Origin of the sequence: Hyphomicrobium sp. (assembly GCF_041659645.1) — a bacterium.
Lineage (GTDB): Bacteria > Pseudomonadota > Alphaproteobacteria > Rhizobiales > Hyphomicrobiaceae > Hyphomicrobium_B.
The window spans coordinates 1-56943 of record NZ_JBAZXX010000001.1 but is presented as its reverse complement, the minus strand read 5'-3'; the positions used below and the strand labels follow the sequence as shown (position 1 = coordinate 56943).

Sequence of the window (56943 nt, the reverse complement as noted above, 5' to 3'; positions counted from 1 at the left end):
GGCGACGCGTCTCGCACCTATGAATATCAATATACCGGCCCCATCGGCCAAGCGCTCTTCGGCGTTGAGTTCCGCCTCAAGACCGGCTCCCTCTTCCTCGAATACAAGTTCACGATGGCCGACTACTGGGGACCGCTGACGGGCCGCGATGGCACCTGGTTCCCCATCGACATGTGGCGCCAGTTCTCGCGCTGGTGGTCGGGTGAACCGCCGCGTGATGGCTGGGCAGGCGCCAAGCTGACGAGCCATCAGGTGATCGGCGGCTTCCTCACGCGCTTCGTACCGAAAACCGCAGCGCCCTAACGCGCGCGAGCGCTCCGAGACCGCGAACCGGCTTTGGCTTTCGCGGTCTTGCCGGCTTTCATCAAACGGACGGCGTTTGCAGCGGCGAGCCCGTCAGCGAACGCTGCAAGTTCCGCGACCAGCCAAGCTTCAAACGCCATCGCGGCATCGGACGACTTCACGCCGAGGCGACACACGAGGTAGTAGCCAAAGCGTGTGGCTACGACATCGAATGGGCGGACGAGCCGTCCGGCGGCGAGCGCGTCCCCCGCCTGAATCTGGTCGGCGAGCGTCAGGCCTTGTCCGGCTTCAGCGGCGGCGATTGCAAGGTCACCATTGAGGGTTGGGCCGGTCGGCGTCACGAGTTCTGCTATCCCGGCCACCGAGAGCCACGCGTTCCAACACTCTTTCGCTGTCTCATGGATGAGAAGCTCGCCGTCGATATCGCACGGCGACGACATCGGATTGTCGCGCAGGAATTTTGGGTTGCAGACGAGCGTCAGTTCTGCGTCAGCGAGCTTTTTTGACTCGACCCCCGCCCAGGCGCCGCCACCCCAGCGGATGCCGACATCGACATCTTCTTTCGTGAAGTCGACGAGCCGCGGGCTGGCGTCGATGATAAGTTCGATGCCTGGGTGACGTGCGGTGAACGTGCCGAGACGCGGCACCAGCCACAGCGCTGCAAAGGAAGGATCGGACGTCACGCGCAAGCGCCGTTTGCGCCGTGCCGGCCGCACGAAGCGGTTCGTGGCCGCCGCGATCAGATCGAAGCCTTTCGTCAGCTCCGCCGCCAGCGTTTGACCCGCTTCTGTCAGCGCGACGCCACGCCCGGTGCGCTCGAACAGCGGCGTGCGAAAGTCCGCTTCGAGTGCGCGCACATGCCGGCTGATCGCCGCGTGCGTGACGTTGAGTTCGTCGGCCGCGCGCGAAAAGCTCGACAGCCGCGCGGCGGCCTCGAACGCCTTCAAAGCATTGAGCGGTGGCAATCTGCGAGCCATGGCCTGATGTAACAAAAACTTACACGTCGTGTAAAGCAATGCCGTTTGTCCGGCACACGCGCAAAGCGCACCGTTCTCATCAGCGAATTCAAGAACGGAGAAAACCAATGATGCTCGTCATCGAACATCTGATCGAACGGATCGAAGCCCTGCTTTTCCCCAGCCGCCGTCCATTCAGCGGCCAGAGCTGAGGATGGGGTGCTCCTGTATCATCGGCACCCCCGCAAAGGCGGCCATCCACGAGAAGGCCCGCATGATCCTCAAGATGACAAATCAAAATTGACGATAGCGCCTAAAACCGCTTCAGCAACCGGTCGATATATTCAAGTTCGTCCTGCGGCCTGAGGCTTTCGGCCGAACGCTTGCGCAGCTCTTCGAGAATTTCGCGCGCGCGCTGCGCGTCGATCGCATCCGGCACCTTGACCGAATTGCCGGAGTCGGGACCTTGCGCCCGCTGCGGACGTCCGAATGGATCGCGCGGAGACGAGCCGCCGCGTCCCAGCCTCTGCTGCGAATTCTTCTGCATCTGCTCGGCCATCTGCTGAGCGCTCTTGCGCATCTGTTCGAGCGCCTCGCTCTGCTGATTTGCGGCCTCGTCGAGATCACCCTGCTTTAGAGCATCCTCGGCCTTGCCCATCGCGTCCTGCGCGTTTCCGAGCTTATCGGGATCGCCCGCGCCCATCTGCTCTAGATCTTTCTTGAGCTTGTCGAGTTCGTTGCGAAGCTCCGCCTGGCGATCTTGCAGGCTGCCTTTTCCGCGCCGCTTCTGGCCGCCGGATTGGCCGTTTTGACCTTGCTGGCCTTCGCCCTGCTCGCCGCCGCCTTGCTGGTCGGCCTGCATCCCATCCTGGCCACCGCGCTGCTGGCCCTGACCTTGCTGCTGGCCTTTCTTGCCGACTCTCGGCTGCCCTTGACCATCCTGCTGGTCTTGCTGCGAACCGCCCTGGTTTTGTCCTTCCTGACGCCGGCGCTCACCGAAGGTGTCGTCCATCAGTTGCTGCTGCTTGCCGGTCAGATCGCTCAGATCGTTGAGCTTCTTCATCATCTGCTCGGCCCGCTTCTGCTGCTCTCGCGCTTCGGGCGAATTGGCCGCCTGCAGCCGATCCATCAGCTCGCGTAGCTCCGAAAGCATCCGCTCGGCGTCCTCGCGCGATCCTTCGCGCGCACTCTTTTCGAGATCTTTCATCATCTGATCGAGGTCTTGCTGCCCGAGCTGCTGACTCTGATCGTTTGGCTGATCTCCTGGAGACGGATTCTCCTTCTCCGCGTTCTTCTGCATTTCGTTGAGGTAATCGTTGAGCTTCTTCTTCAGGTCGGCCATCGCGTCCTGAATTTCCTTGTCGTCGCCCTTCTCGATGGCGTCCGAAAGTTTATCCTGCGCATCTTTCAACGCCTTCTCGGCCTGCGAAAGATCTCCGTCCTCGATTTTAAGTGCAATCTGCCAAAGCTCGCTGACCGACGAAGTGATGGCTTCGCGCGAGTCCTGATGATCGAGCCGGTGATAGATCGAGCGCAGTCCCAGATAAACGCTGTTGTCGGTGATGAACCCTTCCGGTTCCATCGTCAGCGCGTCGAGCGCCCGAACGGCCGTCGGCCGGTAGCGTGAATCTTCCGCGAGCTTCCGGCGCTGCTCTATGACCGCACGCGCCAGAGGATTTTTAAAGCGTCGCGATGGCAGCACGATCTCGATCGGCTTGCTCCGCCCGATTTGACCGCCGACATCCGTTGCTTCAAGCCAGAGCTGGACGCGCTGACCCGCGAGCGGGTTTTCGCCGACGTCCAGCAGCGTCGACGTATCGAGCGTCTTGGCGCCCGGACGCGGAATTTTGAGGCTCAACACCGGCGGCCGTTCGAGCGGCAGGCGCGGGCCAGTCAATGGCGGCGGTTGCGCCCAAGCCTTCGATGGATCGACGGGCTTCGGCGGCGCCGGCCGCAGCTTTACTTCAGCGCTCTGAATTCCGTAATCGTCCTCGGCCTTATACGAAACGCGCATGGAGCCGCGCTGCGTCCCGCTGATGTCCTTGGTCATCGCAATTTTCGGCGGATCGTCGGCGATGACGTCGAACGTCCACAACCCGAGCTCGCGCGTCCCCGACAGGGCGCGAACGCGCGCCGACTTGCGGATCTCATAGCGGACCTCGGATACGTTCCCCGTATCGCCGGGCTTCGATTTTTCCGGAGCGACGAGTTGCGGCTCGGTTGCGCCGTCGGCGAGGACTTCGAGCGAAACGCCAGTTGAGTCGAAGCCGGCGCCCCTCAGCGTCAGCAGACTGTGATCCGGAACTTCGAAAAACTTGCTGCGGTCTTGCGGCTCGCCGCTGACGTCCTTGGAGCCGTCGGCGAGCAGAACCGGTGGCAGAGCCGTATAGGGCGGCGGCGTCACCCAGGCATCGACGCGCGCGGGCGGACCTTGGTCGTTGGTCCCGAAGCGGAATGCAGCCGCCAGCCGGTCGCCAAGATTGCCCGTCGCCATCACTGCAACCGGGATGAGCAACAACAGCAACAACCCGCGAACGGCCCAAGGATCGAACCTGTCCGTGCGCGGCGCCGGATTTCCAACCTTGAGGCGCTGAATGGCCTTAGCGAGACGCTCGCGGTGCGCTTGCCAGATGGCGGTCGTCGTCGGGTTAGCGGCGTCCGATGTCAGCGTATCTTCGTAAGAGGTCGCGGGCCGGTGCGGAATGCCCGACCGCCGCTCGATGCGCCGGATCGCTTCATCGCGTGTCGGCCATGGAATGCGCACGGCGTACACGACAGACGCGGCGGCCGCCACGCCGAACGCGGCGAGCAAAATCTTATGCGGAAGGGGATCGAAGTACGCCCAGAATCCCACGAACGACAGCATAGCGAAAAGCATGGCGACGCCGAAGACGAGCCATAGCCGCGGCCAAATGCGCTCGAAAAACAACGCAAGCGTACTGAGGCGGACTTTGCGCGCGAAGGATCGCGTCATCTCGGGACCGGGGTCCCTGTTTTGGGGCTCTGGCATCGGTTCAAGCTACCACGCGGACCGCCCCCCGCACGTTAACAAAATGCAACATGAACAGGCAAAACAATGGCCGTTTTTCCCAGCCCATGCGGCCATTCTACGCTGTTATCCCAGGCTTTATGCCGAGGCCCCGTCGGGAGCTGACCTCATGGACAAATGGATCCTCGGGGCGAGCCCGAGGATGACAATCATTCAAGCCAAGGCGGAATGCGATCGGCCGCGATCAAATCGTCGTAGCTCGGCCGCGGGCGCACGACGGCGTATTTATCGCCGTCGACCAACACTTCCGGAATAAGCGGACGGCTATTGTAGGTCGACGACATCACCGCGCCGTACGCCCCGGCCGTCATGACCGCGATGAGGTCGTCCGTCTCGAACGGCGGTAGCGCCCTGTCTTCGGCCAGGAAATCGCCCGTTTCACAAACCGGTCCGACGATATCCTGCTGGCTCGGCGACATATCAGAACGTACCTCGGCGACCGGCCAGATATCGTGATAGGCCTCGTAGAGCGTCGGCCGGATCAAATCGTTCATCGCCGCATCGACGATCGTGAACATCTTGTCCGTGCCTTCCTTGACATAGATGACCTTCGTCACGAGCACGCCGGCGTTGCCGACGATCATCCGCCCCGGCTCCATGACGAGCTTGAGGCCGAGACCGCCGAGCGTCTCCTTGACGACGGCCGCGTATTCGTCGGGCGTCGGCGGGATGTCGTTGGCTCCGCGATAGGGAACGCCGAGGCCGCCGCCGATATCGAGATGCTCAAGCGCGACGCCGTCAGCCATGAGATCGCGGGCCAGAACGGCGAGCAACCGGAATGCATCGCGAAACGGCGCCAAATCCGTGATCTGGCTGCCGATATGCATATGAATGCCGGAAATCTTGATGCCCGGAAGCTTGGCCGCCTCGGCATAGAGCGCGCGCGCATCTTCATAGGGCACGCCGAACTTATTCTCAGCTTTGCCGGTCGAGATCTTCGCATGCGTCTTGGCATCGACGTCGGGATTGACGCGGATCGCGATCGATGCCGTCCGCCCGATCGCCGTCGCAACGTCGCTCAGCGCCCGCAACTCCGGCTCGCTCTCGACGTTGAAGCCGAGAATCCCTTCTTCCAACGCGTAAGCCATCTCGCCCCGCGTCTTGCCGACGCCCGCGAAGATGATCTTCGACGCCGGCACGCCGGCCGCGCGTGCGCGCCGAAGCTCGCCCTCCGACACGACGTCCATGCCCGCCCCGAGCCGCGCCATGGTCTTCAAGACCGCCTGATTGGAGTTGGCTTTGACGGCAAAGCAGATGAGCGCCTCCTGGCCCTCGAACGCCTTCGCCAGAACCTGGTAATGGCGGACCAGCGTCGCGGTGGAATAACAATAGAACGGCGTGCCCACCTCTGCTGCGATGCGCGTGAGGCTCACATCCTCTGCGTGGAGGAGGCCGGACTTGTACTGGAAATGGTGCATGGGAGCGCTTCTAGCGGATGACAAACACCCGCGTCACCGGAAAAAGCTGAAAGATCGAAACGGCCCTGGGAATGACCGTGAGAAAGACCGCCTAACGCAGCAACGGGTCTAGCAGGAACGATTCATGCGGCTTCGGCGGCGCATCCGAGTTCTTCCCCGGATCGGCGGATGCAGCCGATTTCGCTTCGCCCGCGGCCTTCGCGCCCGGCGGCGGTTCCAGAGGTCCTTTGACGCCGCAGCCCGCAATTCCCGCGCTCGCGACGCCAAGAAGCGCCACGATAAATAAGGATTTCGAGCTGCGCAGAAGCGCGGCCATGCCTAAAATCACTCCAAAGCCCCTCAGCCCGCAGAGAATGCGGGCGCCCGTCAAAGGTATTTAGACCTTCTGCCGGGCCTTTTCCAACCGTCGGAGCCACTGGCGCGCCATTTTGGCGACGTTCTGTGGCGCGGTTCCCCCATAGCTCGTGCGGCTCTTGACCGAATTCTCGACAGACAGCACCGAAAATACGGCTTTCGTAATGCGCGGCTCGACGTTTTGCATCTCTTCGAGTGAAAGCTGGTCGAGGTCGATTCCCTTGGTCTCGGCCGCCTTGACGATCGAGCCGGTAACGTGATGCGCGTCGCGGAACGGCATTTTGAGTTCCCGCACCAGCCAATCGGCCAGATCGGTCGCCGTCGAGTAACCCCGCCCCGCCGCCGCCCGCATGGCGTCCGCGTTGGGTTCGAGATCGGCAACCATGCCCGCCATCGCCGCCATGACGAGACGCAGGCTCGACAACGCGTCGAACGTCATCTCCTTGTCTTCCTGCATGTCCTTCGAATAGGCGAGCGGCAAGCCCTTCATGACGATGACGAGGCCCTGGAACGACGCGGCGATGCGCCCGACCTTGGCGCGGGCCAACTCGGCAGCGTCCGGATTGCGCTTCTGCGGCATGATCGAAGAGCCGGTCGTGAAGCGGTCGGAAAGCTTCACGAAGCCGAACTGCGGCGTCATCCAGATAACGATCTCTTCCGCGAGCCGCGAGAAATGCACTGCCGTGATCGTCGCGGCGGCCAGCGTTTCCAGCGCGAAATCGCGATCCGACACGCCATCAAGCGAATTCGCCATCGGCCGGTCGAAGCCGAGCGCCTCTGCCGTCTTTTCCCGGTCGATCGGGAATGACGTTCCGGCAAGCGCCGCCGATCCGAGCGGGGATTCGTTCAGACGTTTCCGCGCATCCGCGAAGCGGCCGCGATCCCGCGCGATCATTTCGACATAGGCGAGCAGATGATGACCAAACGTCACAGGCTGGGCGGGTTGCAGATGCGTGAACCCCGGCATGACGGTTCCGGCGTGTTTCTCGGCTTTTTCGACCAGCGCCATCTGCACCGCTTCGAGCGCGGTATCGATGCCGTCGATGGCGTCGCGCACGAACAGCCTGAAATCGGTCGCCACCTGATCGTTGCGCGAGCGCGCCGTGTGCAACCGCCCGGCCGCCGGGCCGATCATATCGCGCAGCCGGCTTTCGACGTTCATGTGAACGTCTTCGAGCGTGCGCGAGAATTCGAACGTCCCGGCGTCGATCTCCGCCTTGATCTTGTCCAGTCCCTTTGCGATCTCCCGCGCATCGGCCTTCGTGATGATGCCCGCTTCAGCCAGCATTTCGGCGTGCGCCTTCGAGCCGCGAATGTCCTGCGGCGCAAGCGCCTTGTCGAACCCGATCGAGGCATTTATCTCCTGCATGATCTCCGCGGGAGACATTGCAAAGCGGCCACCCCACATGGCATTGGCGGGCTTATCGGTCACGAGCGGCTCCGTTTCAGAGTAACAAACAAGGTTAGCAGATGTCAGCGAACAGCACGGGACGGCCGCAGAAGGCTCTTTGGATTGTAGCGCTGTCGGCGCTCATCGGGTTCGGCGCCGTATACGTCATCGGAGGCCGGTTCGACAACGGCAGCACTGAGGTTTCTGGCGCCGCAGCCCAGGATTCTTCCGCCCCCGACGTCGGCGCGACCGGTGGATCGGCGTTCAAGCTCGGCGAGATGGCCGCATTCGTCACAAAGACGACACCTGAAGCCCTCCCCGACATCACCTTCGAGGACGCCTCCGGCAAGTCCGTCAGCCTCTCGAGTCTGAAGGGCAAGACGATCCTTCTCAATCTCTGGGCGACGTGGTGCGGACCTTGCCGCGAAGAGATGCCAGCGCTGAACCAACTCCAGAAAGAACTCGGCAGCGACAAATTCGAGGTCGTCGCCTTGAGCCTGGATCGCGGCGGTTACGCAGCGTCCCGCAAGTTCCTCGACGAGTTGAAAGCGAACGACGTCAAGCTTTACGCCGACCCGTCCGCGAAGCAGGGCATGGCGCTGAAGCTAATCGGCATGCCGACGACCATCCTGATCAACAAGGACGGCATGGAAGTCGGCCGATTGGCAGGCTCCGCGAAGTGGGACTCAGCCGACGCCAAAAAGCTCATCGAGACGGCGATCAATTAATCGTCGCGGCGTATGGGATCGGCGGTTGTTTGATTTCCAAAACGTCATGGCTGGGCTTAACCCGGCCATCCAGGACACACGCTCGAGCCCGTCGGGATGACATGTGTTCCCGTCACCTGTCATCCTCGGGCTTGTCCCGAGGATCGATCGGGCAACTGCGCGAGAAGCGGAATGGATCCTCGGCATAAAGCCGAGGATGACATTTGTCCCAACGTCATCCCGGCGAAGGCCGGGATCCAGTCAATCATCGGCACGCGAGATATTAATGCCTGCCTGGGTGCCGACCTTCGTCGGCATGACGGAGCGCGCGGCAACAATTCGCCATCGTCGGTGATACTACTTCTTCTTCGCTTTGACCTTCTGCGTCAGCGCCGACGCGGCCGCCGATTTCGCTGCTTTGCTGGCCGTCTTGCTGCGCAGGATCTTGGAGGCCGACGTCGCGACCTTGGCGCTCGTCGTTTCCGTGCTGCCCTTTTGCGTCAACGCCGAAGCCGCAACCGACTTTTCCGCTTTCGTCGCCGACTTGCTCTTCAAAACCTTCGAGGCTGCCGACGCGACTTTCTTGCTCGTGCTTTCAGATTTCGCCATGGACATCGCTTCCCTGTTCCAACGGCCGCAGAGTCGCGGTCCGACTCAGGCGGACCATGCCAGATTCGATTGCGATGCGGAATCGCAAGACAGCCCAATGCAACCAATTTCTCACCGTTCCCCACGCGATGTTCCGCGCGGCTCGCGAAAGGTCGGTCCCGGCTCGTCGCACAGACCGTCAAGCCTGAATTGACACCTCGCCGCCGAGAGGCGACAAGGCGCGTCTCGAATGACGACGCAGCACCGGAGATGTTTTCCCCATGGCCCACGACGCGCTGAAATCCACCATCGAGACGGCATGGGAATCCCGCGACGGCATTTCGTTCGAGACCAAAGGCGAAATCCGCGACGCCGTCGAGACGTCCTTGAACCTTCTCGATAAGGGCGAAGCCCGCGTCGCCGAGAAGATCGATGGCACCTGGACCGTCAACCAGTGGCTCAAGAAGGCCGTCCTTTTATCGTTCCGTCTCAATGACATGGAAACAATTTCAGGCGGCCCGGCCGGTACGTTCTATTGGGACAAGGTCCCGCCGAAATTCGCCGGTTGGACGGAAGCGGATTTCCGCAAAGGTGGCTTCCGCGTGCTGCCGGGCGCCATCGTCCGCCGCTCGGCTTACATCGCCCCCGGAGCCGTCCTCCTTCCGTCGTTTGTAAACCTCGGCGCCTACGTCGATAGCGGCACGATGGTGGACACCTGGGCCACCGTCGGCAGCTGCGCCCAAATCGGCAAGAACTGCCACATTTCCGGCGGCGCCGGCATCGGCGGTGTGCTCGAACCGCTTCAGGCCGGCCCCGTCATCATCGAAGACAATTGCTTCATCGGCGCCCGCGCCGAGGTGGCGGAAGGCGTCCAGGTGGGCGAAGGCTCGGTGCTGTCGATGGGCGTCTATCTCGGAGCGTCCACCACGATCATCGACCGCGCGACCGGGGAAAAAATGTTCGGTAAGGTTCCTCCCTATTCCGTCATCGTTTCGGGTACGATGCCCGGCAAGCCGCTGCCGAACGGCGAGCCCGGCCCAAACCTTTACTGCGCCGTGATCGTCAAGCGCGTCGATGAAAAGACGCGCAGCAAGACCAGCATCAACGAGCTTTTGCGGGATTGAGCGTGACGCGGAGCTACCGAGCACTCGACCCCACAAAGGTCCTGGAGACCCTCGAAAAGCTCGAACTCCGCATCTCCGCACGCTTTCCGAATTCCGGCCTGTCGCGCGTGTGCGCCAGTCTCATCGACATCGCGAAACAGACGTCGCAGCGCATCGACTACGTCTCCCGCCCGAACTGGGCGCTGCGCCTGCTCTTGGTCGCGATAGTCGGCGCGTCTCTCATTATTTTGACTTACCTCGCCTCTCAGGTCTCCGCGCTGAAAGGCACCGACCAATGGTCCGAGGCGGTTCAGGGTCTCGACGCCCTGTTCAATCTTCTCGTCCTGCTCGGCGGCGGCGCGTTCTTCGTCTCGACGCTCGAAACGCGCTGGAAACGCGCCCGCGCGCTGGCGGCTCTGCACGAATTGCGCTCCATCGTCCACGTCATCGACATGCATCAGCTGACGAAAGATCCAAGCGCGATGGGCGCGGTCCGGACGCCAAGCTCGCCCGATCGCAACCTTTCCCCTATCGAACTCGTCCGCTATCTCGACTATTGCTCCGAGATGCTTTCCCTCACCGCCAAATGCGCGGCTCTGTACGCCGAACGGCTAAGCGACTCGGTCGTTGTCGACACCGTCGGCGACCTCGAAAGGTTGACATCCGACCTATCGAATAAGATCTGGCAGAAAATAACGATCATCGAAACGCTCTACGGCCGCGACGTCCCGTTGCCATTCACCGAGCAGAGCTATAGAAATCCCGGCGTATAATGACCCTCATTCCGACAGATCCCGTCGCGCTCGCGCAAGCGCTCATTCGCTGCGAAAGCGTCACGCCCGATGAAGCTGGCGCTCTGACGCTGCTGCAAAATGTGCTCGAACCCGCGGGCTTCGTCTGCCATCGGCTAGTGTTCTCCGAACCCGGCACGCCAGACGTCGACAATCTTTACGCTCGGCTCGGCAATGGTCGCCCGCATCTCTCGTTCGCGGGCCATACCGACGTCGTCCCCGTCGGCAACGAAGCCGCCTGGACGGTGCCGCCCTTCGCTGGCGAAGTCCGCGACGGCATCCTTTATGGTCGCGGCGCCGTCGATATGAAAGGTTGCGTGGCCGCATTCGTCGCGGCGGCGCTGAAATACCTTCATCACTACAACGGCCTGCCGCGTGGCTCGCTGTCGTTCATCATCACGGGCGACGAGGAAGGCCCCTCGGTCAACGGCACGATGAAAATTCTCGATTGGCTGAAGGCGCGCGATGAAGTTGTCGATGCCTGCCTCGTCGGCGAGCCTTCGAATCCGAAAGCGCTTGGAGACGAAATTCGCATTGGACGGCGCGGCTCGTTGACGATCGATCTCGTCGTTCACGGCAAGCAGGGCCACTCGGCTTATCCGCAGCTCGCGGACAATCCCGTGCCGAAGCTCGCACGCATCATCGACCGCCTGTCGACGACGAAGCTCGATGACGGCACGGAAAACTTCCAGCCCTCGAATTTGCAAGTGACGGTGATATCGGTTCCCAACACCGCGACGAACGTCATTCCGGGCCAAGCGATTGCGCGCGCCAACATTCGCTATAACGACGCCTGGACCCGCCCTGCCATCGAGGATTGGGTTCGCGAGACGACAGCAGCAGCAGCGAAAGAAGTCGACGCCAAATACGATCTCGAATTTTCCGGCACCGGCGATGTCTTTCTCACTAAGCCCGGCCCACTCGTCACGACGTTGAAGGACGCAGTCAAATCCATCATCGGGCGGACGCCGGCCTTGACGACCGGCGGCGGAACCTCGGACGCGCGTTTCATCAAGGACATCTGCCCGGTCGTCGAGTTCGGCCTCGTCAACGCGACGATCCATCAGGTCGACGAGCACACGAGCGTCGCCGACCTCGAAACGCTGACGGCGATCTATGAGCGGTTCATCACCAACTACTTCCGTAACGGATAAGCCTCGTCATACTCGATTGGTCGAGCCTCCGAGGTCCTCGCCATAGACGAGTTGCCGACGCGAAACAAAAAAGGCCGCCGTGACCCGGCAGCCTTTTCGAATTTACCCCGCTGAAGCCGAGTCTTAGATCGACTCTTTCAGCTCTTTCGCGGCGCGGAAAGCGATTTTCTTCGAAGCCTTGATCTTGATGGCTTCGCCCGTTGCCGGGTTACGGCCCATGCGTGCCGGGCGCTTGCGAACCTGAAGAACCCCGAGACCGCCGATGCGGATGCGAGCGCCCTTCTTGAGGTTCTTCGAAATCTGAGCGACGAGATCTTCGAGCAGCGCGATCGACTGCTTCTTCGGAATCTCGTGAGCCTCTGCCAGCGTCGCAGCGATGTGCTTCAACGTGACGGTATCAACCTTAGCTTTTACTGCGGCTTTAACGGGTGCCTTAACTGCGGCCTTAGCCGGCGCGGCTGCCTTTGCCATTGTCATCCCTCTTATGCAAATGCGAATCGTTTTCCGATCGAACACTACATCGTCGAAACCCAAAAACACGCGGTTTTAGGGCCTTTTTCGAATGAAGCCGGCGAAAAGAGCAGCATTTGTGGCCCGAAAGCAAGCGGGACATGAGGTTTTTGCGAAAAAAGACGTCAGAATCACAGATTCTGACGCCAGTTCGGGAACACGACACGAGGAAATGAGGCAAAAGCTTAGGCGAATGTCAGACCCGAGCCACCGCCCGCTTCGATCACTTGGCCTGTCACCCATGCGGATTGCGGACCCGCCAGGAAGGCGACGACGTTGGCAACATCCTGGGGTTGGCCGATACGCTTGAGCGCCTGTTTGCTTTCCGCGAACGCCCGTCCGTCGGCGTTGCCGACGATATCGGCGGCCATGTCCGTTTCAATAACGCCCGGCGCGACGATGTTGACGGTAATGCCCCGCGGGCCAAGGTCGACGGCGAGAGACTTCGCTAGATTATCCAACGGCGCCTTAAGCATCGAGTACGCGGCGACCGCGCCGAGCGGCAGACGCGAGGCGATGCTCGACGTCGAGACGATGCGGCCGTTGTCCTTCAGACGCTTCGCCGCTTCCTGAGTAATGAAGAAAAGCGCCTTGACGTTGACGTTGTATATATCGTCAAGGACCTCTTCCGTCGTGTCGGCGAAGCTGACGAACGGCGCGATGCCTGCATTATTGACAAGAATATCGAACTTCGTATCGCCAGTGCGCTGTTTAAGCTCCTGATCGACGCCCGCGAACAGAGCCTGCGCGGCGCCCTTCTTCGAGAGATCCGCACCGACGGCGAAGGCATCCCCGCCCGCGGCCTTGATCTTGGCGACAACATCATCGGCGCTAGCTTTGCTATTGCCATAATGGACGGCAACGAGCGCCCCTTCAGCCGCGAGAGTTTCGGCGATGCTCCGTCCAATGCCGCGACTGGCGCCCGTGACGACTGCAATCTTGCCGGTGAGAGATTTTGACATGATGTCCTCGTGAATTCTTGAACGATCCGTCCGTTTAAGGTTGGCCAACCGACCGGCAGGCGCCCAGGACGACACTGCAGATAACATCGAATTTCCGTAGTTCAAGACTTTCGAACTATTGAAATTTCACATTTTCGTGGCTATCTTTGCGCTTATGCAAAGACCCTTTGTTCATCCAGCCGTCGAAGACGTGGCTCTCGAGAGCGTGCTTTATGCTCTTGCCGATCCGACGCGCCTCGAAATCGTGAAAACGCTCGCGGCAGGCAATTGCGGCATGAACTGCTCGATGGCCGCGCCCCCTGACCTTCCGAAATCGACGCAGTCGCATCACTTTCAGGTGCTGCGCGAGGCAGGCCTCATCCGCTCGGAGCGCCGTGGCACGGAAGTCGTCAATTCGTTGCGCTGCGCGGAACTCGACAAGCGCTTCCCTGGCGTCATCGCGTCGATCTTGAAAGCCAGTGAAAAGACGAAGAAGCGCTGACCTGTCGTCATGCTCGATCGAACAAGCCGCGAAGCGGACTCGCTGTGCCTACCGAAAATGCTTCGAGAGCTTCAAGCCTTGGCCCTGGTAGTTCGATTTCAGCCCCTGGCCGTAGAGCGTCTCGGGCGTCTCGATCATGCGTTCGTAGACCAGCCGCCCGATGATCTGTCCGTCTTCGAGAATGAACGGCACCTTATGCGAGCGCACTTCGAGAACGACGCGTGAGCCATTCCCACCAGCGGGCGCGTGTCCGAAACCTGGGTCCATGAAGCCCGCATAATGCACGCGAAACTCCCCGACGAGCGGATTGAACGGCACCATCTCGGCGGCGTGCGTCGGCGGCACATGCACCGCCTCTTTCGAAGCCAGGATGTAGAACTGATCAGGATCGAGAATGAGCCGGTGCTTATCCTTGACGTGGATCGGATCCCAATAATCCTCGACCGGATAAGCGCCGATCTTATCGACATCGACCACGCCCGTATGTCGACGCGCCCGAAACCCAACGAGACCGCTGGCATCGCCCGCCAGATCGACGGTCAGCGCAATGCCACCTGCGATGTCGGCGCTCTCCGATGAAACCAGCCGCTCCCGCGACTGCAACTCGCGCAGCACATCGTCGCTGTCGGTGGCAGGACCGTTACGAAAGCGGATCTGCGACAGCCGCGATCCCTTTCGCACCACGATTGGAAACGTCTGCGGACAAATCTCGGCGTAAAGCGGTCCGGCGTAGCCACGCGGAATCTGATCGAACGCCCCGACGCCATCGGCGATGACGCGCGTAAACACATCGAGACGCCCGGTCGAACTCTTAGGGTTCGCCGACGCTTCGACGTCGGGTGGCAACGCCAGAGTTTCAAGCAACGGCACGATGTAAACGCAGCCCGTTTCAAGCACCGCACCCTGACTCAGGCTGATGGTGTGCAGCGCGAGATCGTTGAGATTTCCCTGAACTCTGCCACCTGGCCGTGGCAGGAAACTCGCCCGCACGCGATAGGCGACGGCACCGAGCCGCAAATCGAGGCTCGCTGGCTGGACTTGGCCCTCGGCCGCGGGCTCGGCAAGCATCACCTCCCCGTCCGCGATCATGCGCGAAATGGCTTGCGACGGCAGAATGCCGATGGTGCGCTCGCGCCGCTTTGGCGCTGGAATGGTTTTCTCTGCTTTTGTCATGACGCGGCTGCCCCCTGGGACTCGTCTAGAGCAGCGTTAAGTCTTCGCCAAGGGTAACAATCATCACCTTACATGCTTTGCCCGGCCCGTGACGCCCCGCCTCTTGACGCCATGCACCACCAGGGGTAATTCCGAGCCTCTTCTCCGTGGTCCTTTGGCCGGCCGGCTTGCAGCCACGTTAAATAAGTCGCTAAAGGGCCGAGTGCGCACCCGGTTTCCCGCGCCCGGCCTTTCGTCAGCCGGCGCATTGGAACCGGGATTTTTATTGCGCGAAAGGCCAAGCCGATGGCGACCGACGAGAAATTCCCGAACAATAATCCGGCCTGGCGTCCGGAAACGGCGCTGGTCCATGCTGGCATCACCCGTTCCGAATGGGGCGAGACGTCGGAAGCTCTGCATCTGACGCAAGGCTTTGTCTATCAAAGCGCTGAGCAGGCGGAAGCCCGCTTCAAGCAGGAAGACCCGGGCTACCAGTATACCCGTTTCGGCAACCCGACGATTTCGATGTTCGAGGATCGCCTGAAGATCTTCGAAGGCGCCGAGGAATGCCGCGCCACCGCGACGGGTATGGCCGCAGTCACCGCCGCGATCCTATCGTACCTGAAGACCGGCGATCACATCGTTGCCGCCCGCGCGCTGTTCGGCTCCTGCCGCTACATCATCGAAACGCTGTGCCCGCGCTTCGGCATCGAAGCAACGCTTATCGACGGCAAAGACTTGGACGCGTGGAAGGCCGCCATTCGCCCCAACACCAAAATGTTTTTCTTCGAGACGCCCTCGAACCCGACGCTCGAACTCGTCGATATTACCGCCGTCTGCAAGATTGCCCGCGACAACGGCATCCTGACGATCGTCGACAACGTCTTCGCGACTCCGATGCTGCAACGGCCGTTGGCGCTCGGCGCCGACATCGTCGTCTATTCGACGACGAAACATATCGATGGTCAGGGCCGTTGCCTCGGCGGCGCCGTCCTCGGTAAGACCGAATTCGTCGGCAAATACGTGCAGGAATGGTTACGCCAGACCGGCCCATCGATGAGCCCATTCAACGCCTGGGTGATGCTGAAGGGGCTGGAAACGCTCCCCATTCGCGTCAAGGCTCAGTGCACGACCGCCGCCACCATCGCCGACGAACTGGCCGGCCTCAAAGGTGTAACGCGCGTGATCTACCCGGGCCGCGCCGATCATCCGCAGGCAGCCCTTGCCGCGAAACAAATGCCCGGCGGCGGCCAGATCATCGCTTTCGAAGTCGACGGCGGTAAGGAAGGCGCATTCCGGTGCCTCAATGCGCTGCGTCTGATCCGCATTTCCAATAATCTGGGCGATGCCAAGAGCCTTGTGACCCATCCGGCCACAACGACGCACTTTAAGCTAACACCGGCCCAGCGCTCGGAACTCGGCATTAGTGATGGTATGATCCGCCTTTCGATCGGGCTTGAAGCCGTGGAAGATTTGGCCGACGATCTGTCCAACGCGGTGAGGACGATTTCGGGGTGATGGGAAATTATGAGTAAGAGTACGCCAGCAACGACGAGCAAACGGACGGCCGCGGCCGCTTTCCATCCCTATGAAGCCACGACGCGCGGCATCCGCATCCGCGTCGAGCCGAAGTACATGGACGATCAGTCGTCTCCCGAGGACAGCCATTTCGTCTGGTCCTATGCCGTCGAAATCTCGAACGACGGCGGCGAGACCGTGCAGCTCAAGTCGCGCATGTGGCGGATCACCGATGCTCTCGGCCGCACCGAAGAAGTGCGCGGCGCGGGCGTCGTCGGCCAGACGCCCGTCATCGAACCGGGAAAAGCTTTTAACTATACGTCGGGTTGCCCGCTCAAGACGCCACAAGGCATCATGGTCGGCAGCTATCAGATGACCGACGAAGCCGGCCAGCTTTTTGACGTCGCCATTCCCGCGTTCTCGCTTGATAGTCCCTATACCCGACGCAGCATGAACTAACCTAAATCCCCACCGATGAGCACAGCCCGAGCCCAGATTTACACTCCCGTCGAACTGCTCGCTCGCTTGGTGGCCTTCGATACGACGAGCTACAAAAACAATCTCGGCCTGATCGCCTTCGTCGAAAACTATCTGTCGGCGCACGGAATCCCGTCCCGCCGCATCGTCAGCGACGACGGCCAGAAATCATCGCTTTACGCGACCATCGGTCCGAACAACGAAGGCGGCGTCGCACTGTCCGGCCATACCGACGTCGTTCCCGTCGACGGCCAGAAATGGACGACCGATCCCTTCACTCTACGAGCCGAAGGTGGCCGCCTCTACGGTCGCGGCGCGGCCGATATGAAGGGATTTCTCGCCGCAAGCCTCGCCGCCGTCCCCGATTACAAGGCGCGCAAACTCAAGCAACCCATTCACTTGGCATTTTCCTATGACGAGGAAATCGGCTGCATCGGCGTGCGCCCGATGATCGCTGAACTCGGCCGAGAGCTGCCGAAGCCGCGCATGGTCATTGTCGGTGAGCCGACCAGCATGCTGGTCGTCGACGCCCACAAAGGCCCCGTCCGCTGGCAGGTCGACGTCACGGGACGAGCCGCGCATTCGAGCATGGCGCACCTCGGCGTCAACGCCGTCACCTACGCCACCCGCCTCATCGGCGAGCTTGAACGCGTGGAGGGCGAACTCAAGCACCGCGTCATCGACATTCGTTTCGAACCGCCCTACTCGACGCTCCAGGTCACCAAGATTGACGGCGGCACCGCGACCAACATCGTCCCAGTGAGTTGCACGTTCGTCTTCGATATCCGCGCGTTGCCCGGCCTCGACCCCGACGAAATCGAAACGCGCCTGCGCCATTTCGCTGAAACGCGCTGTCTTCCCGAAATGCACGAAATCGCACCCGAAGCAGAGATCCGCATTGAGCGCGTCAACGCCGTCCCGCCCTTCGGCGCCGAGCGCACATCAGAGGTCGTCGCCCTCGCGCTGAAGTTGACCGGTCAAAATGAAACTTACGGCGTCTCCTACGGCACGGAGGCGGGCCTCTTTCAGGAAGCCGGCGCCCCGGCCGTCGTCTGCGGACCGGGCGACATCGCCCAGGCTCATACCGCCGATGAATGGATCGCCGAGAGCCAAATCGCCAAGTGCATGGACTTTCTTTCCCGCCTCGGAGACTGGGCCGAGACCTAAAGGCCGTAGGCCAACAGACGTTTCCGCCCCCGATTGGCGGATCGGGTGGAAAATCATCTGAAACAGCAAAGACTTAACCGCCCAACGCTCTGTGTGGCTGCCTTGCGACATCCTGTGCGACAAGTTGAGCGTACGCACGACTTTTTTCCGCCTCCGCCGTGCTTCCGACCCACTATTCGGCGTACCAATCGACCCGAGCCGCCGAGCCCCGCAATTTTAGAGACACGCATATGTCCAATCGCTTGCACCTGCTGACGGCTTCTGTTTGCGCGATCTCTGCGGCGCTCGCGCTCGGCGGCTGCTCGACGGCCTCCGTCCCGACCATCGGCTCCATCAATCCGTTCGGCAGCGGAACCTCGATTTCCGAAATCGATCGCGCCTATCTCCAGGCGGCCGGAAGCTGGGATATCAATCACGACAGCGTCGTGACCTGCAACGAGTGGAAGTCCTACGCCGAGGATCTCTTCAACGGCGCCGACGCCAACCACGACGATTTTCTCGATGCCACCGAATGGTCGAACTTGACGAACGTCGACAAGATGTTCGTCAGCGCCGACCTCAAATATTTCGATGCCAATGGCGATGGCAAAGTCTCGCGACAGGAATTCGTCGACAAACCGAACCCCGCCTTCGTGCTGATGGATCGGGCCGGAAGCTGCAAGCTCGACTCCAACCAGCTTGCGAGCGCGCGTTCGAAAACGGAATATGATCTGTCCGGCACAGCGCCGACAAACAGCGACCCGCGCGAGGCGGGCGGTCAGCAAGGCCAGGCCGCAAACGGCGCTCTTCCGGGACAATAACGCCAACCCGGGCGCGGCGGGACGACGAGTTAGCTCCCAGTCTTCCGCAATTCGTCAAGCGAGAAGACGTAGCGCTTCGTGCAGAACTCGCACGTAACGGAGATCTGTCCGTTGTCGTCGAGCATGTCCGAAAGCTCTGCCGCGCCAAACGCCAAAAGCACGTTCTCGACCTTTTCCCGGCTGCATCGGCAGAAGGCCGAAAGCGGAATGATGCGCTCGACGGCAACGGCTTCCTCGTGGAACAACCGCAGCAGAAGCCGCTCGACCGTCAACCCCGGATCGAGCAACTCGTGATCCTCGACAGTTGCAGCCAGCAGCTCGACGCGCTTCCAATCGTCGTCGCGGCCATCGTCATCCGCTGACGAATCAAGACTTTGCACCATCAGGCCGCCGGCCCGCCGGTGCCAACGCGTCCCCGGCTGCGGATCGCGCCGCGATCCGACGTACTGCTCCGCAACGGCGGAGCGAATAAACGTCGGCAGATTTTCCCGCTGCTGGAAGTAGGCGGCGACCGTCCCCGAAAGCGGCGCATTCTCGAACGCCAGCACGCCTTGATAGCGCTCTTCGCCGGGTCCCGCATCGAGCGTAATCGCCAGAGCCCCGTTACCGAGCGCCGACGCGATATCGGCTCGCGTCGCGTTTTGCGTAAATGCTTGCAGCTTCGCGCCGTCGTAACGGGCGTATCCGCGAAGCCTGCCACTCGCTGTGAAATCGGCCACCAGAATGGAAACCACGCCATCGGTGCGCGTCAGCAGATTAAGATTTCCGCCTTGTGGCAGCGCGGATCCACAAAGTGCGGCGAGCGCCAGCGCTTCTGATAACGCCCGTCCAGCAAGATCCGGCATCCCGTGCGGCGCGACGATCTGATCGAGCGTAGCGCCAAGTCGGACGAGCCGCCCTCGGATATTCGAGTTCTGCATGCGAAACGCGACGACGACATCGTCCGAAGGGATGAGAGGCGGCTCTGACGGCGCGTCAACCGGCATCGGCGAAACCCTCCATCAAGCGCCGAAGCACCACGCAAGAATGGCCTTCTGAGCGTGCAGACGATTTTCCGCTTCGTCGAAAATAACGGACTGCGGACCTTCGAGCACGTCCTCCGTCACCTCATGTCCGCGATAGGCTGGCAGGCAGTGCATAAAGATAGCGTTTTTTGCCGCACGGCCCATCAGCTTCGCGTCGACGGCATAGGGCGCCAGCATTTTCTTGCGCTTCGCCGCATCCGACTGGCCCATCGACACCCAGGTGTCCGTCACGACGCAATCGACGCCTTTAACGGCCCGCTCGGGATCCGTTCCGATCTCGATATCGCCTTTTTCGCGAATGCTCCACTCGACGGCTTCGTCCTCGGGGAACAGCGCCTTCGGGCACGCCAGCCGCAGTTCGAAGCCGAAGCGCACAGCCGCGTGCATCCACGAAACGGCGACGTTGTTGCCGTCACCGACCCACGCGACCGTCCGGCCCTTGATCGGCCCGAGGTGCTCCTCGAACGTCTGGATGTCGGCCATCACCTGACAGGGATGACTTTTTTCCGTCAGACCGTTGATGACCGGGATCGTCGCATATTTCGCCAGCTCCGCGAGCGTCGCGTGCGCGTTGGCGCGGATCATGATGCCGTCTGCATATCGCGACAGCACCCGCGCCGTGTCCGCGACCGACTCTCCGCGCCCGAGCTGCAGATCCGTATGATTGAGCGTCAACGCCCCGCCGCCGAGCTGGCGCATCGCGATGTCGAATGAAACACGCGTCCGCGTCGACGGCTTCTCGAAGATCATCGCCAGAACAAGATCCTCGATGCCCTTCGGCCTCAGGTCCTTGGGAACGCGTTTGCCCGCTTTCTTCATCGCGTGCGCCGCATCGATGATCCGCCGCAGCGTCTTGCTGTCGAGGTCAGAGATATCGAGGAAATGCCGGGGAGACTGTTTGGAGATCATGAATCGCGGTGCTTTCTCCAGCTCAACCGTTGAGCCGGACATCAGGATGTTTCACGAGCCACGCGAGCCAACGCGCGAGAGAGAGCGAGCAACCCTTCGGTAATGTCTTTATCGGTTGCAATGAGAGGCGGGAGAACGCGCACGCAATTGTCGCCGGCGCCGACGAGCAGAAGTTTTTCCTCGTTCGCAGCTTTCACGATCTGCGCCGGAGTGATGTGCGATTTGAGCTTTAATCCCATCAGAAGGCCCGCGCCGCGTACCTCTTCGACCGTGCCGGGATGCTGGTCCTTGAGGCCTTCGAGCCCCTGCTTCAGATACAGCGTCTTGCTCCGGACGGCTTCGAGGAAGTCCGGCTCCGAAATGATGTCGAGGACGGTCGAGGCAACGGCCATGCCAAGCGGATTGCCGCCGAACGTCGAGCCGTGCGTTCCCGGCGTCATGCCCTTCGCGGCCTCCGCCGTCGCCAGCACCGCGCCGACGGGAAATCCGCCGCCGAAACCCTTCGCGATCGCCATGACGTCCGGTGTGATACCCGCCCACTCGTGGGCAAAGAGCTTGCCGGTACGGCCCATGCCCGTCTGCACCTCGTCGAGAACGAGCAGCAGGCCATGCTTGTCGCAAAGCTCACGAACCGCCTTGAGGAAATCCACCGATGCCGGGCGGATACCGCCTTCGCCCTGGATCGGTTCGAGCATGATCGCCGCCGTCTCGGGCCCGATCGCGGCTTCGACGGCTTCAAGATCATTGAGATCGACGTGATCGAAACCATCGGCCGTCGGGCCGAAGCCTTCGAGATACTTTTCGTTGCCCGCTGCCGCGAGCGTCGCCAGCGTCCGCCCGTGGAAAGCGCCGCTAAACGCGATGATCCGCTGCCGTTGCGGTTCACCCGATACATAATGATAGCGGCGCGCGACCTTGATCGCGCCTTCGCACGCTTCTGCTCCGGAATTGCAAAAGAAGACTTTTTCCGCGAACGTCAGCCGCACCAGCTTCTCGGCAACCGTCTCCTGCCCCTCGACACGATAGAGGTTGGAGGTGTGCCAAAGCTTCTCCGCCTGGGCTTTGAGTGCGGCGACGAGTTGGGGATGTGCGTGTCCGAGAGCATTGACCGCAACGCCGGAGCCGAAATCGAGGTATCGCTCGCCCGTCTCAGCGGTCAGCCAACAGCCCTCGCCTCGAACGAAGACGATGTCTTGACGGGCATAGGTGCCCATCACGGCAGCCGAAGGACCGCCTGTGTCTGAAGCGCTACGGGGAGCTTTCCCCAGCGCAGCAGGGGAAGATGCCATGGTGCGTGGATAACCCTGAGCAGAAAATCAAAAAGCCGCCCAATTCCGGCGGCTCGATCACAACCCCTGATACCTCTCGGCGGCTTCCCTGTCAATAAAAGCTACGACTTCCGCTCCAGATGCCCGGCTGCGTAGGCGACGCTAGATGCCTATGGTTGAATCAAGTCCCGGAATGCACCGAAAACGGACATATCCCCTGCTGCGAATCGTCTGTGGCCCGGTCGCAACTTTTCCCTGTCAATACCCCCAAGTTGAAAGCTCTGGCTTGTAGGCGGGATTCAGCATGTTGTAATGTCTTCTTGTCAGGCCACGACATATGGCGGCGCCAGTCGCCTTTTCGTCGGTTGTGTATCGGCCTTGACCGCGCATTGGGTTCCCGCTTGTTGGCGGCGGCCCGCTTATGTAGCGCGTATGTTCTGCGTCTCCTCAAGTTTTTGCGTTTGTAACCGGTTGGGACCGTCGTCCTCCGCTGCGTGCCGCGTTTGATCGCGCGCGCTGGCATGGGCTCGATTTCGGCCGGGGTATTTGCGGGCACCGGGGGGTGTTCCGCCGCTATTTCGCGGCTCGAGAGGGAGCAACCGACGCATGTCTTGGACTGATGAGCGCGTGGACCTGTTAAAAAGACTCTGGTCTGAAGGACTGAGCGCCAGCCAGATCGCAGGCCGTCTCGGCAGCGTAACGCGCAACGCTGTCATCGGCAAAGTACACCGGCTCGGACTTTCCGGCCGCGCCACGACTTCGCGGATGAAGTCGCACCGCCCACGCACCCGCATGGCGAATGTGAAGCGGCCGGTCAACAAACCGCGCTTTGCACAAGTCGGTAATCCCGCCGTACGCGCTCTCTACATAGACACCGAAGCTTACGTGGCGCCTGCGGAAGAGATCGAGATTCCACTCGCCGAGCGCAAAACCATTCAGACGCTCGGCGAATGCAGCTGCCGCTGGCCGATCGGCGATCCTCAAACCGCCGAATTCCACTTCTGCGGCCGCACGAAGGTTCCGGCGCTGCCCTATTGCGAGGTGCATGCACGCCGGGCGTTCCAGCCGGTGGCTCCGCGCCGCCGCGAGCGTCCCGAGATCGAAGCACCGGTTGCGACGGCGAGCTTGCCCGCTCCCGCTATCGCCGGCTCGGGTACCAAGTAGCGACTTGACGAATACCCGCTGGCCGGCTTGGGGGGCAGGGCCGGCGGAAGAAGAGGGAAAACCAGCAGCCGCGGGGGTGACTGCTGGTTTTCCCATTTTGACAGGGTAGATTGACCATTCGGAACGCGAATTGGTCCTAGCAGAGAGCGCCATGCTACGCTGCCCTTCCATGGTTTTGGGCCCGGAGCCGCTAAATGGCGAAGAACAAGCACAAAGATAAAAAGCGCGAGCAACTCGAAGCCGAGACCGCAAGCGAGGCGATGCCGGACGACGCCGCCACCGCGATCTCAACGCGAGGCGCACCCCGCGCGGACGGAGAAGAACCCGGGCACGAGTCTTCTCTGCCGAAAGGTTTCTCGCTCGCCGATCCGAAACTACCGAAAGAAATCGAAGACGCAGCGATGCGTTCGGGCGGCTATCCCTACGACAAGCGCATCAAACGCGAGGACTACGAGGAAAAGCTTCTCGCTCTCCAAATCGAACTGATGAAGCTGCAGAAGTACAATCTCAAAATCGGCAATCGCATTCTCTGTCTCTACGAAGGCCGCGACGGGTCGGGCAAAGGCTCGTGCATCAAAGCGGTCAACGAGCACATGAACCCGCGCAACACCCGCACCGTCGCTCTCCCGAAGCCGACGGAAACCGAACGCGGTCAGCTCTACTTCCAACGTTACGCCGTGCACCTGCCGACAGCGGGCGAAATCGTCCTGTTCGATCGCTCCTGGTACAATCGCGCTGGCGTCGAGCGCGTCATGGGCTTCTGCACCGAAGATCAGCTCGCGGTTTTTCTGCGCGAAGCCCCCGAATTCGAGGGCCTGCTCGTCCGCGATGGCATCAAGCTTTTCAAATTTTATCTGACCATTGGCCGCGAAATGCAGATCGAGCGTTTCCACGACCGCGCCCAAGATCCCTTGAAGCAGTGGAAACTGTCGCCCGTTGATATGGCTGCACTCGGCCGCTACGACGACTATACCCGCGCTGAAATCGAGATGTTCCGCTTCACGCACACCGCGATTGCGCCATGGGTCGTGGTCCGCGCTAACGACCAGCGCCGGGCGCGCCTCGAAACGATCCGCCACATCCTGCTGGCCATCGACTACGAAGGCCGAGATCTCGATGCGATCGGCGTCCATGATCCGCTGATCATCGGCTCCGGGCCGGAATTTTTCCACCCCGGCATCAAGCAGCCGAAAGCCTGAGACCCAGAAAACCTCGAAAAACCGCGCCTATCGCACCAGCAGGATCGGTGCGCGCGCGACGACGGACATCCGCGACAGTTCGCGCCCGTCAGCAACGGCCGCCCCGCCGAACACCGCGATGACGAGGCTCGGCCTCATCCGCGCCACGCGCTCCGTCAGCGCTTCCGGCACCCCGAGAGTCGGACCGGCATCCTCGAAAACGACCGGGACGTGAAACTCCGCCGCCAAAAGGCGCGACTGCGCTTCGATGTCCGCATAAGCCTCGGCGGTATCGGCGCCGATAACGATATGCACCGGACCGCGCGGCCCTGACAGACGTTCCGCCGCGCGCAGCATCGACGTCAATCGCTCGCCGTCCTCGACGATGACGACGACGCGCGGCTGCTTTGCCCGTTGCTCTCCGCAGAGAAGAAACCCGGTCGCGCCGCTGACATTGGCGAGCAGAGTACCGACGACCGTATCGCTTCCCGACACCGGCATACGCGCCAGTGCCACGATGTTCCAAGGCCCTCGTTCGAGGCACATCTCCGAGATCCGGTCGACCGCATCGCCGGCGGCAAGCGTGTGATTCACCCGGACGCCATGCGCTGCCCCGACATCGTCAACGGCGCGACGGCATCGCGTCACGAGAAGTTCGAATCGTTGGTCGTAAGCCGCGAGATCCCGTCGCCCAGCCACTCCCGACGCGCCGATAACGCGGATCGGCATATCGCTTGTCAGATCGCCGCTCGCATCGGCGACGACGACCGTTTCGATCTCGGCGCCGTAGGCGGCGGCAAGCCGGACCGGCGCTTCGAGGCGAGACACAGGATAATTGGCTTCAGGATCGAGCCAGAGGACGACCCTCCCGCTCAATTCCGATGCTTCCGCGACATGCGCGATCACGGCGTGTCGCCGTCCGCGCGGCGAGAGAGCGCCTCGTTGAGATCTGCGACCCGGATCTGCGACGCCGAATGATCGGCCGCAATCGCGTCGGCCTCCTGCAGCAAATGCAGAAGCCGGATACCCGCCAACGACACCCGCCCGCCGCCACGGCGAACCGCATCCTTGTAGATGACCGGCGCCACCGCCGCGTTGATCGGTCTTAGCCCGTGATCCGCCGCAAGCCGCGCCGCGCCCTTCGCGAATTCGGCTTCGCCGAGTTCCGACATCGGCACCGTATCGGCAAGCTTCGCGACATGCGGGAAATAGCGCGAAACGCCCGGCTCGATGGCTTCGAGCTTCGACCACGATTGCGCATCAGAAACAAGAACGACCGTCGCGGCGAACGGGATGGGATCGACCTTGATGCCGACGCCCGGCGCGCTGACCGGCACGATCTGCTTGCTCCGGATTGCGGCGCTGAGCGCGAGCCATGCCGAAGGATCGGCCGCAAGTCGCCACGCCTCAACGATGACGATCCCCGATCCCGCGCGCATCAGGTGCCCCGGAAGCAGCACCGGAAGGCCGAGCGCATCGCGGCTGATCTCTCCCAATAGGTCGCTAGCCGATGTCTGCCGTGCGATGACGACTTTGGTCGGAACCGTCGGGTCGATCAGATGGATATCTTCGGAATCGAGAAAGACGACGGGCGCAAAAATCTCGGCACCCGCATGGCGCACCGCAGCCGCCAGAAAGGCCTCTTCGACGGCGTCGAGAGCCGCACCGATCGAAACGCCGTCGGCGTAGGCTCTCCGGACGGCGGCGAGCCCCGGACGCAGCGACCGCAACGCAGCTTGGCGCACGAGCGCATCGTGTTTTTCGCTCGCCTCGAATTCGGCATCGGGAAGCGTCGAAACGATCGACTGAAGCTCGTCTTCGAGAACCGTGATCTTGGCTTCGACGTTGCGCTTCAGAGCTTCCGGCAACGCCCGAAAGACATCGGACCGCACGACGCGGCCCTCATGCATCGGCGCCAGCACGTAACCGTCGAGCGATTTGACGACGGCGATATTCTGGGCTTCCGCGCGGCGACGAATGGATTCGACCGCCCTCTCGCTACGGTAACGCATGTCTTCCTCGAGAAGATCGAGGCTGATGCGATGCTCCTCGCTCTTGAGATATCGGCCGAAGGCCGCGCGAGCTTTATCGAGCGTCAAGCGCACATCGCGCCGGAAACGCGGTCCTTCGCTCGGCGGTAACGTAAAGCCCTTGGCGTGCGACGGCGCGTCGGGATCGACGACATAAATCCAATCCGCCGCCGGAGCGCGATCGACCTCGGTGCCGAGAGCTTCCGCCAGTTCGAGGCGACCCGTACCGGGCTCACCGAGGATGAGAAGATGCTCTCCGCGACCCGCTCCAAGCGCTGACCGGATCTTACCGATGGCACGCTTCTGGCCGAAGAAATGCGTCTGCTCGACCGGCTTGATCTGCACCGAATCTTTTACGGCCAAATCTTTTGTCGGCATCTCCTTCGCCGACTTCTGCTCCTTGACCTCGCGACGTTCGCCGGTCGGCGCAACGTCTGCAAGACGATCTGCAAGCCGGCTCGTCACGAGCGTCACCACATTGGTTGATGCCTCGGCGTCGGCCGTTTCGGCCGTCCCCTCGGCCACAGCCGCTCCGGCTTCTCTCGAATGAGAGATCGGCGGCGGCATTTCCGCTTCGACTGTGACCGGCGCCTCGGCCTTCTTTTCCGACCTGTTGCGCCAGAAGACCATTCGCACGTTCTCCCCCCTGGGACCTTCGACCCGTCGAACGACGTTCGGGCGACCAAGAAGCCGCCCCCGCTGCCTTCTTGTCTGCAACAGTCGCACGGTCATAATGGCGGCACCATGACCGACGGTTCGTCTTCCTCAATGAATCCTTTTCCTGCCGTCCCGATTGCGGACAAGGCTCGCGATTACGAACGCGCGAAGGCGATTCTGCGCGGTACGCAGCGCCTCCTTCGATCGCTCGATTTCGAAAGCCTGAGCGAGATCACGCTCGGCAACGGTCGCCGCGCCGACGTGCTGGCGATCCGTCGCAACGGCGAGATCTGGATTGTTGAAATCAAGTCGAGCATTGCCGACTTCCGCGCCGACCAGAAGTGGCCCGAGTACCGTGAGTATTGCGACGCGCTGTTGTTTGCCGTTGCCCCGGATTTTCCCGCCGAGATCCTTCCCGCCGATAGCGGATTGATCCTGGCGGACGCCTACGCCGGCGAACTTGTGCGACCGCCGCCGCAGCATCCGCTGGCCGCCGCTCGGCGAAAGGCACTAACGCTTTCGATTGCGCGCATAGCTTCCATGCGCCTTCACGCCCAGATTGACCCGGGCCTTACGATCGAATGAGGTCGTCGAGGACAAGAGCGCCGCGCGCTTACTTCGGAGCGCGCTTCGCCAGAATGCGTTGCAGCGTGCGGCGATGCATGTTGAGCCGCCGTGCCGTCTCGGAGACGTTGCGATTGCAAAGCTCGTAAACGCGCTGAATGTGTTCCCAGCGCACGCGATCGGCCGACATCGGATTTTCCGGCGGCGGCGCCTTGGAGTCGGTCGGCGCGAGAAGCGCATCCGTTACGTCGTCGGCATCCGCGGGCTTCGCGAGATAATCGACAGCGCCGAGCTTCACGGCCGATACGGCGGTTGCGATGTTGCCGTAGCCCGTCAGCACGATGGCGCGGGAATCCGGGCGAACTCTCGCGAGCTCCGCAATCACGTCGAGGCCGGAACCGTCCTCAAGACGCATATCGACGACAGCGAAGGCGGGCGCCTTCTCACGGATCAGATCGACGCCTTCCGCAACGGAATGGCCAAAGCGCACTTCGAAGCCGCGAAGCTCCATGGCGCGCGCCAAACGCTGCAGAAAAGACCGGTCGTCATCGATGATGACCAACGAACGGTCGGCTGGCAATTCGTCCTGCTTAAAGGACAGGTCTTCGGTAACCAAGGGAGCCTCCCGCATCACGGTTTATCCGTTAGCTTTTTTCATGACAGGCCATAATCTAATGCGGCCTAACGGGCTGCAACCCCTTAAGCAAGCAAAAAGCAACCTACAAGGTTACTTCGGCGGCGACAGTAGACAGGAAGTAGATAAGACCTTAACGGCAAATTGCCAGCTTAAGCAGCATTTAGTGGCATACCACGCCGTCCCGGCCAGGTGAAAGCCCCTGGCGGTAGTTCAAATGCCGTTCTTGGCCATGAAATCTGGACGTTAGCCCCCCGGCGCGGTGGCGCCAGGTTCGAGAACGAGACCGTCGCCCCCGATCGCTCCAGCAAAGTTTTCGCAATGAAAAGGCCGAGCCCAAGACCCGAATGGCTGTGCTCACCCTTTTCTTCGAAGCGCCGCGACGTCACGTAGGGCTCGCCGATGCTGTCCATCATCTCCGGCGCGAAGCCCGGACCGTCGTCCGTAATCGTGAAGTAGACGTGCGAGCCGTTCCACCGCGCCGAAAGTTGCACCTCCGACGCGGCGAAGCTGACCGCGTTCTCGATGAGATTGCCAAGGCCATAGATCACGCCCGGACGACGATGCGCGACCGGCTCGATCCGGACTTCGTCGTCAAGACCCGGCAGCGGACTGGCCGAAATAATGATGCGCTTGCCCGCGGCGCGGTGCGGCACCGAAGCCTCTTCAAGCAACTCGATGACGGTCAAGCTTGCGTGCATCGGATCCTGCTCGTCGGGCTTGCGCGTGAGCTTCTGCAGAATTTCACGGCAGCGGCGGGCCTGCCCGTGCAACAACTGAAGATCGTCGCGATAGGGACTGTCCTTGCCGAGCTCATACTCGAGTTCTTTGGAGACGAGCGCGATCGTCGACAAGGGCGTGCCAAGCTCGTGTGCGGCGGCAGCCGCGAGGCCGTCGAGGGCATGCAGGCGCTGTTCTCTCGCGAGCACCATGTCGGTCGCCGCCAGAGCCGCCGACATTTGCCGGGACTCTTTATTGAGCCGCCAAGTAAAGAACGCCATGAAGGCCATCGTCGAGACCAGCGCCAGAAGCGCGCCGATTTTATAGTCGCGTGGCAAGTCGAGCCGTATGCCCGCGTACCAGGGTAGGGGATAGTGATGACTTATGAGCAGCAACCCAGCCGCAATCACCATGCCGCCTAAAAAGAACGTATAGCGAGGCGGCAGCGTCGCCGACGCAACCGTGATCGGCGCGACCAAGAGAACCGAAAACGGATTCTGAATGCCGCCCGTCAGATACAAGAGACCGGCAAGCTGCAGCACATCGTAAACGAGAAGCGAGAACGCGAACTGCGTCGTCAGGCGGTGACGCGCCGGGTAGCGGATGGACAGAAACACATTCAGCCACGCCGATATCGCGATCAGAACGAGACAACTGCCAATGTTGAGCGGAAATCCGTAAAGCAGCGTGACCGCCGCGATGGCCGCGAGCTGACCGAGAACCGCCGTCCAGCGAAGTCGCACGCTCGTCACCAAGCGGAGTTGGCTCTCCCGATCGTTGACAATGCCCTTCAGCAGCGGCGCCGACTGCGGCCCATCCATTGACGTGCTCATGAACGAAACAATCCAATCTCGAATGTCGTGACTTCAGGTCGCACAGTCGTCACGCTTGCGCTCGCGCTATGAACTGACTTCAGAATATTTAGCATTGCCGGAAGAGCGATTGTACCCCATTTGAGGGCCACTCCGTCTCTCCCGGATCAGGCTCGGCCAAACGGGAAACCACACAGGCCCAGCGAAGAATACCCGGCAGAAGGATGAGCGCGATGCATGCCGCAACATCTTCTCGCCGCCATCGCGTTCATAGAGAGCCATGAAAATGAGGGCCAGGATGCCGACGTACAGCGTGCTAATCCTGATGGCCATATCACGTCCTTCGCTTGCGGAGCACGAGGGCCACTCCTCAACATTAATCCGCGAGGTGCTATCGGCACCGGAAAACTTTTTTAGCCAATGGCAAACGGAGACTTCAAGCACATGAATCGCACAACGCTAGCTCTCGCGTTTGCCGGTCTTCTAACCGGCGTCGCCCTGGGATTTGTGGCGCTCAAAGGTCCGAGCCCGTCCGTCGATGGACAAGCGACGGTAACCGGCAGACCCATGGTCGGCGGTCCGTTCAGTTTGATCGACAATACCGGCAAGCGGGTCACCGACAAGGATTACCTTGGCCGCTACATGCTGGTGTTCTTCGGATACACCAATTGCCCCGACATCTGCCCCGCGGGCCTGCAAGTGATGTCGGCGGCGCTCGATAAACTCGGCAAACGCGTCGACGACGTCGTGCCGATCTTCATTACACTCGACCCCGCCCAGGACACGCCCGAGAAGATGGCGACCTATGTTAAAGCGTTCAGTCCGCGGCTCGTTGGACTAACGGGAAGCGAAAGCGAAATAGCGGCGACAGCGAAGGCTTATCGCGTCTATTATCAGAAGGTTCCCGACGACAAGGATCCCAAGAGCTACACCATCGATCACTCTGCGATCTTTTATTTGATGGCAAAAGATGGAACATTGCTCGCACCGATCCCTCACACCAATGATGTCGATCAGCTCGCCGCGGCTTTAGAGAGAGCGCTTTCTTAGTGATCAAGCGGCGATTCGTTCCTGAGACCGACGGGCCACACATTCACACGCGGGAACATCCGTGTGACATTGCAACTGGAGCGACGACGCGAACCTTGATAGGTCATTTTAGTGCTGTATTGATCCAGCAAAGGCGATCAGCACTTCGTTGCATCACTTGGATGCGCGTCGGCTTTTGGGGGCAGAGCGCATGATGATCATGAATGGACGACGCGCCATAGACTTGAGTTCAAAGACGCGATCAGTCCGCATTGAAGACATCGGCGCACAGTTGGAAGTGCGTCGCCATCCCGGTGCGCGGCGCTTGACGCTTCGCGTGAGCCGCACGCGCCGTGCAGTCATCGTCACGCTTCCTGTTCAGTGCGATCTCGACGAAGCGGGCAGCTTCCTCAATCGCCACATGGACTGGGTGCGTGCACGTCTCGACAGCTTGCCAAACCACATCCCCTTCGAAGACTCCGCCTCGATGCCGCTGCGTGGCGTCCCGCACACGATCTCGTTCACGGGCAGCACGCGCTCACGCCTGATCTCGATCGACAAGCGTCCTCAGCGCACCGCGATCATTGTGCCCGGCGATAAAGACCTCGCGGCGAAACGCTTGACGCGGTGGCTGCTTGAAGAAGCCAAACGCGATCTGACCGTGAGCGTCGAGAAATTCGCGCGCCCGCTGTCTCTGCAAGCGAAGCGCATCGCCGTCCGCGACCAGACCAGCCGCTGGGGTTCCTGCTCGACGACCGGCGGACTGTCGTTCTCGTGGCGCCTGATCCTCGCACCGTCATTCGTACTCGACTATGTCGCGGCGCACGAAGTCGCCCATCTCGTCGAAATGAACCACGGTCCGCGTTTCTGGGCTCTCGTCAAAAAGATCTGCCCGGAATTCGAAAGCGCCAAGGAATGGCTGCAGGTCCTTGGACCCGATCTTCATCGTTACGGTCCTGCGCGCGGAAACTGACCGCGCCTTACCACCAAGTGCTGAACGGAAATTTCCCGCTTTGCGCCGTCGACGCGTCCGGCGCAACGGCAGGCGTCGCGGGCCCTCCATCGCCGCCCTGCGTCGTTGCCAGCGCCTTGTCGATGAAATCTTCTCCGATACTGTCGACCGGATGCACCGCGTGTGGCGTGAGCGTCGCCACAGCATCCGCTGAGAAACGCGGCGGTTCGGATCCCGGCGCGCGTTGCGAAGACAGCGGCTCATTGGCTTCAACGACACGCGGCAACCGGTTCGCGAGCCCACCCCACATCGCGGCTTCCGTCTGCGGATTAGCAACGACCGTTCCCGGCAGCAGCAGCGGTTGCAACCCTTCGTGCGCCGCCCGCATGACCTGCCGCCAGATCTCGGCAGGAAGACTGCCGCCGGTCGCGCGATTCATAGGCTTACCGCTATCGTTCCCAACCCAGACACCGGCCGCGAGCTGCGCCGTGTACCCCATGAACCAAGCATCGCGGAAATCTTGCGTCGTGCCGGTTTTGCCCGCCGCCGGACGATCTGAAAGCGCCGCCCGTCGCCCCGTGCCGTAGTCGATGGCGGCGTTCAAGATATCATTCAAAGCGCCGATCCGCGCCGCCTCGGCAATAGGCTCGGCGTTCGTCGGCGGTTTGTATTGAAAGAGAACGCGCCCACTGCCCGTCGTGATCCGCGTAATGACGTGCGGCGTCACGGTGTAGCCGCCGTTCGAAAACGCCGCGTAGGCGCCCGCCATTTCGATCAGCGTTACCTCCGACGTTCCGAGCGCGAGCGACGGACCGTCGTGCAAGTCCGATTTGATGCCGAGCCGCCCCGCGAGGTCGGCGGCCGTGCCGCGTCCGATATCCTGGTTGAGACGCACCGCGACGGTGTTGATCGACTGCGCAATCGCGCGCCGCATCGCAATCGGCCCCGCATATTGGCCGTTGTCGTTTTTCGGCGACCATCCCCCGATGGTGATCGGCGCATCGTCGATGATCGTGTCCGGGGTCATGCCCTTGTTCAACGCCGCAAGATAGATAATCGGCTTGAATGCCGATCCGGGCTGGCGCTTTCCCCTGATGACGCGATTGAACTGGCTCTCGGCATAGTCGCGGCCGCCGACCATCACGCGGACGCCGCCGCTCCCGTCGAGCACGGTCAGTGCGGCCTGGCTCGCGCCGAGCGCGTCACCCTTCTGCGCGAGGGTTTCAGTTACGATGTCTTGCGCGCGCCGTTGCAGTCCCTTGTCGACAGTCGTCTCGACAATGAGATCGGACTGATCCTCTCCGCCGATAGCAGACGGCAGCTGATCGAGCACGTAATCGACGACATATCCTGCTTCCGCCGATGTTCTCGCGACCTTCTGCTCGTTGAAGACCAGCGTCTGCGCCAGCGCTTGCGTTTCTTGCGTTTCCGAGATGAACCCAGCTTCAAACATCTTCGTAATGACGATGCGGGCACGCGCGCGAGCAGCTCCCGGACTTGCAGCCGGCGAATATTTCGACGGCGCTTTCAGAAGCCCCGCGATGAGCGCGGCCTCTGGTATCGTCAGCTCGCTCGCCGGCTTATCGAAATACCTCTGGCTCGCAGCTTCGACGCCATACGCGCCCCCGCCGAAATAGACTTGGTTCAGATAGAGTTCGAGGATCTCCGGCTTGGTCAGCCGAATTTCGAGCCAAAACGCCAGACCGAGTTCCGCGATCTTGCGCGACAGCGTTCGGTCCTGCGTCAGAAACAGGTTCTTCGCGAGCTGCTGCGTCAGCGTCGAGCCGCCCTGTGCGAAGCGCCCCGCTCGAAGGTTCGCGAACATCGCCCGGATCATACCGGCGGGATCGATCCCATAGTGGTCGAAAAATCGCCGGTCTTCCGTTGCGACGACCGCCGCCGGCAGCGCCTTGGCGATTTTATCGAGCGAGATGTAGTCGTGCGGCGCGCCACGCTCCGCCAGAGTTGAGCCATCGCGCGCTAAAATTCGAATGAGCGGCGCGTGCGCTGAATTCCGAAGCGCGAGGGGGTCGGGAAAAACGACCGTGTAATAGACCATCAAGACGGCGAAGGTCAGCGACGTGATGCCGGTTCCGAGAACCGCTCCGCCCAACGCCACACGATATCTGAGTTTCAAATTGCTGAATCGTTTCGGCTTCGCTGCCGCGATCGCCTGTGCACTCTCAGCGCCGCCCGCAGTGCTGTCAGCGCCGAACGCCTGCACAGCGACGGATTGAAACGACGCCGGGAGCGTCGGAGTTGGCGTCAGCGGATGCGTCGACGGGCGCTTACGGCGCGGTCCAAGCAAAATTCTGCGGACCAGCCACAATGCAAAACGCAGAGCTGCAGCGATGGCGCGCAACACCGTCAAACCCTCGAAAGCAGAGTCCCCTCCCCGCCGCCACGTCGGCAACCCAGATCTGAAGCAGGACAATCTTTGATACTGTTATCGAGCGTTGGCTAAGGCCGCGTTAAGTTCGCATCGTGCCTTACGCGGCGTCGCAGCACCAAGTTGTAGGCACGCGAAATTTCCGTATGCGGAAGAGCGAGCGAAATGCCCTGTGGCGCTCGCCGATTGGGGCCGTCATACTTGAACGAATTCTTAAGGAGAGGTGATGTCGGCCGCAGGCGATCTGGCAAGCTACAAGGATGCACTTCTGGTTCTTGGTACCGCGGGCGTCGTCGTTCCGCTGCTGCATCGGTTCGGCGTCAGCACCGTTCTGGCTTTCCTCCTCTCCGGCGCATTCTTAAGTCCCGGCGGCCTCGGCGCCCTGACGTCGTTCGTTCCTCAAATTTCGTATCTCACGATCACAGATCCGGAACGCCTTTCGAAGTTTGCCGAATGGGGTGTGGTCTTCCTGCTGTTCATCATCGGGCTCGAACTTTCCTTCGAGCGCCTGTCGACGATGCGCCGCTTGGTCTTTGGCCTCGGCGCGTCGCAAGTCGTCGTCTCGGCGGTCCTGATAGGATTGGTTGCCTATGCGTTTGGACAACCGCCCGTTATCGCGCTCGTCATCGGCGCCGCCCTTTGCCTGTCATCGACGGCAATCGTCATCGAAATGCTGGCGGGCCAGAAGCGGCTTTCCACGTCCGTCGGACGAACCAGCTTCTCGATCCTGTTGTTCCAGGATCTGGCCGTCGTGCCGATCCTGATCCTGATCGGCATTCTCGAACCCGGCGCAAAAGGCTCCCTGCTGACCGGCATCCTGACCGCCGTCATCCAGGCTGTCGCCGCCCTCGTCGCGATTGTCGGCGTCGGCCGCTACGTGCTCCAACCGCTGTTCCGCGTCGTCGCCCAAACCCACAACGAAGATCTCTTCATTGCGACGACTCTGTTCGTCGCCGTCAGCACCGCTTTCGTCACCGCCGCGGCTGGCCTCTCGTTGGCTCTCGGCGCCTTCGTCGCCGGATTGCTAATCGCGGAGACGGAATATCGCCGCGCGGTTCAAACGACCGTCGAACCTATCAAGTCGCTTCTTCTGGGAGTCTTTTTCTTCTCGGTCGGCTCGCAGCTCGATTTGAAATCTCTCGTGTCGGGTCCGGTCGCCATTCTCGCCACCACAGTCGGCCTGCTCGGAATTCAGCTCGCTGTCATCTATGGCCTGTCGCGCCTGTTCGGCGTCGCGCGAGGCGCCGCGATAGAAACCGCTGCGCTGCTTGCGCCCGGCGGCGAGTTCGCCTTCGTGATCCTGACGCTCGCGCTCGATTCCCACCTCGTGAGCCGCGAACTGACGAGCATCCTTCTAACGTCCGTATCGCTAACGATGGCGCTCATCCCGGCCTGCGCCAAGGCCGGACGCTGGCTCGCCAAACGCAATGCGCCCCCGGCAACGGTCGATCCGGCCCTTACCGCTTCGCCCGCAAGCGAAAGCAACGTCAAGGCGCTCGTGGTGGGTTACGGCCGTGTCGGTCAGTTGATCGGAGACCTGCTGGCAGAACACCATATCCGCTATATCGCGGTCGATCGCGCGCCAGGCCTCGTCGCCAACGCCCGCCGCGAAAACAAGCCCGTCTACTACGGCGACGTCCGCAACGTCGAATTCCTCGAACATTGCGGCCTCGACACGGCGAAGGCCGCGATCATCACGATCCACACGCAGTCCGAGATCGACGCCATCGTGAAGGCGTTGCGCTCCCGCCACCCGAATCTCGTCATCGTCGCACGCGCCAAGGACGCCGCGCACGCGCGTCACCTCTACGATATCGGCGTCAACGACGCGGTGCCCGAAACGATCGAAGCAAGCCTGCAACTTTCGGAATCGGCGCTTGTCGGCCTCGGCGTACCGACCGGCCTCGTCATCGCATCCATCCACGAGAAGCGCGATGTCTTCCGCGCCGAGCTGCAAGGCGCCGCCAAGAAGGCCGGCACCGAAACACACGCTCTTCCCAGCCGCAAGCGCGTCTGATCGCTCCCGCCGATTGCGGAGAGCACTTGCGGCGGAACCAGTCGATCCCACATCACGTTTGCTGTTTGAAGCAACGATTAGGATCGCAGTCGAATGTCGTCGGTGTTTGAGCGAATGCGGCAAGTCCGCAACGGATCGGCTTCCGCGAGCTCTCTTCCGCCGGGTGAGTTCGAGGACAGCTTCGCCCGCGTCGAAATGCTCGCCAAGGCACTCGACAGCGCCATCCGCATTCCGGGCACGAACGTGGTGATGGGCATCGATGCCGTTCTCGGGCTCGTGCCTGTCATCGGTGACGCGATCTCCGCCATGATCGCGAGCTACATCATCTGGGAAGCCCGCCGCCTCGGCGCGCCGCGCTGGCTGATCGCCCGCATGGCCATGAACACAACGCTCGATACAATTGTCGGCAGCATCCCCGTCGTCGGTGACGTGTTCGACGTCGCCTACAAATCGAACCTCAAGAACGTCGCGCTACTGAAACGCCACGCCGAGAAAAACGGCGCTCGCTACGGCCGCCGCACGATCGAAACGACGTATTCGGTCGTCGGCTAACAGGCTCCCAGTGTCATCTCGATAAGAAAATGGCCACCCCTGAAAGGCGGCCATAACATTGCGAACGGGTTAGAAAGCGCCTGCGTCAAACATCCAGGTTCGACACGTTGAGCGCGTTTTCTTGGATGAACTCACGGCGCGGCTCAACGACGTCGCCCATCAGCTTCGCGAAAATCTCGTCAGCTTCCGCGAGATCGCCGACCTTGACCTGCAGCAGTGTGCGGACATCCGGATCGAGCGTCGTTTCCCAAAGCTGCTCGGGATTCATCTCGCCCAGACCTTTATAGCGCTGCAGATCGAGCCCCTTGCGGCCCGTCTCGTAGACAGCGTCGAGCAGCGATCGCGGCCCCGTGACGATGTCCGTCTTATCTTTTCGCTTCAGTTTCCCCGGCGTGTCGTAGATCTCGACGAGATGCGCATGCCGCTCGTTCAAGCGCCGGGCATCCAGCGAGCCGAGCAGCGCTCGGTCGAGAACGTGAACTTCCGTGACGCCGCGAAGCTCACGCTTGAACACGTAGCCATCGTTGCCGTAGCGGCCTTCCCACCCGGTTTCCATCTCCTCGGAAATGGAATCGAGGCGCTTCGCAATCCGCTCCGCGATCGCATTGGACCTATCCGCCGACGGTGTCGCCAGGATCGAAGCGTCCAACGCGCCCCCAATGGCGCCCTGCTCGACGACATTGCGGTTGTAGCGAGAATGCAGGCCATTGATGCCGCCCGCGATCTGCCGAGCCTGCTCGACGATGTCGCGAAGATCGCGCCCGGCCCTCTCTGTACCGTCGCCCGCGACGAGAACCGCGTCCGCAAGACCCTGATCGATGAGGTAATCCTCAAGCGCCCGCTCATCTTTCAGGTAGGAATGCGATTTGCCCTTCGCGACTTTGTAGAGCGGCGGCTGCGCAATATAGACGTGTCCCTTCTCGACGAGTTCCGGCATCTGCCGGTAGAAGAACGTCAATAGCAGCGTGCGAATGTGCGCACCGTCGACGTCGGCGTCGGTCATGATGATGACCTTGTGGTAGCGAAGCTTGTCGAGCTTGAACTCATCGCGGCCGATGCCCGTGCCCAGCGCCGCGATAATATTTGTCACCTGCTCGGACGACAGCATCTTGTCGGTGCGCGCTCGCTCGACGTTCAAAATTTTACCTCGGATCGGCAGCACCGCTTGAAACTCGCGCTTGCGGCCTTGCTTCGCCGAACCGCCAGCCGAGTCACCCTCGACGATGAAGACTTCGGTCTTCGACGCATCGCGATCCTGACATTCGGCAAGCCCGCCCGGCAGACGCAGTCCGTCGAGCGCGCCTTTGCGGCGCGTCAGATCGCGCGCCTTGCGAGCAGCTTCACGCGCCAGCGCCGCCTCGACGATCTTGCCGACGATGACCTTCGCTTCTTTCGGATGTTCTTCGAACCACGCGCCAAGTTGATCGCCGACCGCCGACTCGACAACCGGCTTCACTTCCGACGAAACGAGCTTGTCCTTCGTCTGCGACGAAAACTTCGGGTCCGGCACTTTCACCGACAGCACGCACGTCAAACCTTCGCGCGCGTCGTCGCCCGATAGCGCGACCTTCTCCTTTTTCGCGATGCCGGATTCTTCCGCATACTTATTGACGATACGCGTCAGCGCCCCGCGGAAGCCCGCGAGATGCGTGCCGCCGTCGCGCTGCGGAATGTTGTTCGTGAAGCAGAGCACCGTCTCGTGGTAGCTGTCGTTCCACCACAGCGCCGCCTCGACGGTGATGCCGTCCTTCTCGCCGAAAATCATGATCGGGTCGGCCAGCGCCGAAGACTTCGAGCGATCGAGATAGCGCACGAACGCCGCCGTGCCGCCATCGTAGATGAATTCCTGCCGTTTGATGTCGGCATGGCGCGCGTCGGTCAGGGCGATTTTGGCGCCGGAGTTCAGAAACGCGAGTTCGCGCAGACGATGCTCAAGCGTCCCGAAGTCGAACTCGATGACGTTGTGAAACGTCTCCGTGCTCGGCAGGAACGTGACTTCCGTTCCGCGTTGTCCGTCCGCATCGCCGACGACCTTCAGCGGCGCGACGGCATTGCCGTTGCGAAACTCGATGAGGTGCTCTTTGCCTTCGCGCCAGATCCGGCACTTGAGCCAAGCCGACAACGCATTGACGACCGACACGCCGACGCCGTGCAAACCGCCGGAAACCTTGTAGGAATTCTGATCGAACTTGCCGCCCGCATGCAGCTCCGTGAACACGATCTCGGCCGCCGAACGCTTCGGCACCTGATCGTCGTCCTTCTTGATGCCGGTCGGGATGCCGCGCCCGTCGTCACGCACCGTGCACGAGCCATCGGGGTTGAGCGTCACCTCGCACATCTTCGCGTGACCGGCGAGAACCTCGTCGATGCCGTTGTCGACAACCTCGTAGATCATGTGATGGAGACCCGAGCCGTCGTCGGTGTCGCCGATGTACATGCCGGGGCGTTTGCGAACCGCATCCAACCCCTTCAGCATCTTGATGCTGTCTTCGCCGTAGTCGTCGGCCTCGGGGTTTTTCTTGAGCGGTTGAGCGGTCATTTCTTGGCTTTCTCAGTAGGCGGAAATTCGATCTTTTTCTATATCACAAATCGGCTCGGAAAGCCGCAAGAAATCGACAGAATTTGACGCCAAAAAGTCTTTGTTTTTCAGTATTTTGGATGTGGCCGTTTGTCCCTCTTGAACGACTCACGAAAGGGCTTCGATCTTTCCCTCGTTCACACCCCAGAATCGGGCCTTTCCGGCAAGCGCGGAGAAGGCCTCCGCGTCCGTCCCGGTCATCCACGCTTGCGCGCCGATCCGCAGGATTTCTTCAAACAGAGCCGCCCGCCGGTGGACGTCGAGATGCGCCGTGATTTCATCGAGCAGAAGGATCGGCGCCGCCCCTTCCTGCCGCTCCGTCAGAAGCTCGGCATGGGCGAGAACGAGGCCGAGAAGCAGCGCCTTCTGTTCCCCGGTCGACGAATGCCGCGCTTCGACCGCCTTAGGACCGTGCTCGACGATGAGATCGGAACGATGCGGCCCGTCGAGGGTGCGGCCCGCCCCGCGGTCGCGCTCGCGCGTCTCCCGCAATGTCGTCGCATACAGATCTTCGGCCTCAACCGCTGACAGCCGGTTGAGGTCGTCTTCGATCGTGCCTTCAAGGCGGAACGCCGACCAAGGAAACGCCGAGTTCGGATCGCGCTCGCGCCGCTTCTCGACGATTGATCTCATCGCCGCGACCGCTTCGAGCCGCGCCGCTGCGACCGCAATGCCCGTTTCCGCCATCACCTGCTCGAAGCCCGAAAGCTGCGCGTTGTCGCGCACGCCGTCGGCAAGCAGCCGGTTACGGCTCGTCATGGCGCGCTCGAACCGCCCCGCGATGGTTCGATAGCCATGATCGAAACACAGGATCAGGCGATCGAGAAAACGCCTCCGCTCGGACGCCGGTCCTGTGAAAAGCCCGTCCATCGCCGGCGTCACCCAGACGATTTCAAGATAGTCGGCGAGAATGCCGGAGCCCGTTTGCGCCGTGCCGTCGATCCGGACGATGCGGCCAGAGCGTTCCGAGCGCTCGGATCGTTCGCCCCGCTCGCTATTCGCGCGCGCGCCGGGCGCCAACCCCGTGCCGAGATCGGCCGGTCCCGCGAGCGTATGCGCCCGCGCCGCAACCGCGAACCCGCCGTCGCCCGCCGCGCGCGCCAGATCGACGAACGGCACGCGCCGAAGCCCTTGCCCCGGCGACAGCAACGACAGCGCTTCAAGGAGATTGGTCTTGCCCAAACCGTTGGCGCCAACGATCACCTGCGGGCCGGCATCGGTCTGAATGCTCGCCGACTCGTAGCTTCGAAAGTTCGTCAGCGCCAGCCGCTCTACCCAGAGTGCGTTTACTCGAACGCTGTATGCGGTCACTTCGTACCAGCCGGCGCAATTTCCCCTCCCCCTTGCGGGGAGGGGTCAGGGGTGGGGGTTACCTCACATCCGAGTCCGTCAAGAACACCGACGATCATATCCATCACACCGTCGGCATTCGTCACGACGTCGTCATTGCTAAATCGGATGACCATAAAACCCTGGCTCTCAAGATACCTTTGGCGCCGGGAGTCGCTCGCAATCTCTTCATCGGTGCCGTGTGTCGCACCATCGACTTCTATGATGAGCCGATGCGACAGGCAGGCGAAATCGACAATGAAATGATCGATCGGCACCTGCCTGCGAAATTTTTGTCCCGAGACTTTCAATATCCCTAACCGATGTCAGAGTCTGCGCTCGGCCGAGGTGGCATTCTTGCGAAGCTCACGGGCGCGCTCGTCGGACAATTGATGCTCAATCCCGCTCGATTGTCACCCCACCCCTAACCCCTCCCGTCAAGGAGAGGGGAATCCTTACGACCGCAATCCTCAAACCCGCATCGGCATCAGGACGTAGATCGCGCTGCCGTCACTGCCGTCGCGCACCATCGTCGGCGAACCTGGATCGGCGAGCAAAAACCGCGCGTCTTCGCTCTCGAGTTGATCGGCGATATCGAGCAGATAACGCGCGTTGAAGCCGATCTCGAGCGGACCGGCTGTATATCCGACCGCGATCTCTTCCGTGGCGCTGCCGCCCTCCGGATTGTTCACCGTCAGGATCAGCTTGTCCTTGCCGACGTTGAGCTTCACCGCTCGGCCGCGCTCGCTCGCGATCGTCGACACGCGATCGACGGCGCTCTTGAACGAGGCGTTCGGGACTTTCATTTCCTTGTCGTTGTTGTGCGGAATGACGCGCCCGTAGTCCGGGAAGGTGCCGTCGATCAGTTTCGATGTCAGCACCACGGCGCCAATTTCAAAACGCACTTTCGTCTGCGATACGCCGACCTTCGCCTTCGCGCTCGAATCTTCGAGCAGACGCGCAAGTTCGTGCACGGTCTTTCGCGGCACGATCACACCCGGCATGCCTTCCGCGCCTTTCGGCAGCGGCAATTGCACTTGCGCGAGGCGGTGCCCGTCGGTCGCGACCGCGCGCAACATCTTGACGCCCTCGGACTCGGCCGGGTGCAGATAGATGCCGTTGAGATAATAGCGCGTCTCTTCCGTCGAGATCGCGAACCGCGTCTTGTCGATAAGCCGCTTCAGATCGCCGGCTTCCATCGTGAACTCGTGTCCGATCTCGCCGACTGCGAGATCCGGGAAGTCGTCGGCCGAAAGCGTCTGCAGGCTGAACCGCGAATGCCCCGACGTGATCGTCAACCGCTCCTTGTCGCCGTCGCGCTTGATCTCGATCTCGGCGCCGTCCGGAAGTTTGCGCACAATGTCGTGCAGAACGTGTGCGGGAACCGTGAGCGTGCCGGGCGCTGTGACCTTGGCGCTGACGCTCTCGCTCACCTCGCGTTCGAGATCCGTCGCCTTGAACATCAGCGTATCGCCCGTGGCTTTCAGCATGATGTTCGACAAGATCGGGATCGTCGTCCGCCGTTCGACGACGCTGGTCACGTGGCTGAGCGCCTTCAGGAGTTCTCCACGTTCGATCTCGAGACGCATATTTGTCCTCAGCTATGGAAGTAGCGCGGAGCGGCGGTCGAAGCCCGCCGCAGCATCACGCAAAAGAACGAGTTTGGCGCGAGCCGCGCCGACGGGCGGAATCGCCCGCGGAGCCGGATCAGACCCGAAAGATGCCAGCATTTCAAGTAAGATGTATGGGCTAGCGCACAATCCGCGTGATAGCGCGGATTATGGGCCTGCCAGCTTGCGTGACCCCCGTGTGGTAAGGCCGGCACTCCAGGGGGATGAAATGCCGGCCCCACGTCGCATCAGGCCGCAAGGGGTGAAGTTGCGGTCAGTGGTTGAGCAGCCGTTTCAGCTCCTCAAGCTCGTCTCCGAGGTTCGGATTCTTGCTGATTTCGCCCTCGATCTTACGGATCGCGTGCAGAACGGTCGTATGATCGCGGCCGCCGAACCGCCGACCGATTTCCGGAAGCGAGCGGGCCGTCAGATGCTTGGCGAGATACATACCGATCTGGCGCGGCCAGACGACGGAACGATGACGGCGCTGCGACAGCAGATCGCCCTTCGACACCCCGTAATGGCGCGAAATGATGCGCAGAATGTCCTCGATCTTGATGCGCCGCGGCTCAAGATTCTGAACGAGATCGCGGATCACCGTCTCGACGATATCGAGCGTGATCGGCGTGCGCATGTATTGCCAGGTTGCATAAAGACGTGTGACGGCGCCTTCGAGCTCGCGGCCGTTTTCCGTCAGCCGGAGGGCGAGAAGGTCCATCACGTCGCGAGAAAGTGCGAACGACGCATCGGCGGCCCGCTTTTCCGCCAGACGCTTGTCGAGAACCTTGAGCCGCAGTTCGTGATCGAGCGGCTGAAGCTCGGTGACGAGGCCGCGCTGCAGCCGTGACCGCATACGCTCGTTAAGACGCTCGATCTGGTTCGGCGCCCGTGCCGACGCGACAACGACCTGCTTACCGCCGTCGAGCAAAGCGTTGATGATGTGATCGAACTCTTGCTCGGTACGCTCGCCTTGCAGGAATTCGAGGTCGTCGATCAACAGCATGTTGATGTTGCGGAACCGCTCCTTGAACGCCAGCGGATCGGACGAGCGCAGCGCTTCGACAAATTGATAGCGGAAGCGTTCGGCCGTCAGATAGAGCACCTGCGCGTTCGGCGCCCGCTTCTTCACTTCCCACGCAATGGCGTGAAGAAGATGGCTTTTGCCCAGGCCGACCGCGGAATGGAGGTAAAGCGGATTGTATCCGGGAGCATCCGTAAGAACCGTTTCCGCAACCTGCGTAGCGCCCGCATGCGCCATCCGGTTCGACGCTCCAACGACGAAGCTTTCAAAGGTATATCGCGGATCGAGCGGCGAGCCTTCAAGACCGCCGGCGGATGTCCTCTGAGCCGGAAGCATGGGCGCGCGGAGCGCCGTTGACGGCCGCGGAGCCTCGACATGATTGGTCGGCGCCGCAGACGTAGCGGCATGCGTGGCATCGGCGGAACGTGTTTCACCGAGCCGTTGGGAAACCGCGCCCGGCTCCCGCCAAACGACTTCAACGCGCTCTGCCGTCGCGAATTCAATGCGCGAACACCTGAGAAGATGTTCGGAATAGTGCTCCTGGATCCAGTTGCGCACAAACTTGACCGGCACCGATACCTTGACGATCCGCCCGTCAAAGCTCTCGAATTCCAGGCTCTTGAACCAGCTCGAATAAACCTCGTCGCCGAGCTGAACCTTGAGCATGGCGCGGACCTTATGACCTCGGCCCTCGACCGCTCCTGCCGGAGTCTCCGCGCCGTGCCCGTTTCCGACGCCTTGAGCCTCTGCCTTTTGTGCTGCCTGCATAGTGTGTACTCCCGCTGATAACGCGGGACGCCTGAAAGCGTCCCCCCTCTTCACCGTCCGGCATTACCCTCTGCCGTCCGATGCCGTGCCGTGTCGTGCTTTCCGCGATTTGCTTGCTAGCCCTGAACCCAATCGAGACCGGCGAATTTCCAACCGGCGATCTCGCTGCGATGACGGGCAGCGTCTAACGGTCCCTCGAAGCCCTCCTCAACATTGCGACAGTGGCGATACCCCGCCTCGGTCATTGCCTCCGCAGCCATCCGGCTGCGTCCGCCAGAGCGGCAAATAAAAAAAATCTCGGTGCTCGTCTCAACATCCTTGGCCGTCAGCGCCGCGCTCAGTCGCTCGGTAAAGTCCGGGGCGGTCCGGCTGTCAGGAAACGTCTGCCATTCGATCAGCACGACATCCCTGTTGATCTTGGAGAGGTCCGGAATACCCACGAATGCCCACTCGGCACGCGTACGAACATCCACAAGTACAGCTTTAGGATCGCCTTCGAGACGCCTCCAAGTTTCGAGGACAGAAACATCCTCGACGCCAGAAGACCCAACTTTTTCCACGAGTTCCCCTCACGCATCACACAAGTACTGATAAAGACCCGCTTGAGCACCTCTAGTTATATCCAGAGAATCCCCATCCGTTCTTGGGTTAGCCAAAGCAATGCCCAAGTCAAAACGCAGGTCTTTATCTAATTTGGCGATACGCTCAGGATCACAAATCTTTCAGGACCCGAACGCGACGCTCGCCGAACTTACTAGTGGGAACGACCGCTTTACCCCGCTGCCATCCACTAGAAATTTACTAGCCCTTAACCTTCTTCTCGACAAGCACCTCCACGTCGCGCTCGGAGCCATGGGGACCGGCCAAAAGTTGTCCACAGGTACTGGTGAAAACGTGACTCACTTCGTAGCCCCTGTGCATAAACGCCCTGACTCCGTTCGTATTTTTCAACTGCGAATGCACCTGGTTGCGCCCCCGCCACGGCCCGTCACCCAGACGTCATTTTCTTTTTAAGCGATCACGACTCCGATCACGTCCCAACGCTCATCCCTCCCCGGACAATGCCGTCGATGGGCCGGATTCCAGCGGGTTAATGACGTTAAAAAAACAGCGGGCCCGAAAACGGACCCGCTCTTTACCGTGACGAATATGCAACGGGGAGAAAAATTGGCTCCCCTTGTTCACAACTGCGTTATGCGCTCATGGCCTTGACACGCTGCGTGAGCCTGGAAACCTTCCGGCTAGCGGTCTTCTTGTGCATGACGCCCTTCTGCGCTGTGCGCACAAGGATGGGTTCGACAACAGCGAGAGCCGCGAGCGCCTTCGCGCGATCACCCGAGCTGATTGCTTCTTCGACCGACCGAACCTCAGACTTGACGCGCGTACGGCGCGACTTGTTGACTTCGGTGCGCCGGATCATCTGACGCGCGGCTTTCTTTGCCGACGACGTATTAGCCATAGGTTGTCCTTACGTTTGCTACGAATGCGCCGCCGCGATCGCGAAATGCTAAAGCGAGGCAATGGGTTAAAGAAGATGGATACGTGGCCCGGGATTTTCACTCCAGGCACGGTTTGCCCGGGGTATAGCCGCCCCAAGGGCTGCGGTCAACGAAGCGCACACGGAAAAGCACGAATCCGTCACAAATGCTGGAGCCGACGGCCGGTCGCAGCGCTTTGCGTCGTCATTTGGGTTAAGTCCATCCCCGGCCCGCATCGAAATGTCCAGATCGAGGAGACCCCCAAAGAATGTTGTCCATGACCGGTTGGCTGTTCTCTTTGGCGGCCGCTATCTGCGCGACGATTTTGGCCGCCGCAGCAAACCAGCCGACCTTACAAATGACAGCAGTCGCCGTCGTCTGCGTCGCCATTACCCTGATCGCCATCCGCGAGCACCAGAGGCTGCAGGAAACCGGCGCCCCGACGAGCGCCATCGCCAGCTCGACCGCCCGCTATCTGGCGCTGGTCTGGGCGTGGGCAGCCCTGGCGGTATTGATCACCTATGTCTTCATCATCGACAAGCACTGGGCTGAGTGGTGGCAGTTCTTCATCGGCTTTTCGTTTGCGGCCGTCGCCACGTTGGCCTTCTCCCTTCTGCTCGATCGCGACCGCGCTGCCGGACGCGACGATGCCACCCTCGTAAAGGCGGGACGCGTGCTCCTCCAGGTCCAGGTGATCGGCATGGCGGCCGGCATCATCAGCCTGTTCGTCGACAACAAATTCCCGCGCGCCGCGAACCACGCAGACTGGGCGGGGTGCAACATCTTCTTCTTCGGAGCGCTGGCAATTGCGGTCATCAGCTTGGACGCTTTACGCTCGCCCAAGTACGTGTGATTGAGTGCCTCTGCGCTATCCAAATGGGGGAACTTCGCCGAGATGCCTTTGCGCCCATCGCTGCCTTGGCTGCTACTGACACTCGCTGCAGCCCTCCTCGCCATGTATCTCGCCTGCCGTTCCATGCAGATATCCGAGTCAGCCATTGCCGCGGCGGTCTTCGCCGTCGTGTTATGCGTGACAGCCGTCCGCACGAACGCGCCGCATTGGCGACGCGCGATGCCCGCAACCGGTAGCGCGGTGACGCCGCGCACCGCCATGATGACGAACGCCTTTCTCATCATGCTGGCGTTTCTCTGGTGCGGCCTGGCGTTCTATGCCGTTTACCTCGGCACACACGTTCGCTGGCAGCACGGCTGGGAATACGGCACCGCCTGCATGCTCTTCGCCGGCGCCTATGGCTATTACCTGACGCGCCTTTCCAACCCGGCCGACAATCTCGCGCAAACGTCCGCGATCGACCGCATGGCGAAAATTGCAGCCTATCAAGCCATCCTGATCGGCATCGGCCTTGTCTGGCTGATCGGTGCTGGAAAACTTGCCATCACCCACAAAGGCGATTGGGCCGCAAACCAGCTTTTCCTCGGCGGCGGCTTCGCAATTCTGTGCATCAGCGTCATCCTGATCAAGACGAATGCTGCTCTCTGCGATCGCTCTGCCGCCACGGCAGGCTAACGTCGCGTCAACGCTGACAGCGCGGACAATAGAACGTCGCGCGTCCGGCATGGACCGCGCGCCGGATCACGCCGCCGCACCGGGGCGTAACGCACGCCGTTCCAGCACGATCGTAGACCGAGAAGCGCTCCTGGAACGTGCCCTTCGTCCCGTCCGCGCTGCGATAGTCGCGCAACGTCGATCCGCCGGCTTCGATCGCCCGCTCCAACACATCCTTGATGGCATCGACGAGCTTCCCCGCCTTCCGCGTCGGGCCACCCCGGCGGTCCGCCAACGTCCCCGCCAAACGGTCCGGCGACAATCCCGATTGAAACAGCGCTTCTGACACGTAGATGTTGCCGAGCCCGGCGACGACGTGCTGGTCCATCAGAAAGGCCTTGAGATTGACCTTTTTGCCCAGCGCCCGCCGGGTGAGATACGTATCCGTCAATTCCGCGCCGAGCGGCTCGGCCCCGAGTTTGCGGAAGAGCGCGTGCTCGGGCTGCTCGGCGTGCGGCATCATAACCATGAATCCGAACCGCCGCGGATCGTTGTAGATCACCTGCGTCCCGTTCGAGAGATGCAGCACAACATGATCGTGCGTCGGATTGGGACCCGTCTCGTGGATGTATTCGCCCGGCCGGTCGACGAAGCCATCTTGGACGACCGTGAACCGCCCGGTCATCCCGAGGTGCATCACGAGATCTTCCCCACTCGAAAGCGTCGCAATCAGGTATTTCGCACGCCGCTCAAGGCGGATGATATCTTGCCCAATAAGCCGCTCGCCGAACCGCTCGGGCAACGGAAAACGCAGGTCCGGACGGCGCGCGTCGAGGCCCGCGATCCGGCTTCCGACGAGCACGGGCGCGAGCCCCCGCCGCACGGTTTCGACCTCCGGAAGCTCGGGCATGATGGGCAGTCACCTGAAATTGACGATGAGACGCCGCGACGATAGCGCGGACGCGCGCGAGGGGCTATTCTCGCCATATGGATCAGAACTCAGAAACCGCAAGCCAGAGCACAACATCATTCGGCTTCCGCACCGTTCCCGAGGCCGAGCGCCAGGGTCTCGTCAATAAGGTCTTTGCTTCGGTCGCCGACCGCTACGACCTAATGAACGATTTGATGTCGGGCGGCCTGCATCGCCTTTGGAAGCGTGAGCTCATCACGATGCTCAATGCGCCGCGCAGCGCCACGCCGTTCAGCCTTCTCGACGTTGCGGGCGGCACCGGCGATATCGCGATGCGCTATGCCAAGGACGCCGGCCCGAACGCCACCGCCGTCATCTGCGACATCAGCCCAGAAATGCTCAACGTCGGCCGCCGGCGCATCGCCGATGCCAAGCTCGACAACCGGATCACTTGCGTCGAAGGCAACGCCGAGGAACTCCCGTTCGAAAACGGGAGCTTCGACGCCTATACGATCGCATTTGGCATTCGCAACGTCACGCACATCGACAAGGCTCTCGCTGAAGCCTACCGCGTGCTGAAACCGGGCGGCCGCTTTCTCTGCCTTGAATTTTCGGAATGCCGCGTGCCACTTCTCGATCGCGCCTATGACTTCCACTCGTTCGAGATCATTCCGCGCTTGGGCCAGTGGACGGCCGGCGACGCAGACTCTTATCGCTATCTCGTAGAAAGCATCCGCCGCTTCCCGAAGCAGGAAGCCTTCGCCGACCTCATTCGCACAGCCGGATTCTCGCGTGTCAGCTATCGCAATCTGACGGGCGGCATCGCCGCGATCCATGGTGGCTGGAAGATCTGATCGGCCACACCTGAACTACGTTCTTGTTTTTACAACGTAAGTTGAATTGACGCTGGCATCGTCGATTCCTAATTTTCTCCGCGGGGACGAAGGAATCATTTTTTTCTTTTCGAGGAGGTGGGAAGCATGAAATCAACAGTGCTGATCTGCGCAATGGCCGCCGCCGCCGTTTCGTTTGGCGCCGGAGTCGCGAACGCCGGATGCATGACGAAGGGCGCCGTCGCGACATCGACGTCCGCCGATTCCGCCAAGTGGTTTGCAATGGAAACGATGGTCCAGAACGTCAGCTGGGGCCTCTGGCCGGGCTTCCTGGCGAACGGTCAGGTCGAAGGCTACAAAGTCATCAACAAGCGCTACAGCTGCAGTCCGGACGGCGGCATGGTCAAATGTCATGGCCGCGCGACGTTCTGCAAACTGTAAACAAATCTGAGCATTTGCGTTGAGATAGCGCCCGCGGCCATTCCGCCGGGCGTTATTTTTTTGTCCGCAAGTTGTATGGCTCTCCGTTGCCCCGCGATATGAAAGCCGCTCCGGCTTAACCGTTTTTACCCCTTACACCGGCTACACTTGACCCGACGAGGTTGCGGCGCAATGTGCGCCGAGGCCCCCCATCTGCCGAATTTAGGACGACGAAATCACCACCATGCCCGGAGCGCTGCTGAATTCGCTAAGACTCGCGCGCGCCGGTTTCGTGCTTGCGCAATACGGCGTCCGCTTCGTGCCGAAGGGCATGCCGGTACCCTTGCCGCTTAAGATTGCACGTGTCGCCACGTTGCCGATCCAGCTTCTGGCCGCGCCGTTTCGCAAAAGCGAACCGCAATCGTCCCGCGTCTCGGCAGCGCTGACGCGGCTCGGCCCGAGTTACGTCAAGCTCGGCCAGTTCCTCGCGACCCGCGCCGACGTTATCGGCCCCGAATTATCAGGCGACCTTCGCCAACTTCAGGACAAGGCCGCGCCCTTCTCGATGGCCGAAGCCCGCGAAGCGGTGGAGCGGGCGCTCGGCGGCAAGCTTGAAGATCATTTCATTGAGTTCGGACCGCCCGTCGCCGCGGCATCGATTGCGCAGGTTCACAAGGCCTATGTGCTCGACAACGGAGTCAAGAAGGCCGTCGCCGTCAAGATCCTCCGCCCGAACATCGAGAAGCGTTTCTACCGAGATCTCGACAGCTACTATTTCGCGGCCCGCCTGATCGAGCGCTTCTATCCGCCCGTGCGGCGTCTGAAGCCGGTCGCCGTCGTCGACAACCTCAAGCACACGACCGATCTCGAGATGGATTTGCGGCTTGAGGCTGCCGCCATCTCCGAGATGGCGTCGAACATCCAAAACGATGAAGGCTTTCGCGTTCCCGATATCGACTGGAAGCGCACGGCAAAACGCGTGCTGACCATCGAATGGGTCGACGGCACGCCGATCGCGCAGCGCGATAAGCTCGTGGCGAAAGGCTTCGATACAGCCGCCATCGGCCTAACGGTCATGCGTTCGTTCCTTCGCCACGCCATGCGCGACGGCTTCTTTCATGCCGACATGCACCAGGGCAATCTCTTCGTCGACGACAGTGGCAAGGTCGTCGCCGTCGATTTCGGCATCATGGGACGCTTGGGCCTTCCTGAGCGGCGCTTCCTCGCGGAAATTTTGCACGGCCTCATCACGCGCGACTATTACCGCGCCGCCGCCATTCATTTCGAAGCCGGATACGTACCGCCGCATCATAGCGTCGAGGAATTCGCACAGGCGATGCGCGCCATCGGCGAACCGATCCAGGGCCGAACGGCGGAAGAAATCTCGATGGCCGATCTTTTGGGCCAGCTCTTTGCCTACACCGAAGTCTTCGACATGCAGACCCGCCCCGAGCTGATCCTTCTTCAGAAAAGCATGGTCATCGTCGAAGGCGTCGCGCGCGATCTCGATCCGACGTTGAATGTTTGGGTCGCCGCCGAACCGGTTGCGAACGAATGGATGGAATCCAATCTCTCGCCGCTTGGCCGCCTGCGCGAAGCCGGCCGCGGCGCCGAGACCATCGGCGACCTGCTGATGAAAACGCCAGGGCTTCTGCAGAATGTTGCGCAAGCGATCTCGGGCATTTCCCAAATGGCGAATTCCGGTGTTCGCCTCGATGACGAAACGGTCGAGAAGATTGCGTCTCGCTCGAAGCGAAGCCGCGTCGCCGACGCAGCGCTTTGGATCGGCGCGGTAAGCCTCGCGTTCATTGCGATTAAATTGCTCGGCGTATTGTAAGCTTAACGCATTGTAGGCCTGACAAGTCCGCACTCAGACCTTTGTCTTCGCCGTTCCCTTGCGCGGCCCGACAAGATGCGTGCCGTGAGCGATGGCAGCCGTTGCCCGCATCGTTGCAGCGATGTAAATGACTTCCGCAATTTCAGCTTCGGTCACACCTGCATTTTCGGCGTTCGTACGATGAACCTCGAGGCTATACGGGCACTGCGTTGCGAGCGCGACGCCAAGCGCGATCAGCTCCTTGTAGCGGCGCGGAATGGCACCGGCGGCCATCGCGGCGCGATCGAAGTTCTCAAACGCCGACATGGTCGTCGACGACAGATTTCTAAGATGCGGCAAATTCGAAAGATTCGCGATGTCATACATGTTAGTCGCTCCCTCCATAAGGCGTCGTTCAACAGTTCCCACTTGCCGCGAAGCCTCGTGACGTTCGCGTCCCTGGTCAAGCAATCCCTCCATTGGCAATGAAGAAGGAGACGAATATGTCGGACGCTAGACCACCATTCCCGCCATTCACCCGCGAGACAGCCATTCAGAAAGTCCGTGGCGCAGAAGACGGTTGGAATTCGCGCGACCCGCATAAGGTGTCGCTCGCATATTCAGTCGATAGCCGTTGGCGCAACCGCGCAGAATTCCCCGTCGGTCGCGAACAGATCGTGGAATTCCTGACGCGCAAATGGAACCGCGAACTTGACTATCGCCTGATCAAGGAGCTCTGGGCCTTCACCGATGATCGCATCGCGGTCCGCTTCGCCTATGAGCACCGCGACGACAGCAACCAGTGGTATCGCTCCTATGGCAACGAGAACTGGGAATTTGGCCCAGACGGGTTGATGCATCATCGCTACGCCTGCATCAACGACATGCGCATTTCCGAGAGTGAACGGAAATTTCATTGGCCGCTCGGCCGTCGCCCCGACGACCACCCGGGATTGTCGGACCTCGGCCTCTGACAAAATAAAAAAAGGCGCCATCAATCGTGGCGCCTTAATCTCTTATGCGCGTTGCGTGGCGGGTTTTTCTGGTGCGCGCCAAATGTAGCTGAGGGTGAAAATTGTCCCGGCCGTCACGACGTAGGCGAGCAATTGCATGCCGGTCGGCCGGTCCATATAGCCGACGAGTATACTGAGAACCCGGCCAGGCCAGCTGTCTTCCGACAGAATGGAAGAAGTATCCCAAAGGTTCGTATCGAGAACGTTGATCAAGCCGGCGTTCGAAAGCTGCTTCACGGCCGACGCCGCGAGCCCGGCGGCAAGTAACGTCACCAGCACGCCCGTAACCGTGAACATCCGCTTCAACGGAATGGCGGCAAGCCCGAAATACAGCACCATCGAGACGGCGCCCCCGAGCAACAGCCCGATGCCGGAGCCGATGAGCAGCTCACCCATCGTATCTTTTCCCTGCATGACGATGCCCGTCATGAACAGCACGACTTCGCTGCCTTCCCGCATGACCGCGACAGCAACCGCCGCGCCGAGCGCAAACAAAGATTGCCGTCCGGCCGTCACGTCGCTGCCGAGTTGGCGAAGCTGCTGGGTCATTTCACGCGCGTGATGCGCCATCCACGCGACGTGCCAAGCCAACATCACGACCGCCAAAAGCAGAATCGCGGCGACAAAAATTTCCTGCCCGCGATCCTCGAAGGCACTGGAAATCTCTGTTGCGAACTTCGCAACGATGATCGAGCCGAGGATGCCCGCGAGAACACCCAGAGCAACAGCAGTGCCGCGGCCAGGAACGCCGCGCGATGCCGCGAGCACGACCCCGATGATCAGCCCGGCTTCGAGGACTTCGCGAAAGACGATGACAAGCGCTGCGAGCATCGGCGGCTACTCAGCTACGATATGACCGAGGGCGGTGTCCTCGTGAAATTCGCCGACGAACATGTAAGTGCCGGGCTTCAGCGGCTTCAGCCGGATCGTGGCCGAGCTGTTGCCGGCGATGACCTTCTCAAATCCGAGATCGTGGCTTTCGAACTCTTCCGGCGATGCGTCGAGGTTCTTCACCAGGATCTTAATCGGCTTGCCGACCGGCAGCTTCAGCGACGGCGGATCGAACTTATGATCCTTGATCGAGATCTCGACCTCGTGAACGTCGTCCGACGCGCGAACGCCCGAAGCGAAAATCGTTGCGCCGCCAAGGGCCAGCATCGACACGAGAAGAATGGAAAGAAGCGAGGAACGACGAACAGCGTTACGCGCGAACGTGGAAATGCTCATTGCAGCTCCTAATAGGTCAGGATTCAAGGTCCCGAGATCAGGTCCGGCGACACCTGAGCCAAGGCTCGGAAAAGAGTCAAGAATATTTGGGCTCTCGCAGAGCCGAAACAATATCAACCGACTGAACCTTAGTCGGTGATTTCGCACATTTTTTGCGTCGCCTTTTTTTAGCCAGGACAGTGCGGTGCATATGCAGCGCGGGAAATAAAACGAAATCGAGGATCGGCCTATGTACGCCCGCACGTCCTATTCCGCCGAAGCGTTCCCGTCGTTCATGGTTCCCGAGAGCGAAACGGATTTCGAATCCGAGGATTTCTTCGCTGGCGAGCCAGTCTGCCCGCAGCCGCAAAAGCACGCCGAAACTGTTTCCTACTCAAATCTTTTTCTGCTGCTCGCGCTCACTGTCGGATGCGCGTTCGCAAGCGACGAGGCAACACGCCAGGATTGGACTGCAAAATTTGAACGCGTCGCGTCATCGCTAACGGCCGCCGAACAATCATCGTCACTACCGTCGCGCGACGTGGCTTCCACCGAACCGGCCGCGCCCGCAGCTATCCCACCGCCATCGACGCCCGCTGCCGTCATCGCCGCCCAGCCGCTACCCGAAGTGAGGGTCACCAACGCCCCCGGCGACACAGAAAACTCTGATGACGGCAAAACGCCAGGAAAAACGAGGGTATCCGATGCCTATGCGCCGCCGCAGCTCACCTCTGATCCCTATCGTAGGAAGGCCGAAGCGGTTGGACTTCATCCCGATCTTTCGCGCGCCGTTCTCACGCGTCTGACGCCGGCGGATTATCGCAATGCCGCCTTCGCCATTCAGAAGGCGATCAAAACGGTCCCCGACGATGGAGATTTCACCTGGCCACGCTCAAGGAAATCCGGAACCGCCGTGTTCAATGTTCATTTCGTGCAGGGCGGCGCTCAAGACTGCCGCCGCTATGTCGTGACGGTGACGAAAGATCGATGGACCTCAACCGCGCTGCCCATGGAAAAATGCGGTGTGAGAGTTGCGTCCCGCAGTTCCGAGAAAGAGAAGTCGGTCGAATAGCTTTGGCGGCATTTTAGCGCGCTTTTTCGTTGGAGCGGCCGATCACGGCCCTTGCAGACCGAACCCGACGCGAAGTTTTTTAAGCAGCGTCGTATCTTTCGATTTATCGCCGGCCTTGCCGCTCTTCGGACCATCGTAGGTCGCGTAAACGAAATCGCGAACGGCGGCATTGCGGTCGTACTGATGGACCGCAGCCGGAATTCCGCCCTTCTCCGTCACGAGACGTCCGTCTTTCACCGAAAGAAAATTGGTGTTGTGACCTGACAGCGTGGCAACCGCGCCGTCGTAGGGCATCACGACCGACGACGGCACAAGATCAACGCGCGCAATAACATTCGTTGTCGCCTGATCAACGCCCGATCGCATGTGATGCCGCCGACGAACCATCTGCCCGAGAAGCAGCTTCTCCCAGCAGTACATCAACGTCACGCCGTGACGTCCCAACACCGTGCCGCTGCAAATCACCTCATGGTGTTTGATTTGCTCGTAGACTTTGTCACCGAAGGTCCGCCGGATCGCATTTCCGTTCCAACCGGCGGATTCGAGCGAGAAGCCTTGGCCCTCTTCGAAAAAATTCATCGGCACGTCGGGTAGCGCTTGGAAAATATCGGCCTGAAAAACGACGTCCCGCGTATCAGCCAGAAACACACGTTCGACTCGGCCATTCAGCGCTTGCAGCACCGCGACATAATCCGCGACGCGCGCAAAATTCATATGCGGTCGGCCAAGGCTCGATGAAACATCTTCGCAGACGAAGTCGATCGCTTCCGCGTCGAGCGCCCTTCCAAGCTCCGGATCGTTGTCAATGACGAGTAGGATGCGGCAGTCGTGAAATTTTCGCGCCGATCGGACGAAGGGACGCAAGTCCGCGATGCTGTAATTGCGTGCGATACCGAGGATGAGATTCGCGCCCGTGCCATGCCGCAGGTCGATCCGAGGTCGGGGGCGCACGAGCTGCGCACGCAGCCACCGCGCATAAAGCTTCGACCAAATGTATTGCAGCATATTGTACGACGCCCTTCGTTTCGCAGGCGCCAAAACCCGCAATTTCCGCTTTCGACTTTGGATTTTAATCGCAGCGCCCGAGCGCGCAAAGCGAAACCCTTTTGGTTGCCTGTCCGCCCGTTTCGGCGCCGAGCACGCGATAGCATGCCGTTCCAAACGCAAAAACGCGCCGCTGGCACAAGGCACAGCGACGCGTTTTGATTTCATCGATAGAGGGCACGATTGACTTCGTTTGTTTCAAAAAATCACATGACGTCTCTGCAGACCTGGCAACGACCTACTCTCCCGCGTCTTAAGACGAAGTACCATCGGCGCAGGGGCGTTTCACGGCCGAGTTCGGAATGGGATCGGGTGCAGCCACCCCGCCATAATCACCAGGTCGGCGGAGACGTCATATGACTTCTGTTTCTGGTCTATTCTGTAACCTTTGCCTACGCTCATCGCGTACGGCTGTACCTCTTCGCGCCTCTAGGCGCGAGCGTCCGAATGGACGCCGGCACAAGTGCCGCCCTGCCGGGGCCGCGTCGCATTGTACGCGACATGCGGCGCGAGGCATAACGATGAGCATTGCTAAATGAGAGCAATCAAGCCAATCGAGTTATTAGTACCGGTAAGCTACACGCCTTGCAGCGCTTCCACACCCGGCCTATCAACGTGGTGGTCTTCCACGACTCTCGAGGGAGAACTCGTTTTGAGGTGGGTTTCCCGCTTAGATGCTTTCAGCGGTTATCCCGTCCGTACATAGCTACCCTGCTGTGCCGTTGGCACGACAACAGGTCCACCAGAGGTACGTCCATCCCGGTCCTCTCGTACTAAGGACAGATCCTCTCAATTCTCCAACACCTACGGCAGATAGGGACCGAACTGTCTCGCGACGTTCTGAACCCAGCTCACGTACCACTTTAAATGGCGAACAGCCATACCCTTGGGACCTGCTCCAGCCCCAGGATGTGATGAGCCGACATCGAGGTGCCAAACGACGCCGTCGATATGGACTCTTGGGCGTCATCAGCCTGTTATCCCCGGCGTACCTTTTATCCGTTGAGCGATGGCCCTCTCACAAAGAACCACCGGATCACTATGACCGTCTTTCGACTCTGCTCGACTTGTCAGTCTTGCAGTCAGGCTGGCTTATGCCATTGCACTCGACGATTGATTTCCGACCAATCTGAGCCAACCTTCGTACGCCTCCGTTACGATTTAGGAGGCGACCGCCCCAGTCAAACTGCCCACCATGCGCTGTCCCGGATCCGGATAACGGACCGCGGTTAGACAACCATAATCACTAGGGTGGTATTTCACATTTCGGCTCCACCCGAACTAGCGCCCAGGTTTCATAGCCTACCACCTATCCTACACAAGCAGTCACGATTGCCAGTGCAAAGTTGCAGTAAAGGTGCACGGGGTCTTTCCGTCTAACCGCAGGAACCCCGCATCTTCACGGGGAATTCAATTTCACTGAGTGTGTGCTGGAGACAGTGGGGAAGTCGTTACGCCATTCGTGCAGGTCGGAACTTACCCGACAAGGAATTTCGCTACCTTAGGACCGTTATAGTTACGGCCGCCGTTTACCGGGGCTTCGATTCAAAGCTTGCAC

The 56943-nt window shown here is 61.0% G+C and carries 53 protein-coding genes, 2 rRNA genes and 1 riboswitch (1 of these 56 only partly in view); of the genes, 24 read left to right on the top strand and 31 right to left on the bottom strand.

Translation table 11 applies throughout. The features are described from left to right. Positions 1-303: the final stretch of a hypothetical protein gene (locus WC811_RS00275; RefSeq protein ID WP_372639687.1), read on the top strand. It extends 645 nt beyond the left edge of the window; the window shows 303 of its 948 coding nt (coding positions 646-948); the start codon falls outside the window, past its left edge; the stop codon is at positions 301-303. Here the strand turns inward: WC811_RS00275 and gcvA are convergent. From gcvA to argH, 5 genes are all read right to left on the bottom strand, one after another. Beyond that, positions 300-1280, bottom strand: a complete 981-nt coding sequence (gene gcvA / locus WC811_RS00270; RefSeq protein WP_372639685.1) for a transcriptional regulator GcvA — start codon at positions 1278-1280, stop codon at positions 300-302. The two genes, WC811_RS00275 and gcvA, sit on opposite strands and share 4 nt — an antisense overlap. Positions 1281-1572: 292 nt before the next feature. Then, positions 1573-4233 (bottom strand): TIGR02302 family protein, encoded by a 2661-nt coding sequence (locus tag WC811_RS00265; RefSeq protein ID WP_372639683.1) that lies wholly within the window; start codon positions 4231-4233, stop codon positions 1573-1575. A gap of 224 nt (positions 4234-4457) precedes the next feature. Then, positions 4458-5726 carry a diaminopimelate decarboxylase gene (gene lysA, locus WC811_RS00260; protein ID WP_372639681.1) on the bottom strand — a complete coding sequence of 423 codons (1269 nt, stop codon included), beginning with the start codon at positions 5724-5726 and terminating at the stop codon, positions 4458-4460. 91 nt (positions 5727-5817) lie between these two features. After that, positions 5818-6042 (bottom strand): lipoprotein, encoded by a 225-nt coding sequence (locus WC811_RS00255; protein WP_372639679.1) that lies wholly within the window; start codon positions 6040-6042, stop codon positions 5818-5820. 60 nt (positions 6043-6102) lie between these two features. Beyond that, complete coding sequence (argH, locus tag WC811_RS00250; RefSeq protein WP_372639677.1) at positions 6103-7512, bottom strand: argininosuccinate lyase; 1410 nt, start codon at positions 7510-7512, stop codon at positions 6103-6105. A 38-nt stretch (positions 7513-7550) separates the two neighbouring features. Between argH and WC811_RS00245 the strand changes: the two genes are divergently transcribed. Next, a complete protein-coding gene (locus WC811_RS00245) occupies positions 7551-8198 on the top strand; it encodes a TlpA family protein disulfide reductase (protein ID WP_372639675.1) in 648 nt (215 codons plus the stop codon). Positions 8199-8534: 336 nt separating this feature from the next. On the opposite strand, the gene WC811_RS00240 is transcribed toward WC811_RS00245, so the two are convergent. Then, the gene (locus WC811_RS00240; protein WP_372639673.1) at positions 8535-8786 is read right to left on the bottom strand and encodes a hypothetical protein; all 252 of its coding nucleotides are present in this window, start codon (positions 8784-8786) and stop codon (positions 8535-8537) included. 260 nt (positions 8787-9046) lie between these two features. On the opposite strand from WC811_RS00240, the gene dapD reads away from it, so the two are divergent. The 3 genes from dapD to dapE are packed head-to-tail and all read left to right on the top strand — an operon-like array spanning position 9047 to position 11813. Next, complete coding sequence (gene dapD / locus WC811_RS00235) at positions 9047-9889, top strand: 2,3,4,5-tetrahydropyridine-2,6-dicarboxylate N-succinyltransferase (RefSeq protein WP_372639671.1); 843 nt, start codon at positions 9047-9049, stop codon at positions 9887-9889. Between the two features lie 2 nt (positions 9890-9891). Then, positions 9892-10641, top strand: a complete 750-nt coding sequence (locus tag WC811_RS00230; RefSeq protein WP_372641712.1) for a hypothetical protein — start codon at positions 9892-9894, stop codon at positions 10639-10641. Further along, positions 10641-11813, top strand: a complete 1173-nt coding sequence (gene dapE, locus WC811_RS00225; protein WP_372639669.1) for a succinyl-diaminopimelate desuccinylase — start codon at positions 10641-10643, stop codon at positions 11811-11813. Before WC811_RS00230 ends, dapE begins: the two co-directional genes overlap by 1 nt. 123 nt (positions 11814-11936) lie before the next feature. Here dapE and WC811_RS00220 read toward each other — a convergent pair whose 3' ends face one another. Together WC811_RS00220 and WC811_RS00215 are read right to left on the bottom strand one after the other, a co-directional pair. Then, positions 11937-12284, bottom strand: a complete 348-nt coding sequence (locus WC811_RS00220) for an HU family DNA-binding protein (protein WP_372639667.1) — start codon at positions 12282-12284, stop codon at positions 11937-11939. 224 nt (positions 12285-12508) lie between these two features. Further along, positions 12509-13285 (bottom strand): SDR family NAD(P)-dependent oxidoreductase, encoded by a 777-nt coding sequence (locus tag WC811_RS00215; RefSeq protein WP_372639665.1) that lies wholly within the window; start codon positions 13283-13285, stop codon positions 12509-12511. Positions 13286-13439: 154 nt separating this feature from the next. Here WC811_RS00215 and WC811_RS00210 point away from each other — a divergent pair, with 154 nt between their 5' ends. Then, positions 13440-13766 (top strand): ArsR/SmtB family transcription factor, encoded by a 327-nt coding sequence (locus WC811_RS00210; RefSeq protein ID WP_372639663.1) that lies wholly within the window; start codon positions 13440-13442, stop codon positions 13764-13766. A gap of 48 nt (positions 13767-13814) precedes the next feature. Here the strand turns inward: WC811_RS00210 and WC811_RS00205 are convergent, their stop codons facing one another. Beyond that, the gene (locus WC811_RS00205; protein ID WP_372639661.1) at positions 13815-14939 is read right to left on the bottom strand and encodes a 2'-deoxycytidine 5'-triphosphate deaminase; all 1125 of its coding nucleotides are present in this window, start codon (positions 14937-14939) and stop codon (positions 13815-13817) included. Between the two features lie 136 nt (positions 14940-15075). Further along, a riboswitch (SAM riboswitch) is annotated at positions 15076-15153 on the top strand. 71 nt (positions 15154-15224) lie between these two features. Between WC811_RS00205 and metZ the strand changes: the two genes are divergently transcribed. The 4 genes from metZ to WC811_RS00185 all read left to right on the top strand — a co-directional run bounded on the left by metZ (position 15225) and on the right by WC811_RS00185 (position 18880). Beyond that, the gene (gene metZ, locus WC811_RS00200) at positions 15225-16436 is read left to right on the top strand and encodes an O-succinylhomoserine sulfhydrylase (RefSeq protein ID WP_372639659.1); all 1212 of its coding nucleotides are present in this window, start codon (positions 15225-15227) and stop codon (positions 16434-16436) included. A gap of 9 nt (positions 16437-16445) precedes the next feature. Next, on the top strand, positions 16446-16895 hold the full coding sequence (apaG, locus tag WC811_RS00195; RefSeq protein ID WP_372639657.1) for a Co2+/Mg2+ efflux protein ApaG: 450 nt from the start codon (positions 16446-16448) through the stop codon (positions 16893-16895). A gap of 15 nt (positions 16896-16910) precedes the next feature. Beyond that, the gene (gene argE / locus WC811_RS00190; RefSeq protein WP_372639655.1) at positions 16911-18080 is read left to right on the top strand and encodes an acetylornithine deacetylase; all 1170 of its coding nucleotides are present in this window, start codon (positions 16911-16913) and stop codon (positions 18078-18080) included. Between the two features lie 230 nt (positions 18081-18310). Continuing rightward, positions 18311-18880 carry a histidine kinase gene (locus WC811_RS00185; protein ID WP_372639653.1) on the top strand — a complete coding sequence of 190 codons (570 nt, stop codon included), beginning with the start codon at positions 18311-18313 and terminating at the stop codon, positions 18878-18880. 29 nt (positions 18881-18909) lie between these two features. Here WC811_RS00185 and WC811_RS00180 read toward each other — a convergent pair whose 3' ends face one another. Genes WC811_RS00180 through WC811_RS00170 form a run of 3 tightly spaced genes read right to left on the bottom strand, consistent with a single transcriptional unit; the run spans position 18910 to position 22028 of the window. Next, on the bottom strand, positions 18910-19866 hold the full coding sequence (locus tag WC811_RS00180) for an Hsp33 family molecular chaperone HslO (RefSeq protein ID WP_372639651.1): 957 nt from the start codon (positions 19864-19866) through the stop codon (positions 18910-18912). Between the two features lie 15 nt (positions 19867-19881). After that, complete coding sequence (gene argF / locus WC811_RS00175) at positions 19882-20814, bottom strand: ornithine carbamoyltransferase (RefSeq protein WP_372639649.1); 933 nt, start codon at positions 20812-20814, stop codon at positions 19882-19884. A 41-nt stretch (positions 20815-20855) separates the two neighbouring features. After that, positions 20856-22028 carry an aspartate aminotransferase family protein gene (locus tag WC811_RS00170; protein WP_372641710.1) on the bottom strand — a complete coding sequence of 391 codons (1173 nt, stop codon included), beginning with the start codon at positions 22026-22028 and terminating at the stop codon, positions 20856-20858. Positions 22029-22688: 660 nt separating this feature from the next. Between WC811_RS00170 and WC811_RS00165 the strand changes: the two genes are divergently transcribed. Both WC811_RS00165 and ppk2 read left to right on the top strand, forming a co-directional pair. Continuing rightward, positions 22689-23246 (top strand): GcrA family cell cycle regulator, encoded by a 558-nt coding sequence (locus tag WC811_RS00165; RefSeq protein ID WP_372639647.1) that lies wholly within the window; start codon positions 22689-22691, stop codon positions 23244-23246. A gap of 260 nt (positions 23247-23506) precedes the next feature. Further along, the gene (ppk2, locus tag WC811_RS00160) at positions 23507-24445 is read left to right on the top strand and encodes a polyphosphate kinase 2 (RefSeq protein WP_372641708.1); all 939 of its coding nucleotides are present in this window, start codon (positions 23507-23509) and stop codon (positions 24443-24445) included. 27 nt (positions 24446-24472) lie between these two features. Here ppk2 and WC811_RS00155 read toward each other — a convergent pair whose 3' ends face one another. Further along, a complete protein-coding gene (locus WC811_RS00155) occupies positions 24473-25330 on the bottom strand; it encodes a hypothetical protein (RefSeq protein WP_372639645.1) in 858 nt (285 codons plus the stop codon). Continuing rightward, a complete protein-coding gene (locus tag WC811_RS00150; RefSeq protein ID WP_372639643.1) occupies positions 25327-27084 on the bottom strand; it encodes an AAA family ATPase in 1758 nt (585 codons plus the stop codon). The genes WC811_RS00155 and WC811_RS00150 overlap by 4 nt, the downstream gene beginning before the upstream one ends. A gap of 114 nt (positions 27085-27198) precedes the next feature. Between WC811_RS00150 and WC811_RS00145 the strand changes: the two genes are divergently transcribed. Further along, positions 27199-27696, top strand: coding sequence for an MmcB family DNA repair protein (locus WC811_RS00145; protein WP_372639641.1), 498 nt, complete (start codon positions 27199-27201; stop codon positions 27694-27696). A 28-nt stretch (positions 27697-27724) separates the two neighbouring features. Here the strand turns inward: WC811_RS00145 and WC811_RS00140 are convergent, their stop codons facing one another. Beyond that, on the bottom strand, positions 27725-28306 hold the full coding sequence (locus tag WC811_RS00140; RefSeq protein WP_372639639.1) for an ActR/PrrA/RegA family redox response regulator transcription factor: 582 nt from the start codon (positions 28304-28306) through the stop codon (positions 27725-27727). A 155-nt stretch (positions 28307-28461) separates the two neighbouring features. Then, positions 28462-29862, bottom strand: a complete 1401-nt coding sequence (locus tag WC811_RS00135) for an ActS/PrrB/RegB family redox-sensitive histidine kinase (protein WP_372639637.1) — start codon at positions 29860-29862, stop codon at positions 28462-28464. Between the two features lie 423 nt (positions 29863-30285). On the opposite strand from WC811_RS00135, the gene WC811_RS00130 reads away from it, so the two are divergent. Both WC811_RS00130 and WC811_RS00125 read left to right on the top strand, forming a co-directional pair. Next, positions 30286-30891, top strand: coding sequence for an SCO family protein (locus WC811_RS00130; protein ID WP_372639635.1), 606 nt, complete (start codon positions 30286-30288; stop codon positions 30889-30891). 190 nt (positions 30892-31081) lie between these two features. Then, entirely contained in the window at positions 31082-31843 is a 762-nt protein-coding gene (locus WC811_RS00125; RefSeq protein ID WP_372639633.1) for a M48 family metallopeptidase, read from the top strand. A gap of 7 nt (positions 31844-31850) precedes the next feature. Here the strand turns inward: WC811_RS00125 and WC811_RS00120 are convergent, their stop codons facing one another. Beyond that, the gene (locus tag WC811_RS00120; protein WP_372639631.1) at positions 31851-34187 is read right to left on the bottom strand and encodes a transglycosylase domain-containing protein; all 2337 of its coding nucleotides are present in this window, start codon (positions 34185-34187) and stop codon (positions 31851-31853) included. Positions 34188-34437: 250 nt separating this feature from the next. Here WC811_RS00120 and WC811_RS00115 point away from each other — a divergent pair, with 250 nt between their 5' ends. Both WC811_RS00115 and WC811_RS00110 read left to right on the top strand, forming a co-directional pair. After that, positions 34438-36228, top strand: a complete 1791-nt coding sequence (locus tag WC811_RS00115) for a cation:proton antiporter (RefSeq protein ID WP_372639629.1) — start codon at positions 34438-34440, stop codon at positions 36226-36228. A 93-nt stretch (positions 36229-36321) separates the two neighbouring features. After that, complete coding sequence (locus tag WC811_RS00110; RefSeq protein ID WP_372639626.1) at positions 36322-36780, top strand: DUF4112 domain-containing protein; 459 nt, start codon at positions 36322-36324, stop codon at positions 36778-36780. Between the two features lie 85 nt (positions 36781-36865). Here the strand turns inward: WC811_RS00110 and gyrB are convergent, their stop codons facing one another. The 7 genes from gyrB to rpsT form a co-directional block, all read right to left on the bottom strand. Further along, positions 36866-39319 carry a DNA topoisomerase (ATP-hydrolyzing) subunit B gene (gene gyrB / locus WC811_RS00105; RefSeq protein ID WP_372639624.1) on the bottom strand — a complete coding sequence of 818 codons (2454 nt, stop codon included), beginning with the start codon at positions 39317-39319 and terminating at the stop codon, positions 36866-36868. Positions 39320-39466: 147 nt separating this feature from the next. Further along, on the bottom strand, positions 39467-40669 hold the full coding sequence (gene recF, locus WC811_RS00100) for a DNA replication/repair protein RecF (RefSeq protein ID WP_372639622.1): 1203 nt from the start codon (positions 40667-40669) through the stop codon (positions 39467-39469). After that, complete coding sequence (locus WC811_RS00095) at positions 40666-40998, bottom strand: endonuclease domain-containing protein (RefSeq protein ID WP_372639620.1); 333 nt, start codon at positions 40996-40998, stop codon at positions 40666-40668. Before WC811_RS00095 ends, recF begins: the two co-directional genes overlap by 4 nt. A 159-nt stretch (positions 40999-41157) precedes the next feature. Next, positions 41158-42276 (bottom strand): DNA polymerase III subunit beta, encoded by a 1119-nt coding sequence (dnaN, locus tag WC811_RS00090; RefSeq protein WP_372639618.1) that lies wholly within the window; start codon positions 42274-42276, stop codon positions 41158-41160. Positions 42277-42571: 295 nt separating this feature from the next. Continuing rightward, positions 42572-43984, bottom strand: a complete 1413-nt coding sequence (dnaA, locus tag WC811_RS00085; RefSeq protein WP_372641706.1) for a chromosomal replication initiator protein DnaA — start codon at positions 43982-43984, stop codon at positions 42572-42574. Between the two features lie 218 nt (positions 43985-44202). Beyond that, complete coding sequence (locus WC811_RS00080; protein ID WP_372639616.1) at positions 44203-44646, bottom strand: rhodanese-like domain-containing protein; 444 nt, start codon at positions 44644-44646, stop codon at positions 44203-44205. A gap of 632 nt (positions 44647-45278) precedes the next feature. Next, positions 45279-45545, bottom strand: coding sequence for a 30S ribosomal protein S20 (gene rpsT, locus WC811_RS00075; protein WP_372639614.1), 267 nt, complete (start codon positions 45543-45545; stop codon positions 45279-45281). Positions 45546-45832: 287 nt separating this feature from the next. On the opposite strand from rpsT, the gene WC811_RS00070 reads away from it, so the two are divergent. Together WC811_RS00070 and WC811_RS00065 are read left to right on the top strand one after the other, a co-directional pair. Further along, positions 45833-46417 carry a hypothetical protein gene (locus WC811_RS00070; protein ID WP_372639612.1) on the top strand — a complete coding sequence of 195 codons (585 nt, stop codon included), beginning with the start codon at positions 45833-45835 and terminating at the stop codon, positions 46415-46417. A gap of 42 nt (positions 46418-46459) precedes the next feature. Further along, on the top strand, positions 46460-47092 hold the full coding sequence (locus WC811_RS00065; protein ID WP_372639610.1) for a hypothetical protein: 633 nt from the start codon (positions 46460-46462) through the stop codon (positions 47090-47092). A 7-nt stretch (positions 47093-47099) separates the two neighbouring features. Here WC811_RS00065 and mutM read toward each other — a convergent pair whose 3' ends face one another. Further along, a complete protein-coding gene (gene mutM, locus WC811_RS00060; protein WP_372639607.1) occupies positions 47100-47981 on the bottom strand; it encodes a bifunctional DNA-formamidopyrimidine glycosylase/DNA-(apurinic or apyrimidinic site) lyase in 882 nt (293 codons plus the stop codon). Between the two features lie 77 nt (positions 47982-48058). Between mutM and ubiE the strand changes: the two genes are divergently transcribed. From ubiE to ubiB, 3 genes are all read left to right on the top strand, one after another. Then, positions 48059-48835 carry a bifunctional demethylmenaquinone methyltransferase/2-methoxy-6-polyprenyl-1,4-benzoquinol methylase UbiE gene (gene ubiE, locus WC811_RS00055; RefSeq protein ID WP_372639605.1) on the top strand — a complete coding sequence of 259 codons (777 nt, stop codon included), beginning with the start codon at positions 48059-48061 and terminating at the stop codon, positions 48833-48835. A 126-nt stretch (positions 48836-48961) separates the two neighbouring features. After that, entirely contained in the window at positions 48962-49255 is a 294-nt protein-coding gene (locus WC811_RS00050) for a hypothetical protein (protein WP_372639603.1), read from the top strand. A gap of 223 nt (positions 49256-49478) precedes the next feature. Then, positions 49479-51071 carry a 2-polyprenylphenol 6-hydroxylase gene (ubiB, locus tag WC811_RS00045; RefSeq protein WP_372639601.1) on the top strand — a complete coding sequence of 531 codons (1593 nt, stop codon included), beginning with the start codon at positions 49479-49481 and terminating at the stop codon, positions 51069-51071. Positions 51072-51104: 33 nt separating this feature from the next. Here ubiB and WC811_RS00040 read toward each other — a convergent pair whose 3' ends face one another. After that, positions 51105-51437 (bottom strand): carboxymuconolactone decarboxylase family protein, encoded by a 333-nt coding sequence (locus tag WC811_RS00040; protein WP_372639599.1) that lies wholly within the window; start codon positions 51435-51437, stop codon positions 51105-51107. A gap of 116 nt (positions 51438-51553) precedes the next feature. Here WC811_RS00040 and WC811_RS00035 point away from each other — a divergent pair, with 116 nt between their 5' ends. Beyond that, positions 51554-52024, top strand: a complete 471-nt coding sequence (locus WC811_RS00035; protein ID WP_372639597.1) for a DUF1348 family protein — start codon at positions 51554-51556, stop codon at positions 52022-52024. Between the two features lie 42 nt (positions 52025-52066). On the opposite strand, the gene WC811_RS00030 is transcribed toward WC811_RS00035, so the two are convergent. Both WC811_RS00030 and WC811_RS00025 read right to left on the bottom strand, forming a co-directional pair. Further along, on the bottom strand, positions 52067-52894 hold the full coding sequence (locus WC811_RS00030) for an FTR1 family protein (RefSeq protein ID WP_372639595.1): 828 nt from the start codon (positions 52892-52894) through the stop codon (positions 52067-52069). A 6-nt stretch (positions 52895-52900) separates the two neighbouring features. Continuing rightward, the gene (locus tag WC811_RS00025) at positions 52901-53290 is read right to left on the bottom strand and encodes a cupredoxin domain-containing protein (RefSeq protein WP_372639593.1); all 390 of its coding nucleotides are present in this window, start codon (positions 53288-53290) and stop codon (positions 52901-52903) included. Positions 53291-53519: 229 nt separating this feature from the next. Between WC811_RS00025 and WC811_RS00020 the strand changes: the two genes are divergently transcribed. Then, positions 53520-54341, top strand: a complete 822-nt coding sequence (locus WC811_RS00020) for a hypothetical protein (protein ID WP_372639591.1) — start codon at positions 53520-53522, stop codon at positions 54339-54341. Between the two features lie 42 nt (positions 54342-54383). On the opposite strand, the gene WC811_RS00015 is transcribed toward WC811_RS00020, so the two are convergent. The 3 genes from WC811_RS00015 to WC811_RS00005 form a co-directional block, all read right to left on the bottom strand. Further along, positions 54384-55346: a hypothetical protein gene (locus WC811_RS00015; protein ID WP_372639589.1), complete on the bottom strand. Its 963-nt coding sequence runs from the start codon at positions 55344-55346 to the stop codon at positions 54384-54386. Between the two features lie 264 nt (positions 55347-55610). Next, positions 55611-55725 (bottom strand): 5S ribosomal RNA (gene rrf / locus WC811_RS00010). Positions 55726-55926: 201 nt separating this feature from the next. Further along, positions 55927-56943 (bottom strand): 23S ribosomal RNA (locus tag WC811_RS00005); the annotation flags it as partial.

Bases quoted from the DNA above. Each gene is read 5' to 3' on its own strand.
- gcvA (WP_372639685.1), bottom strand. From the start codon at position 1,280: ATGGCTCGCAGATTGCCACCGCTCAATGCTTTGAAGGCGTTCGAGGCC.
- WC811_RS00265 (WP_372639683.1), bottom strand. From the start codon at position 4,233: ATGACGCGATCCTTCGCGCGCAAAGTCCGCCTCAGTACGCTTGCGTTG.
- lysA (WP_372639681.1), bottom strand. From the start codon at position 5,726: ATGCACCATTTCCAGTACAAGTCCGGCCTCCTCCACGCAGAGGATGTG.
- WC811_RS00255 (WP_372639679.1), bottom strand. From the start codon at position 6,042: ATGGCCGCGCTTCTGCGCAGCTCGAAATCCTTATTTATCGTGGCGCTT.
- WC811_RS00245 (WP_372639675.1), top strand. From the start codon at position 7,551: ATGTCAGCGAACAGCACGGGACGGCCGCAGAAGGCTCTTTGGATTGTA.
- WC811_RS00240 (WP_372639673.1), bottom strand. From the start codon at position 8,786: ATGGCGAAATCTGAAAGCACGAGCAAGAAAGTCGCGTCGGCAGCCTCG.
- dapD (WP_372639671.1), top strand. From the start codon at position 9,047: ATGGCCCACGACGCGCTGAAATCCACCATCGAGACGGCATGGGAATCC.
- dapE (WP_372639669.1), top strand. From the start codon at position 10,641: ATGACCCTCATTCCGACAGATCCCGTCGCGCTCGCGCAAGCGCTCATT.
- WC811_RS00220 (WP_372639667.1), bottom strand. From the start codon at position 12,284: ATGGCAAAGGCAGCCGCGCCGGCTAAGGCCGCAGTTAAGGCACCCGTT.
- WC811_RS00215 (WP_372639665.1), bottom strand. From the start codon at position 13,285: ATGTCAAAATCTCTCACCGGCAAGATTGCAGTCGTCACGGGCGCCAGT.
- WC811_RS00210 (WP_372639663.1), top strand. From the start codon at position 13,440: ATGCAAAGACCCTTTGTTCATCCAGCCGTCGAAGACGTGGCTCTCGAG.
- WC811_RS00205 (WP_372639661.1), bottom strand. From the start codon at position 14,939: ATGACAAAAGCAGAGAAAACCATTCCAGCGCCAAAGCGGCGCGAGCGC.
- metZ (WP_372639659.1), top strand. From the start codon at position 15,225: ATGGCGACCGACGAGAAATTCCCGAACAATAATCCGGCCTGGCGTCCG.
- apaG (WP_372639657.1), top strand. From the start codon at position 16,446: ATGAGTAAGAGTACGCCAGCAACGACGAGCAAACGGACGGCCGCGGCC.
- argE (WP_372639655.1), top strand. From the start codon at position 16,911: ATGAGCACAGCCCGAGCCCAGATTTACACTCCCGTCGAACTGCTCGCT.
- WC811_RS00185 (WP_372639653.1), top strand. From the start codon at position 18,311: ATGTCCAATCGCTTGCACCTGCTGACGGCTTCTGTTTGCGCGATCTCT.
- WC811_RS00180 (WP_372639651.1), bottom strand. From the start codon at position 19,866: ATGCCGGTTGACGCGCCGTCAGAGCCGCCTCTCATCCCTTCGGACGAT.
- argF (WP_372639649.1), bottom strand. From the start codon at position 20,814: ATGATCTCCAAACAGTCTCCCCGGCATTTCCTCGATATCTCTGACCTC.
- WC811_RS00170 (WP_372641710.1), bottom strand. From the start codon at position 22,028: ATGGGCACCTATGCCCGTCAAGACATCGTCTTCGTTCGAGGCGAGGGC.
- WC811_RS00165 (WP_372639647.1), top strand. From the start codon at position 22,689: ATGTCTTGGACTGATGAGCGCGTGGACCTGTTAAAAAGACTCTGGTCT.
- ppk2 (WP_372641708.1), top strand. From the start codon at position 23,507: ATGCCGGACGACGCCGCCACCGCGATCTCAACGCGAGGCGCACCCCGC.
- WC811_RS00150 (WP_372639643.1), bottom strand. From the start codon at position 27,084: ATGGTCTTCTGGCGCAACAGGTCGGAAAAGAAGGCCGAGGCGCCGGTC.
- WC811_RS00145 (WP_372639641.1), top strand. From the start codon at position 27,199: ATGACCGACGGTTCGTCTTCCTCAATGAATCCTTTTCCTGCCGTCCCG.
- WC811_RS00140 (WP_372639639.1), bottom strand. From the start codon at position 28,306: ATGCGGGAGGCTCCCTTGGTTACCGAAGACCTGTCCTTTAAGCAGGAC.
- WC811_RS00135 (WP_372639637.1), bottom strand. From the start codon at position 29,862: ATGAGCACGTCAATGGATGGGCCGCAGTCGGCGCCGCTGCTGAAGGGC.
- WC811_RS00130 (WP_372639635.1), top strand. From the start codon at position 30,286: ATGAATCGCACAACGCTAGCTCTCGCGTTTGCCGGTCTTCTAACCGGC.
- WC811_RS00125 (WP_372639633.1), top strand. From the start codon at position 31,082: ATGATGATCATGAATGGACGACGCGCCATAGACTTGAGTTCAAAGACG.
- WC811_RS00115 (WP_372639629.1), top strand. From the start codon at position 34,438: ATGTCGGCCGCAGGCGATCTGGCAAGCTACAAGGATGCACTTCTGGTT.
- WC811_RS00110 (WP_372639626.1), top strand. From the start codon at position 36,322: ATGTCGTCGGTGTTTGAGCGAATGCGGCAAGTCCGCAACGGATCGGCT.
- gyrB (WP_372639624.1), bottom strand. From the start codon at position 39,319: ATGACCGCTCAACCGCTCAAGAAAAACCCCGAGGCCGACGACTACGGC.
- dnaN (WP_372639618.1), bottom strand. From the start codon at position 42,276: ATGCGTCTCGAGATCGAACGTGGAGAACTCCTGAAGGCGCTCAGCCAC.
- dnaA (WP_372641706.1), bottom strand. From the start codon at position 43,984: ATGCTCAAGGTTCAGCTCGGCGACGAGGTTTATTCGAGCTGGTTCAAG.
- rpsT (WP_372639614.1), bottom strand. From the start codon at position 45,545: ATGGCTAATACGTCGTCGGCAAAGAAAGCCGCGCGTCAGATGATCCGG.
- WC811_RS00070 (WP_372639612.1), top strand. From the start codon at position 45,833: ATGTTGTCCATGACCGGTTGGCTGTTCTCTTTGGCGGCCGCTATCTGC.
- WC811_RS00065 (WP_372639610.1), top strand. From the start codon at position 46,460: ATGCCTTTGCGCCCATCGCTGCCTTGGCTGCTACTGACACTCGCTGCA.
- mutM (WP_372639607.1), bottom strand. From the start codon at position 47,981: ATGCCCGAGCTTCCGGAGGTCGAAACCGTGCGGCGGGGGCTCGCGCCC.
- ubiE (WP_372639605.1), top strand. From the start codon at position 48,059: ATGGATCAGAACTCAGAAACCGCAAGCCAGAGCACAACATCATTCGGC.
- WC811_RS00050 (WP_372639603.1), top strand. From the start codon at position 48,962: ATGAAATCAACAGTGCTGATCTGCGCAATGGCCGCCGCCGCCGTTTCG.
- ubiB (WP_372639601.1), top strand. From the start codon at position 49,479: ATGCCCGGAGCGCTGCTGAATTCGCTAAGACTCGCGCGCGCCGGTTTC.
- WC811_RS00040 (WP_372639599.1), bottom strand. From the start codon at position 51,437: ATGTATGACATCGCGAATCTTTCGAATTTGCCGCATCTTAGAAATCTG.
- WC811_RS00035 (WP_372639597.1), top strand. From the start codon at position 51,554: ATGTCGGACGCTAGACCACCATTCCCGCCATTCACCCGCGAGACAGCC.
- WC811_RS00030 (WP_372639595.1), bottom strand. From the start codon at position 52,894: ATGCTCGCAGCGCTTGTCATCGTCTTTCGCGAAGTCCTCGAAGCCGGG.
- WC811_RS00025 (WP_372639593.1), bottom strand. From the start codon at position 53,290: ATGAGCATTTCCACGTTCGCGCGTAACGCTGTTCGTCGTTCCTCGCTT.
- WC811_RS00020 (WP_372639591.1), top strand. From the start codon at position 53,520: ATGTACGCCCGCACGTCCTATTCCGCCGAAGCGTTCCCGTCGTTCATG.
- WC811_RS00015 (WP_372639589.1), bottom strand. From the start codon at position 55,346: ATGCTGCAATACATTTGGTCGAAGCTTTATGCGCGGTGGCTGCGTGCG.